49 protein-coding genes and 2 tRNA genes (1 of these 51 running past the window's edge) are annotated in these 57,671 nt (G+C 54.6%); 32 read left to right on the forward strand and 19 right to left on the reverse strand.

Annotation, left to right across the window (positions count from 1 at the left end; genetic code table 11):
* A partial coding sequence (locus DW037_RS02610; RefSeq protein WP_199578294.1) for a C39 family peptidase occupies positions 1-1,146 on the forward strand: 1,146 nt, incomplete at its 5' end.
* Positions 1,147-1,207: 61 nt separating this feature from the next.
* Here DW037_RS02610 and DW037_RS02615 read toward each other — a convergent pair.
* Positions 1,208-2,149: a DMT family transporter gene (locus DW037_RS02615; RefSeq protein WP_117629118.1), complete on the reverse strand. Its 942-nt coding sequence runs from the start codon at positions 2,147-2,149 to the stop codon at positions 1,208-1,210.
* A gap of 2 nt (positions 2,150-2,151) precedes the next feature.
* On the reverse strand, positions 2,152-3,924 hold the full coding sequence (locus DW037_RS02620) for a phosphotransferase (RefSeq protein ID WP_199408842.1): 1,773 nt from the start codon (positions 3,922-3,924) through the stop codon (positions 2,152-2,154).
* A gap of 165 nt (positions 3,925-4,089) precedes the next feature.
* Between DW037_RS02620 and DW037_RS02625 the strand changes: the two genes are divergently transcribed.
* The 3 genes from DW037_RS02625 to DW037_RS02635 are packed head-to-tail and all read left to right on the forward strand — an operon-like array spanning position 4,090 to position 8,372.
* On the forward strand, positions 4,090-6,261 hold the full coding sequence (locus DW037_RS02625) for an NlpC/P60 family protein (protein ID WP_158551597.1): 2,172 nt from the start codon (positions 4,090-4,092) through the stop codon (positions 6,259-6,261).
* Between the two features lie 42 nt (positions 6,262-6,303).
* The gene (locus tag DW037_RS02630) at positions 6,304-7,272 is read left to right on the forward strand and encodes an N-acetylmuramoyl-L-alanine amidase family protein (protein WP_118372798.1); all 969 of its coding nucleotides are present in this window, start codon (positions 6,304-6,306) and stop codon (positions 7,270-7,272) included.
* Complete coding sequence (locus DW037_RS02635) at positions 7,269-8,372, forward strand: L,D-transpeptidase (RefSeq protein WP_118372799.1); 1,104 nt, start codon at positions 7,269-7,271, stop codon at positions 8,370-8,372. The genes DW037_RS02630 and DW037_RS02635 overlap by 4 nt, the downstream gene beginning before the upstream one ends.
* A gap of 893 nt (positions 8,373-9,265) precedes the next feature.
* Here DW037_RS02635 and DW037_RS02640 read toward each other — a convergent pair.
* Both DW037_RS02640 and DW037_RS02645 read right to left on the reverse strand, forming a co-directional pair.
* Complete coding sequence (locus tag DW037_RS02640; protein ID WP_199408843.1) at positions 9,266-10,459, reverse strand: hypothetical protein; 1,194 nt, start codon at positions 10,457-10,459, stop codon at positions 9,266-9,268.
* Between the two features lie 66 nt (positions 10,460-10,525).
* Complete coding sequence (locus tag DW037_RS02645; RefSeq protein ID WP_117629123.1) at positions 10,526-11,539, reverse strand: glycosyltransferase family A protein; 1,014 nt, start codon at positions 11,537-11,539, stop codon at positions 10,526-10,528.
* Between the two features lie 278 nt (positions 11,540-11,817).
* Between DW037_RS02645 and DW037_RS02650 the strand changes: the two genes are divergently transcribed.
* The 6 genes from DW037_RS02650 to DW037_RS02675 all read left to right on the forward strand — a co-directional run bounded on the left by DW037_RS02650 (position 11,818) and on the right by DW037_RS02675 (position 18,448).
* Complete coding sequence (locus tag DW037_RS02650) at positions 11,818-12,675, forward strand: phosphorylcholine transferase LicD (RefSeq protein ID WP_118372800.1); 858 nt, start codon at positions 11,818-11,820, stop codon at positions 12,673-12,675.
* Between the two features lies 1 nt (position 12,676).
* Positions 12,677-13,828, forward strand: a complete 1,152-nt coding sequence (locus DW037_RS02655) for a glycosyltransferase family 4 protein (protein WP_158551600.1) — start codon at positions 12,677-12,679, stop codon at positions 13,826-13,828.
* A 9-nt stretch (positions 13,829-13,837) separates the two neighbouring features.
* A complete protein-coding gene (gene rfbB / locus DW037_RS02660; protein WP_118372801.1) occupies positions 13,838-14,872 on the forward strand; it encodes a dTDP-glucose 4,6-dehydratase in 1,035 nt (344 codons plus the stop codon).
* Between the two features lie 294 nt (positions 14,873-15,166).
* Complete coding sequence (locus DW037_RS02665) at positions 15,167-15,859, forward strand: glycosyltransferase family 2 protein (RefSeq protein ID WP_233505644.1); 693 nt, start codon at positions 15,167-15,169, stop codon at positions 15,857-15,859.
* A 4-nt stretch (positions 15,860-15,863) separates the two neighbouring features.
* Positions 15,864-16,196 carry a DUF2304 domain-containing protein gene (locus tag DW037_RS02670; RefSeq protein ID WP_117629129.1) on the forward strand — a complete coding sequence of 111 codons (333 nt, stop codon included), beginning with the start codon at positions 15,864-15,866 and terminating at the stop codon, positions 16,194-16,196.
* A 209-nt stretch (positions 16,197-16,405) separates the two neighbouring features.
* Positions 16,406-18,448 (forward strand): DUF6541 family protein, encoded by a 2,043-nt coding sequence (locus DW037_RS02675; RefSeq protein WP_117629130.1) that lies wholly within the window; start codon positions 16,406-16,408, stop codon positions 18,446-18,448.
* Between the two features lie 33 nt (positions 18,449-18,481).
* Here DW037_RS02675 and DW037_RS02680 read toward each other — a convergent pair whose 3' ends face one another.
* Positions 18,482-19,519, reverse strand: coding sequence for an acyltransferase family protein (locus DW037_RS02680; RefSeq protein WP_158551603.1), 1,038 nt, complete (start codon positions 19,517-19,519; stop codon positions 18,482-18,484).
* A gap of 225 nt (positions 19,520-19,744) precedes the next feature.
* Between DW037_RS02680 and DW037_RS02685 the strand changes: the two genes are divergently transcribed.
* Positions 19,745-20,860 carry a glycosyltransferase gene (locus DW037_RS02685; RefSeq protein ID WP_158551606.1) on the forward strand — a complete coding sequence of 372 codons (1,116 nt, stop codon included), beginning with the start codon at positions 19,745-19,747 and terminating at the stop codon, positions 20,858-20,860.
* Position 20,861: 1 nt separating this feature from the next.
* On the forward strand, positions 20,862-22,040 hold the full coding sequence (locus tag DW037_RS02690) for a glycosyltransferase (RefSeq protein ID WP_117629133.1): 1,179 nt from the start codon (positions 20,862-20,864) through the stop codon (positions 22,038-22,040).
* A gap of 132 nt (positions 22,041-22,172) precedes the next feature.
* Here DW037_RS02690 and DW037_RS02695 read toward each other — a convergent pair whose 3' ends face one another.
* Positions 22,173-23,258 carry an acyltransferase gene (locus DW037_RS02695; RefSeq protein WP_117629134.1) on the reverse strand — a complete coding sequence of 362 codons (1,086 nt, stop codon included), beginning with the start codon at positions 23,256-23,258 and terminating at the stop codon, positions 22,173-22,175.
* A gap of 6 nt (positions 23,259-23,264) precedes the next feature.
* Positions 23,265-24,203, reverse strand: a complete 939-nt coding sequence (locus DW037_RS02700) for a glycosyltransferase family 2 protein (protein ID WP_233505645.1) — start codon at positions 24,201-24,203, stop codon at positions 23,265-23,267.
* A gap of 161 nt (positions 24,204-24,364) precedes the next feature.
* Between DW037_RS02700 and DW037_RS02705 the strand changes: the two genes are divergently transcribed.
* The 4 genes from DW037_RS02705 (at position 24,365) to tagD (ending at position 26,647) form a co-directional block, all read left to right on the forward strand.
* A complete protein-coding gene (locus DW037_RS02705) occupies positions 24,365-25,210 on the forward strand; it encodes an ABC transporter permease (protein ID WP_233505646.1) in 846 nt (281 codons plus the stop codon).
* A gap of 11 nt (positions 25,211-25,221) precedes the next feature.
* Positions 25,222-25,989, forward strand: coding sequence for an ABC transporter ATP-binding protein (locus tag DW037_RS02710; protein WP_117629137.1), 768 nt, complete (start codon positions 25,222-25,224; stop codon positions 25,987-25,989).
* A gap of 55 nt (positions 25,990-26,044) precedes the next feature.
* Positions 26,045-26,118, forward strand: a tRNA-Arg gene (locus DW037_RS02715).
* Between the two features lie 52 nt (positions 26,119-26,170).
* Positions 26,171-26,647 (forward strand): glycerol-3-phosphate cytidylyltransferase, encoded by a 477-nt coding sequence (gene tagD / locus DW037_RS02720; protein WP_117629138.1) that lies wholly within the window; start codon positions 26,171-26,173, stop codon positions 26,645-26,647.
* A gap of 46 nt (positions 26,648-26,693) precedes the next feature.
* Here tagD and DW037_RS02725 read toward each other — a convergent pair whose 3' ends face one another.
* Complete coding sequence (locus DW037_RS02725; RefSeq protein ID WP_117629139.1) at positions 26,694-27,803, reverse strand: phosphorylcholine transferase LicD; 1,110 nt, start codon at positions 27,801-27,803, stop codon at positions 26,694-26,696.
* Between the two features lie 768 nt (positions 27,804-28,571).
* Between DW037_RS02725 and DW037_RS02730 the strand changes: the two genes are divergently transcribed.
* Positions 28,572-29,753, forward strand: coding sequence for an AAA family ATPase (locus DW037_RS02730; protein ID WP_117629140.1), 1,182 nt, complete (start codon positions 28,572-28,574; stop codon positions 29,751-29,753).
* 88 nt (positions 29,754-29,841) lie between these two features.
* On the opposite strand, the gene glf is transcribed toward DW037_RS02730, so the two are convergent.
* The 11 genes from glf to aroF form a co-directional block, all read right to left on the reverse strand.
* Positions 29,842-30,966 (reverse strand): UDP-galactopyranose mutase, encoded by a 1,125-nt coding sequence (gene glf, locus DW037_RS02735; protein ID WP_118372802.1) that lies wholly within the window; start codon positions 30,964-30,966, stop codon positions 29,842-29,844.
* Positions 30,967-31,118: 152 nt separating this feature from the next.
* Positions 31,119-32,120, reverse strand: a complete 1,002-nt coding sequence (locus DW037_RS02740; RefSeq protein WP_117629142.1) for a translation initiation factor 2 — start codon at positions 32,118-32,120, stop codon at positions 31,119-31,121.
* On the reverse strand, positions 32,120-32,569 hold the full coding sequence (locus DW037_RS02745) for a DUF4869 domain-containing protein (RefSeq protein WP_117629143.1): 450 nt from the start codon (positions 32,567-32,569) through the stop codon (positions 32,120-32,122). The genes DW037_RS02740 and DW037_RS02745 overlap by 1 nt, the downstream gene beginning before the upstream one ends.
* A gap of 131 nt (positions 32,570-32,700) precedes the next feature.
* Complete coding sequence (gene aroQ / locus DW037_RS02750) at positions 32,701-33,138, reverse strand: type II 3-dehydroquinate dehydratase (protein ID WP_117629144.1); 438 nt, start codon at positions 33,136-33,138, stop codon at positions 32,701-32,703.
* 101 nt (positions 33,139-33,239) lie between these two features.
* On the reverse strand, positions 33,240-34,490 hold the full coding sequence (locus DW037_RS02755; protein ID WP_117800158.1) for a shikimate kinase: 1,251 nt from the start codon (positions 34,488-34,490) through the stop codon (positions 33,240-33,242).
* Entirely contained in the window at positions 34,491-35,636 is a 1,146-nt protein-coding gene (pheA, locus tag DW037_RS02760; protein ID WP_117800157.1) for a prephenate dehydratase, read from the reverse strand.
* A 43-nt stretch (positions 35,637-35,679) separates the two neighbouring features.
* Positions 35,680-36,777, reverse strand: a complete 1,098-nt coding sequence (aroC, locus tag DW037_RS02765; protein WP_117800156.1) for a chorismate synthase — start codon at positions 36,775-36,777, stop codon at positions 35,680-35,682.
* 1 nt (position 36,778) lies between these two features.
* The gene (gene aroA / locus DW037_RS02770) at positions 36,779-38,098 is read right to left on the reverse strand and encodes a 3-phosphoshikimate 1-carboxyvinyltransferase (RefSeq protein WP_118372803.1); all 1,320 of its coding nucleotides are present in this window, start codon (positions 38,096-38,098) and stop codon (positions 36,779-36,781) included.
* Positions 38,092-39,198 carry a 3-dehydroquinate synthase gene (gene aroB / locus DW037_RS02775; protein WP_117800154.1) on the reverse strand — a complete coding sequence of 369 codons (1,107 nt, stop codon included), beginning with the start codon at positions 39,196-39,198 and terminating at the stop codon, positions 38,092-38,094. The genes aroA and aroB overlap by 7 nt, the downstream gene beginning before the upstream one ends.
* A 36-nt stretch (positions 39,199-39,234) precedes the next feature.
* Entirely contained in the window at positions 39,235-40,149 is a 915-nt protein-coding gene (locus DW037_RS02780; RefSeq protein ID WP_117800153.1) for a prephenate dehydrogenase/arogenate dehydrogenase family protein, read from the reverse strand.
* Between the two features lie 3 nt (positions 40,150-40,152).
* Positions 40,153-41,175: a 3-deoxy-7-phosphoheptulonate synthase gene (gene aroF, locus DW037_RS02785; RefSeq protein ID WP_117629151.1), complete on the reverse strand. Its 1,023-nt coding sequence runs from the start codon at positions 41,173-41,175 to the stop codon at positions 40,153-40,155.
* Between the two features lie 204 nt (positions 41,176-41,379).
* On the opposite strand from aroF, the gene DW037_RS02790 reads away from it, so the two are divergent.
* The 15 genes from DW037_RS02790 to rpmA form a co-directional block, all read left to right on the forward strand.
* A tRNA-Arg gene (locus DW037_RS02790) sits at positions 41,380-41,456 on the forward strand.
* Between the two features lie 76 nt (positions 41,457-41,532).
* Complete coding sequence (locus DW037_RS02795) at positions 41,533-44,250, forward strand: HAD-IC family P-type ATPase (RefSeq protein ID WP_118372804.1); 2,718 nt, start codon at positions 41,533-41,535, stop codon at positions 44,248-44,250.
* Between the two features lie 103 nt (positions 44,251-44,353).
* On the forward strand, positions 44,354-45,496 hold the full coding sequence (locus DW037_RS02800) for a zinc ribbon domain-containing protein (RefSeq protein ID WP_158564348.1): 1,143 nt from the start codon (positions 44,354-44,356) through the stop codon (positions 45,494-45,496).
* Positions 45,497-45,603: 107 nt separating this feature from the next.
* Positions 45,604-46,146: a peptidylprolyl isomerase gene (locus DW037_RS02805; RefSeq protein ID WP_055249980.1), complete on the forward strand. Its 543-nt coding sequence runs from the start codon at positions 45,604-45,606 to the stop codon at positions 46,144-46,146.
* Between the two features lie 11 nt (positions 46,147-46,157).
* Entirely contained in the window at positions 46,158-47,462 is a 1,305-nt protein-coding gene (locus DW037_RS02810) for a tetratricopeptide repeat protein (protein ID WP_233505648.1), read from the forward strand.
* 127 nt (positions 47,463-47,589) lie between these two features.
* Positions 47,590-48,621: a rod shape-determining protein gene (locus DW037_RS02815; RefSeq protein ID WP_006236061.1), complete on the forward strand. Its 1,032-nt coding sequence runs from the start codon at positions 47,590-47,592 to the stop codon at positions 48,619-48,621.
* 78 nt (positions 48,622-48,699) lie between these two features.
* Complete coding sequence (gene mreC, locus DW037_RS02820) at positions 48,700-49,641, forward strand: rod shape-determining protein MreC (RefSeq protein ID WP_082435448.1); 942 nt, start codon at positions 48,700-48,702, stop codon at positions 49,639-49,641.
* A gap of 11 nt (positions 49,642-49,652) precedes the next feature.
* Complete coding sequence (locus DW037_RS02825; RefSeq protein WP_055249984.1) at positions 49,653-50,219, forward strand: hypothetical protein; 567 nt, start codon at positions 49,653-49,655, stop codon at positions 50,217-50,219.
* A gap of 13 nt (positions 50,220-50,232) precedes the next feature.
* Positions 50,233-52,302, forward strand: coding sequence for a penicillin-binding protein 2 (gene mrdA, locus DW037_RS02830; RefSeq protein WP_117629154.1), 2,070 nt, complete (start codon positions 50,233-50,235; stop codon positions 52,300-52,302).
* 9 nt (positions 52,303-52,311) lie between these two features.
* Positions 52,312-53,538, forward strand: a complete 1,227-nt coding sequence (locus tag DW037_RS02835; protein ID WP_055249988.1) for an FtsW/RodA/SpoVE family cell cycle protein — start codon at positions 52,312-52,314, stop codon at positions 53,536-53,538.
* A gap of 18 nt (positions 53,539-53,556) precedes the next feature.
* A complete protein-coding gene (locus DW037_RS02840) occupies positions 53,557-54,486 on the forward strand; it encodes a YcjF family protein (protein WP_117629155.1) in 930 nt (309 codons plus the stop codon).
* Between the two features lie 10 nt (positions 54,487-54,496).
* Entirely contained in the window at positions 54,497-56,374 is a 1,878-nt protein-coding gene (locus tag DW037_RS02845; RefSeq protein WP_117629156.1) for a TIGR03960 family B12-binding radical SAM protein, read from the forward strand.
* Positions 56,371-57,183 carry a TIGR03936 family radical SAM-associated protein gene (locus DW037_RS02850; RefSeq protein WP_117629157.1) on the forward strand — a complete coding sequence of 271 codons (813 nt, stop codon included), beginning with the start codon at positions 56,371-56,373 and terminating at the stop codon, positions 57,181-57,183. Before DW037_RS02845 ends, DW037_RS02850 begins: the two co-directional genes overlap by 4 nt.
* 67 nt (positions 57,184-57,250) lie before the next feature.
* The gene (gene rplU, locus DW037_RS02855) at positions 57,251-57,625 is read left to right on the forward strand and encodes a 50S ribosomal protein L21 (RefSeq protein ID WP_035138585.1); all 375 of its coding nucleotides are present in this window, start codon (positions 57,251-57,253) and stop codon (positions 57,623-57,625) included.
* Between the two features lie 33 nt (positions 57,626-57,658).
* A protein-coding gene (gene rpmA / locus DW037_RS02860) for a 50S ribosomal protein L27 (RefSeq protein WP_006236075.1) crosses the window boundary here: on the forward strand, positions 57,659-57,671 show its start. It continues 245 nt past the right edge of the window; 13 of the gene's 258 nt are visible here — the first part of the coding sequence; its start codon is at positions 57,659-57,661; its stop codon lies off the right edge, out of view.

The raw sequence follows: 57,671 nt of genomic DNA on the forward strand, positions 1-57,671 counted from the left end.
CTCGCCTCCGGCTGGCTCAACCTGAACGGTACGTGGTACTGGCTCGATCCCTCGACGCACGCCATGGCAACGGGCGTTCAAACTATTGGATCGTGTGAATACATATTTAATAGTTCCGGCAAGATGATGGCTAATTGCTGGTCAAACGGTGATGGGTCTTGGATGTATCATTCGTTATCCAGCGGTGCAATTGACCTTAAAGGCATCATGACTGATTCGGGAATCCAGCTGATTGACGATGACGGGAATGTTAGAACGGGCTGGATTGAGAGTCAGGGTTCTCGATATTATTGTTCTGCTAATGGGGTAATTCTGACTGGATGGCAGCAAATAGCTGGCTCTTGGTATTACTTTAACTCGGATGGTCGAATGGCGACCGGCTGGCTTAACGATGGCAGCAACTGGTACTGGCTAGATTCCGCTTCTGGCACAATGAAAACGGGATGGCTTTCCCTTGGGGACACATGGTATTACCTTGATGCCGCGCGTGGGGGAGTAATGTTGAGCAACGGTTGGTATTGGATCGGCTCTACTGACTACAAGTTCAGTTCATCCGGCGCAATGGTTGGCGCTTGGGTCGATGTCCCGTGCTATTCGCAGTACCCGGAACTTCCTACTGGCTGTGAGTCGGTTGCCCTTACAAACTTGCTTAACTACTATGGTTTCGGTTTAGGTAAGACGATTATTGCGGATTATTACTTGCCCAAGGGAAGCAACGGCAACTTTGTTACCGCTTTTGATGGCAACCCAAGGCGTAGCAGCGGGGGTCTCATGGGATGCGTCGCCCCTGCGATTACTATTGCTGGTAACAACTTTCTGCGTGCTGCTGGAAGTGGCAAGCAAGCAAAAGACGTCTCTTTCTCGTCAATTTCTTCCATTAAGAACAAACTGACCTGTGGTCAACCTGTTGAGATGTGGAATACCGAGTGGGGAAGTTGGCCAGGAGGCCGTTATGCTGCGCGTTGGTATAACGGGCACTCCTATGGCCTGTGGGGCGGTAATCATGCCGTAGTCCTTAAAGGCTATGATGACGAGCAGGGAATTGTCTATCTTTCGGATTCGATTAACGGCAATGTTACGCGAAATGCCCAGGTGTTCTTTGGCACGTGGCAACAGATGGATAGCCAGGCCGTGGTAATTGAATAGCCATGATGCTAAAAGGGGAGAGCTCGACGAGCTCTCCCCTTTTGCTACATTGTTAATCTGGCTACGCCGTCTTATTACGTCCAAATAGTTCGTCCCAGTTACTGGCTGCCAAAACTGTTCCGCATACAATTACAACGCAGCAGATTACGGATGCCATGTCGGGAATTGTTCCAAGCAAGATCAGGCCAAAGACCACCGACCATGCCGAATAGGAGATATTCAGGGCCATCGCACGCGCTGCTCCGATTGCCGCAATGCCCTTGTAGTAGAACAGATAGGATGCAGTTCCTGCGAGTCCGGCGAGTGCAATAATCAATGTGGGCATGCTCGGGATAGCACCCAGCGTGAAATGCCATGCTCCGAAGAGGGGGAGTACGAGCGCTCCATAAACAAGCGCACTTGTGGTTTCACGGATTTGCAAAGCCGTTTCGTCATCAACGGCATCATCTTTCATTCCCCATGCGCACAGCACCGCTTCTGATCCCCATCCAATAACGGCAAGCACCGCGCCGAGTAAGCCGAGAGGGGCATTTGCAATCTCGCTCGATCCGGCCGATAGATAGCCCATCGTCATTACGCCGCAAAGGGCAACAAGAAGGGAAAGAATCTGACCTTTGCCCATTTTCTCCTTCAGCAGCACGAACGAAAGGAATGCTCCGACTGCGGGATAGAAGGCGGAGATAATTGCCGTGTAGGCTGCTCCGATATTATTAATCGCCAATACGTATCCGGTCATTCCGATAGGTCCACCGAGCAGCGCGCCGGCGATGACGACCTTGCCAGAACGAGTTTTAAGTGCAGCGAGCGTGTCTTTTAATCTGCCTCGAACTCCCATGTACCCAAAGAGCCAGATCGCACAGAAGGCATCATGGAGAAAAGATCCCGCAATGGAGGCGCATGCAAGCGCTTCCGCCGATCCAATATAGGGCGCGAGCGCCAAACCGATTCCAAGAATTACTGTATCAAGGCCCCAAAGAAGGCCGCTAAAAAAGCCGAATTGCATCGTTACTCACCTTTCCGATAGATCTCCAGTGCCTTTTTAAGGTATTTGGCACCGTAATTGAAGTAGATATAGAGCCACTCGCCCACGAAGTCACCTTCGGCTTCTTTCAGAAGAGACCAGAGGTACCAGCACCATCCTGCAAGGGCAATGTGCGCATAGTTATGCGCAACTTCGTTGTTTGTTGCCTTGCGCCCAAAATATGCATCAAGCGCGCGGTCGACTTCATCTTCGGAAAGCTCGCAGCAGACACTGCACGTTCCAAAATCGTTTGCGTAATCGCTCATGCCAGCATATTCCCAGTCAATGAGATAGTACTTGTCGTTCTCATCGATAAGGAAATTGAGGTAAAAGAAGTCATTGTGGCAAAGGCATTTTGGTGCATTATCGGCCTGTACAAAGCGCTCCAATTCATCGATTTCGGCGGACATTTCCCTGTAGCCTGGAATGTCGATGGGACCTTTTTCCAGAAGAAGTGATTCGTAGCGCTTCGCTTCGAGGTAGAAGTCAAATTCGGTTTCGACATTTGCGCCACTCTCGTGAAGCGAACGACACATCTGCATCATTCGATTCATTTGGGCAGCATCATGCGGATCAGGCTGCTTTGCGTTGGGTACAAACTTCGAAATTTTCCAACCACGCTTTGGGTCCTCATGAATGAACGTGTCGTCAAGGCCGAGTTCCTTGGCCTTTTTAAGTGCGGCTACTTCTCCATTTCTGTTAATAAGCAGTTCGGTCCCGACTCCCGGATGGCGGTAAACGTACTCTCCGTCATTGGTTCTAAAGTGGCACGATAGATTCGTAAGACCTTGTTTAAGGGGATAAACGTCGTGAATCTCTGATTTGGAGCAGCCGAGCACTTGCTCGATGTTATCGAAAATATCGGAGTCAACGTTTTCGATAAAATGCGGATCAAAGGCACGCAGTTCATCAAGAGAATCGAATTCGTTGATCTCGCCCTCAGGATACTTCTTGATAACCATATCGAGCTCCTTGATGTGCTCGATATATAGATCTTCCCAAAGCTTGTCCGTTGTTTCGGGCTTGTTATATTCCGTTTCGAGAATCTGCTTAAATGCAAGCGAGAAGGCTTTATCAAAGTAGACATGTCCGAGCATATACCAAGCATCGGAACCGCCAATCGTAACATTGGTGATTCTGTCCATTGCTCCGGTTTGAATGCACCATTCTTTGGTGGCGCCTTCAGCATATTGAGCAGAATAAAATGCTTTCCAAACGTATGCTTCAAACGGATTGTTTAGAAGGTAATCATCGCTTGAACAAATATAGGTGTTGCCAAGCCGCTCTTTTACGCACATAAGCGATGCGTGGTTATTTTTGGATGCATATTCGTTGTTGACGACAATCGAAACGCCGAACTTGCTTTCGAGATAGAAGAAATACTCTTTTTTATAGCCGACAACGACGGTGATATTGCTGATACCTGCGTCTTGCAGCTGCCTAATCTGACGTTCGATGAGAATCTCACCACGTACCTTTAAAAGGCCTTTGGGCTTTTCATACGAAATGGGAGCAAAGCGGCTCGAAAGCCCCGCAGCCAATATCACTGCGTTTTCAACCTTATAGGGGTGAAGTGCTTCGTAACCGCTGTCGGTTAGGCTGTCCGATTCGAGAAGGCCTTCATTCGTAAGCTCTTTATTTGCTGCGTTTACCGATCCAAGTGAGAGGCCAGTGCGCTCGGCAACTTCTCGCTGGCTGGCATATGGGTTCTTTAGGTATTCGTACAGAACAGTAAAGTTACGCTTGGTCAGTTCCACTGCAGGCCTCCAATTAAGATGTTCATTGCTTAGGGAAAGAATAGAATGATTGAACGTTATGTTCAATCTAATATATTTATCTACATAGACTGAACAGACAGTAACGAAAATCAATCCTGGAATGTGGATTAAAATAAATAAATGAGATATCTGGGAGGGTCGCTTATGTATCGATTCGAAAAGAAGGCCACGCTTGTTTGTGCTGCTGCGTCATTAATCACTGCTTGCTGCTTGCCCCTGAGTGCGAATGTCGCGTTTGCACAGGATTCCGTTGAGGCTCATAGTATTGAGTCAAAAGCGGATTTTTCTTCTGTGGTTTCCGATGATTTGCAACCTGATAATTCTTCCGTCATAAAAGATGGCTGGCAACGAGACGAGTCGTCTGGAGTTTGGTATTACGGAAAAAACGGTAAACACCAGACTGGCTGGCTGCAAAGCGGGGGCTATTGGTATTGGCTTGATCCAGCCAATGATGGTGCAATGCAGACAGGTTATTTCAATGTGACCGATGCTGGCGGATCGACTGCTTCGTTTTATGCGAATGACGGCAATGCCGCAACGCCTTTTGGCGCGCTATATCAGAACTGCTGGCTACGTAACTCAGATGGAAATTGGTTTTATGCCAATGCTGGAGGCGATTTAGCTGCTGGTTGGTTTTATCAAGACGGCACATGGTATTACCTGGATCCTGCCACCCATATAATGCAGGTTGGTTTTGTCGACCTCGGGAGCGGGAAATACTACTTAGATGCCACTGGTGCTATGAAAACCGGCTGGATTCTCGTTGACGGGAATTGGTACTGGGCTTATTCATCGGGTGCCCTTGCTTCGTCATGGCAAACGATAGGTGGGGCTCACTATTATTTTGACTCACAGACGTTCATCATGTTTAAGGGTCGTCAAAAGATTGATGGAAGAACCTATATTTTTGGTGACTATGGCCTCGCAAATGGATGGTACAAAGACGGAGCAGATTGGTATTACTGCTCTAACGGTATTGCGGCCACTGGCTGGAAACTCGTTAACGGCGCTTGGTATTATCTCGACCCAGCCTCCGATGGTAAGATGTCCGTTGGGTATTTAGACCTTGGCAATGCAGCTTATTATTTAAAGCCTAACGGGGCTATGGCTGTTGGTTGGGCTCAGGTCGAGGACGGCTGGTATTTCGCCTCCCAATCTGGTGCACTTATTTCTGGCTGGTATAAAGAGGGCACGAGCTGGTATTACCTGGACCCTGTTAGCCATCTCATGAAAACGGGCTTATTTGAGGTGGGCGGCAACGATTGTTTTGCAAACCAGAGCGGTAGGCTTGTGGTTTCAAGCTGGGTTACCGTTAATGACGGCGTCCAAAGATACGCTGATGATAATGGATATCTTTGCAAGGATGTGGTTCGCGAAAACGGCACTATCCTAAAAACCGCTGGAGCTGATGGTTGGCAGGTTGCGTCCGGCTGGGTTAATGTCGCAAATCTAAGGTTTTACGCTGAGCCCGGAACGGGTGCCATTCATCTTGGATGGCTGCAGATTGACGGCGATTGGTATTGGTTTGATGCCGATTCTGGCGTGATGAAGACCGGATGGGTTTTTACTGGTGGTGCATGGTATTACCTAAACGCTGACGGAAAAATGGCAACTGGTTGGAAATGCCTGAATGGAACATGGTATTACCTTGAGTCCAATGGAAGCATGCATGTTGGCTGGCTTAAAGATTCGGGTAAGTGGTATTGGTCAGACGGCAGCGGCGCTATGGCAACGGGGGCAAGGACCATCGATGGCGTTCGTCGAGTTTTCTGGAGCGATGGCCAGTGCGACAAAGTTGGCTGGCAAAATCCAGCCCAGTATCCTCAGGTCAGTTCTTGGACTGTTCAGCTGCCTAGCTATTGCACCGGATACTTTACCTATGTGACCCCTTCTCGCATTTCTGTCGAAGCAACACGGGAAGATTGCGTGAATGCCTTTATTCAGCGTGCCTATGAGTATATCGGTACGCAATATATTGAGCCTTGGTCTACCGCTCCCGGCGGAGCTGTTGATTGCTCTGGTTTTGTCTTGCAGTGCCTTTATGCTACTGGCATGGATATGGGTGTTTACAACCCTTATAACCATCGCTGGGATCCAAGCCAAACCTACAATTCCATGAATTGGTATCGAAGCAATATCTTTATGCCCGTGAGCACGAACTCGATTCAACGCGGCGATGTGATTTATTACCGCGGGCATATTGCGATTGCGCTTGGCGGCGGCTTGATGATTGATTCCTGGCCTCATCAAGGTGTCGGAATTCATCCTATTAGCGCAAGGGGAAATGTAATCGGCGCAGCTCGTCCGTTTATTTAATAGATTCCCTGCAAGACAGTCGGTACCGGTTGGGGGCCTGAAATGAATGCTCGGATTGATCATCGAATTTGCTGGCGAGTAATTGGCTTGATGCTATTTTCCGCCTTACTCTCAGTTACAGCCCCCGCATTTTCTTGCACTGCTTATGCCGTGGAAGAGGGGGCGGATAACGGTGTCGTAGAGCGCGACTCGACAGGAGGGCCGGGAGCATTTGTCGGTGGCGGTTGCTCTCAAGACTCCAGCGATTGTGCCGGCAATACAACGGAAGATTCGAGCCTACAGGTTGTCGAAAGCCATGACCCGTCGACTACAGAACAACTATCTGGATGGCAATGGAACGGTTTGTCCTGGTATTACTATCTAGATGGCTGTCGTTTGACCGGAATGCAGAATATTGACGAGTCGTTGTACTACTTGGACCCCGCTCGTGACGGCGCAATGAGCTGCGGCTGGATTTTTACTGGAAATAAGTGGTATTTCGCGGGTCCGTCAGGCGCTTTAGCAAGTGGCTGGCAGTTTATTGGAGACCAATGGTACTGGTTTGACTCCCTTAACAGCTGTTCTATGGCTACTGGTCGTCGTGTTATTGATGGGCACCCTTATCTTCTTGGAACCTATGGACTGATTAATGGATGGTGCCTTGATAACGGTTTATGGTATTGGGGTAGTAATGGTGAAGTCTTAACCGGCTGGCTTCAAACTGGCAATAACTGGTATTGGCTTGATCCCGCCAATGATGGTGTTATGTCTAGAGGAATCGTTTCTGTCGGTTCGTCTCGTTACTATTTATCGGATTCCGGCGCAATGGCTGTTGGTTGGGCGTTTGATGGGACGGACTGGTATTACGCTGACGGTTCCGGCGCACTTGCATCGGGCTGGCGTTTGGTGAATGGCGTTTGGTATTGGCTCAATGTCGCAAATGACAATAGAATGGCTACCGGCTTTTTGTCATCGGATCCAATCAATATCATTTTTCTTCAACGGGAGCGCTGTCACTCGGCTGGTTTATGAGCGATAGAGACTGGTATTACGCTGAGCCTTCTCATGCGTCGGGCATTGTAAAGACGGGATGGCTGAAGGACAATAGCCATTACTATTATCTCGATCCTGCCGCCGACGGCAAAATGCTGCTAGGTCATTTTTCTGTAAATGGGAAAAGCTATTATGCAAAAGCTTCAGGCGCTGTTGCTTGTCGTGAATGGGTAGATGTCCAGGACTCGGTCCAGGATGAGCCGTCTAAGGCTTTTGCTGGTTCTGATGGCTCATTGTGTGGAGCATTGCGTAGTGGAAAGCTATTTACAACAAACGGTGATGGCGAATTAGCCGAAGCTCACGGTTTTGTGACGCTTGGAGGGTGCAAGTTCTATGCTGATCCAACCGATGGCTCCCCCTGCTCTGGATGGAAGAACGTTAACGGAAAATGGTACTTCTTTGATGAGACCGCTGGCTATGCACGATCTGGCTGGCTGTACAAGGATGGCTCCTGGTTCTATTTGGACCCATCTACCTACGTTATGAAAACCGGCTGGGTTGCCGTTAACGGATCTTGGTATTACCTGAATTCGTCTGGTTACATGCAGACAGGATGGCTCAATCTGGGCGGCATCTGGTATTGGCTTGACGCTAGTGGCGCTATGGCTACTGGCTGGCGAGTTGTCGACGGGACTTGGAATTACTTTATGGCAAACGGCGCGTGGGTGTCAGACTATATGGATGCTAAGGCTCAAAGCTATTCAAGCAATACAAGTTGGCTGATACTTGTCGATACGTCACGTTGCGTTACGAGTATTTACACTGGATCCTGGAATAATTGGTCCTTAAACCGTCGCTATGTATGTTCGACGGGAAAAGCTAGCACGCCAACTGTGATAGGGGAGTATCAAGTCTACGGAAAGGGATACTCCTTTGGGCATGGATATACTTGCTATTATTACACGCAATTCTATGGTGATTATCTGTTCCATTCTTCGCCCTACTACGTTAATAGCAATCGCGTGATGGATCCCACGATGGGTGTTCCATCCTCTGCGGGATGTGTTCGTCTTGAGATTCAGAACGCAAAATGGATTTACTATAATATTCCTTATGGAACAAAGGTTGTTACGTATTGAGTAGTTGGTTGATGTAACTACTTTCGCTTAATTGGCTTAACCGTTCGAGATCAGGTGAAAATCTTATTATGAGAACGTGGCCCTAGCGTCCGTTTAATGAAGGGAATCCGCCCTAGAATCTGATAGATGAACGACAACGCTTTAATTCGACAGAAAGAGTGAAATGTCGGGAAATCGTTATTTCAGTTTTATGAGTGCGGTTTGCTTAGCATTAATTAATATCGTTCCCCTTTTAAGCCCCACGGTTGCCTTCTCATTAAGCGAAGATTGTGTTGTTGAGGGCGTTGATGTCTCTATAGCTCAATCGGGGCAATAGACATTTGTGTCATCGGATGGCAATCGCTTGGCTTTAAATTCAGCTGATTTCAAAGTGTTATCGATTCGTCAACATATGAATATACCGTTGATACGATTTCTCCAGAGGTCTCGGTTTTTGTCATTAACGGGTCTGCGCTGACAAGTGGAATCGATTATGAAGTTATTTATTTGAATAATATTGCGCCTGGTCGTGCTGCTATAAGTGTAAATGGGCTTTGCCGGCGATACTCGGCAACGACGCGGCGGCGCTGCTGGACGCCTATGGCGTGGAGGACGCGGCGCTCGACGATCTCGACCTGACCCCGGGGCTCATAGGGCGGGCGCGCACAGAGAGGGGCGATGTCCCTCTGGCTAGCCTGAAGGCGAAAACGGAATAGACGGACCGACCGTCCGGCTGAGTCTGCTAAGAGGTACCTGGCGGAGGGCGGAACATGGCCACCGGACCTGTCGAAACACATCTCCACTGTTCCTTCAGCTGGGAAAACGGCGCCCCCGCGGCCCGGATGGGGGCTCGGGGGCGTTCGGTAAATGCAGGAGTGAGCTATCAGCTCAATATGTTCGGCTGCAATCGGAAATCAACCGATAATCTCATTCTCTCTCTGTTGCATTTTATGATAATCGCTAACAAAAAACGCTAGCATAAATACTAATGCCAACCCATAGGATAGTGCACCGGTTAAACTCACTCCATTCATTCCTAATTGAGGCACAAGAATGAATGATAAGACGATAGACATTGCAGACGCGGCAATGTTGCCGAAAAAACTTCCTCTAAAATCTCTAATTGACAGAAGCAAATCGTTAAAAAACCAGGCAAAAGCGGTGAAATACGTACAAATTAACACCATACCAAGTAAATTTGTGTACGCAATGATCTTTGACCCGAACAAAATCGCCAGGATCGGGCGCGTAAAAACTAGCAAAAGCACCGATAAGCCAAAAGTAGCCGCGGATATATACACGACTACTTTCTTTAATAACCGAAGCCCTTTCCTTCTATCTTCATTGAATCGGGCTGCAAATTCCCCAAGCAATGGACTATATATATAGCCTGCTCCCATTTGAACAATGGTTGCCGGAGATGCTACCGAAGAATAGATTCCCAATGCCGCTGCTCCAAATGAAGCCGCCAAAGCCTGTTTTGGAATTGTCAGAACAGAGCTACTGCAAATCTGGGCAAGCACGATTGGGGTTAAGGACAACAGCACCTTAATGGATTTGTTTAGATTTAATTTGAGCTTAATTAGCTCAAGTAAGCTTGCCTTCTTTTTGTCATAAAGAAATAAAACCATGATGTTTGCAATCGCTATGACTCCGACAGCAGCTTCAAGCGAATTGGTAACTGAAAGAGCAATTATGAACAAGAGAAGACTGCTGACACCCTGAATAATGTAAGAAATGCCGATGAAATCCATGCGCAGATGCTTTTGGTCAATTGCATGGAATCCTTCAATTAGGTTAACCGCCATTGAATATATTAGATAAAGCACGATAACGGGCAGTGATTGCAAGCTACACGTTATAAGTGAATAAGCAATACCTAAAGCAAACGCTAAGGTGGTGCTTACCAAACGAAGTCCAAGGTACTCGCCAGTTTTTAATTCATTTTGGACGTCCGTTACCTGAATGGTTCGCAATCTAAACTCGGCAACTGGTTGAACAAGGCTTGAAATTGACATGGCTAATGCCAATCCGCCCGCAGCATCAAACCCATGCGAAAAACGGACGACAGCAATTGTTATTAAATAATTGCAGCAAAGTCGAATCACGGATCCAACGGAGTTCCACAACATATTCTGCTTAAGACTGAGTTTACTTGACAATGTTTCCTAGCCTTACCGCTTGAGCCTACGTTTTTCGGTATTTAGCGCTTTTGAGAGAAGCTCACCGAGGATATTTAATCCAAATAAAGAACAAATGATTCTTGCAAATTTAACTCGCGTCTGCGCATCATATTCTAGAATCCATAGATTTTTCCTCAGCTTCGCTATGTAATTAATTCTGTTCTGGTCGGTTTTGGGCATTGAGAAAACATTTGCGACTAACAGCACGAATAAATATGCAACAAAATTATTCGCAACTATAATATTTTGCGAGTTAATTGGTTGGGTCTCGATTGCAGATAGATGTTTATCGATAATGGACTCTATGGAATTCACTACATTCGCACAGTTTGCTTTACTGCTCGTGGATGATGCGGAGTTTCTTCTGTAGACGTAGTAGCTTGAATCAACCCATTTGATTGATTTGGCATAGTAAAGTAGTTTTAACGACCAATCACTGTCTTCATTATGCTTAAGGTTTTCATTGAATTTTAAATTATTGGAGACAACCAGCTGCTTTTTCACGATTTTGCCACTGGCTGATGAATAATAATTATTCTCTTTCAGTAGAGAGAGGACGGCAGTTTTAAAGTCCAGTTCATTAATCGATTTGGATATAGGAACAACCGGAAGATTCAACTTGCCAACGTATTCGATATACTCACCCATTGGCCAAGCAACGATATCAGGCTCATTATTGTTTTGTATTGTTGATTGCAATGCAGCAAAGGCATCGGAGCCTTCAATCCAATCGTCGTTGTCTATAAACATTATGTATGACCCCGATGAGAGCCTTATGCCGTCGTTGCGGGCGGCTGATGCCCCACCGTTCATAGGCCGTCTGTAATATTTGAATCGGTCATCATTTTCAGCATATTCCTTGCAAATTATTTCAGAGGAATCCGTGGAGCCGTCATCTATAAGAAGGGCTTCATAGTCTGTGAAAGATTGATATTTGACTGAATCAAGACAGCGGCGAAGATAATTGGCTGAATTATAAACTGGAATAATAATTGATAAATACATCTACGTCTTTCCACGGTCATTATGGTATACGTTGCTAACAATAGTACCTAACTTTAAATTAGAGTTCACCTGCAGCATGATGCATTTTAAGGGGATATTCTTGATGCATATCTTGCATTCATTCAGAGCACAGCGGTGTAGCGGATGATTGGACGCTCTATTATGAGACGCGTATGATTAATTTTGTTACTTGAGCTATTCTTCTCTTTCCATTCCATAATGCTGTGAAGCGGTATTAACTGCGACTTGCTACTGTAAGGTTTTATTTTGAGGTTGATATGACAGACGATAGTGCGCTGACCCAGCTTAAAGCTGTTGAACTTTCTATTCTGAATGCAGTTGGTTCTCTTTGCGATAAGTTTGGAATTAAATGGTGGCTTGACGGGGGCACTTGTCTTGGCGCCATGCGCCATAAGGGGTTTATTCCTTGGGATGATGATATTGATATCGGGATGATGCGTTCTGATTACGATCGTTTTTGCAGCATTGCTTCCACTGAATTGCCCGACGGCTATTCCTTCCATGATTCTCGTAATTCTTCTGGTTATGCGGCGATGTTCTGTAAAGTCTATAAGGATGGCACTCGCTTCGAGAACCAGGAGGGGAGAGATTCCGGATCCGCTATGGGTATCTTCGTCGATGTCTTTCCATACGACTATCTATACGAGGAGCCTGAGATTAGATCTCGTCAGCTCAAACTTGCTTTGAATGCTCAGCGCCGTTCTTACCTATACCATTCTGGGAATATCACTGTTCCTCATCGAGGCTTCCTTGGCTTTATCGAAAAAGCTGGTTGCAAGGCGCTGCATTTTATTGAGAGAGCGTCCAACAAGGACCCCCTTGAGTATCAGCGCCAGTTCAATCGCGCTATTCCTGATAGCAGTGTTGGCGCTGTTGGCAGGAAGTGTTTAACTCTTGCTTGGCCAAATATGAATCCTGTTTCGGTGGATGACATTTTTCCTCTTGCCCAAGCGGAGTTTGAGGGAGAACTCTATCCGGTTCCGAGGCTAACCGACAAGTATCTTACAACGATGTATGGGGATTGGCGTGCCATTCCCAAAGAGGAAGACCGCCATACCCATTTACCCCTTCTAATTGACTTTGGGAATGGGGAGATTTGGGAGCCCAAGAAATAGTATGAGATCTCGCTACGTTCTTTTTTCCGCACTTTATCCGCCTCATATGGGCGGCATTGAAAACTTCACCTACAACTTGGCGCACGCACTCGTTGATCGCGGCAATGAGGTATTGGTGGTTACGAACGATACAAATGGTTTAGGTGCCGGTATTACCGATGAAGACGGGGTAGATGTTCTTCGCCTGCCCTGTTTTCCTTTTTTTTCGGGACGCTTTCCCGTTCCTAAGTTAAATGCTTTATCACGTAAATTGTGGAAGCATATTGAGCGCCAGCACTTCGATGGCGTTCTTGTAAATGCTCGTTTCTATATTCACTCGCTTTACGGCATTAGGTTTGCAAAGAGCATGGGGATAACGCCTGTTGTCCTTGATCATGGTTCGGCTTATCTTTCATTCAGTAATCCAGTGATAGATCCCTTGGTCCGTACATATGAGCGCCTAATAACGGCCTTGGGCAAGCGGTTCCATCCAGACTATTATGGCGTTTCGAGCAAGAGTGTTGAGTGGCTTAGGTCTTTTGGTATTGCAGCAAAGGGAGTTATCCCCAACTCAATCGATGCTAAGTCATTCAGGGAGATGTCGTCGGGGCGAGATTTTCGTAATGAGCTTGGTGTAGGAGCTGGGTCCTATTTGGTCTGTTTTGTCGGACGGCTAATTCCTGAAAAAGGCATTAAAGCCATTCTTGAGGCTTCGAGAAGCCGCAGGCTTGTCGAAGCTGGCGTCGTCTTTGTTCTGGCGGGTGATGGTGCATTATCAAAAGAAGTTGATGATGCTCAAGGTGAATCGCTTAGATGGGTTGGACGGCTTTCATCTTCCGACATCTCCTCACTCCTTCAGCAGTCCGATCTGCTGTGTCTCCCTACACGGTCGGAGGGCTTTGCTACAACTTTGCTAGAGGCTTCTTCGTGCGGGTGTCCTTCTGTTGTTACGGATGTGGGCGGGGCGCGAGAGCTTTTTCCAAACGAGCATTTCGGAACAATTATTAGCTCTATGGATTCCGAGGATGTTGAGCAGGCCATTTATTCGCTTGTCAAAAACCCTGATAAGTTGGCTGAGCAGTCTCGTTTATGTCGACGCATGGTTGAAAATGAGAGTTCATGGGATAAGACGGCGTCTTTGGTTGAAAAAGTGCTTTCTGGAACTAATGGGTAAAACGATCGCATGTCACCATTGCTTCTCAAGAACATCATCGTCACGGGCGGCTGCGGCTTCATCGGCAGCAACTTCGTGCACTACGTGGTGGACAACCACCCGGGCGTACATGTCACCGTCCTGGACAAGCTGACCTACGCCGGCAACCCCGAGAACATCGCGGGGCTGCCCTCCGACCGCGTGGAGCTCGTCGTCGGCGACATCTGCGACGCGGAGCTGCTGGACCGCATCGTCCCGGGCCACGACGCCATCGTGCACTACGCCGCAGAGAGCCACAACGACAACTCCATCGCCGACCCGGAGCCCTTCCTGCGCACCAACGTCGAGGGAACCTTCCGCCTGCTGGAGGCCGTCCGCAAGCACGGCATCCGCTACCACCACGTCTCCACCGACGAGGTCTACGGCGACCTGGCGCTCGACGACCCGGCGAAGTTCACCGAGGAGACGCCGTATAAGCCGAGCTCCCCGTACAGCTCGACCAAGGCCAGCTCCGACATGCTCGTGCGCGCCTGGACCCGCACCTACGGGCTTCGCGCCACGATCTCCAACTGCTCCAACAACTACGGCCCCTACCAGCACGTGGAGAAGTTCATCCCCAGGCAGATCACGAACATCGTCGACGGCGTCCGCCCCAAGCTCTACGGCCGCGGCGAGAACGTCCGCGACTGGATCCACACCGAGGACCACTCCAGCGCCGTCTGGGACATCCTCACCAAGGGCCGCATGGGGGAGACCTACCTCATCGGAGCGGACGGCGAGAAGAACAACATCACCGTCCTGCGCATGATCCTGGAGGCCATGGGACGCGACCCCGAGGACTTCGACTGGGTCGCCGACCGCCCCGGCCACGACCGCCGCTACGCCATCGACAGCACGAAGCTCCAGCGCGAGCTCGGCTGGAGCCCGGCGCACACCGACTTCGCCGTGGGCCTGAAGCAGACCATCGACTGGTACGTCGCCAACGAGTCCTGGTGGCGCCCGGCCAAGGAGGCCACCGAGGCACGCTACCGAAGGCTATTCCATTCATTCTTTGCGTCAGGCTAAGACTAGGGGGCTTGTTGGAGCTTTTACTCCAGCGTACATCTGATTTTTACTGGCTGGATTCCGCGAGCGAGCTGTCGCACTTGTAATTCTTGTCGACAACGGCTTGGCTGTAATTTGAGTTTTATTAAAGTGCCTATGGTATCGGAAGACTGATATGGATGCTGTTAGGAGTGCAAACAGCCGTAAATTTGCTATCGTACTAAGAGTTATCATCTATCTTGTTTATCGAATGTATAAAGAATCACCTAGATGATGCCGTAAAGCATTATGTTGATATTTAAGGACGGTTCGTACGTGACGAATTTGCCAAAAGTTCTTGTTGCGATTCCTGCTTATAACGAAGAGGAATGCATAGAGGGCACTATTCTTGAACTAAAGAGAGTGGCCCCGGAGTTTGACTTCGTCGTCATTAACGACGGCTCTCGAGATTGCACTCTCGAGCTTTGTACGAATTTGGGATGCAATGTTATTAATATGCTAATTAACTGCGGCTTGACGGTTGGATTTCAAACGGCAGCTTGTTATGCGCTGGAGAATGATTACGACTACATGGTTCAATTCGATGCGGATGGACAACATCGGCCTGAGTATATTTCGGAGCTTGTTTCGAAGGCTCAATTTGACAACGCTGACATAGTAATTGGTTCTCGTTTTTTGTCGATGCGTAAAGATATGTCAATGCGCATGTTTGGTTCGAGAATGATTACTTTCATTATTAAAATGTTAACTGGTAAAAGGATTAGCGATCCTACGTCTGGATTTCGACTTTTCAATCGAGACGTTTTAAAAGAATATTCCTGCAACGATACGCTCAATCCTGAACCCGAGTCCATCGCCTTCTTTATCAAGCAAGGTTATAAGGTATCGGAAATACAGGTATCCATGCGCGAGCGGCAGGGTGGAGAGAGCTATTTAAATCCAATTAGGTCGATTCAATACATGGTTCGAGTATTTGTCACGCTTCTTATTGTTCAATGGTTTAGGTGATTGCATGTCAACTTCCTTGCGCGTGTTTCTTGTTGCCTGCGCTGTGATTGTTTTTATTTTCGTTGTACACAACCTCAAAAGATGCAGAATGCAGGTTTTGGATTCTGTTTTTTGGCTTTTATTTAGCACGAGCTTCGTGGTGCTTGGCGTTTTCCCGGAAATTGCCTCATTTTTTTCAAACTTGTTGGGATTTATGTCTGCATCAAATCTTGTCTTTCTATATGTTTTAGCAGTCCTAGTGGTTCGTGATTTCAGAATTTCGTTACGACTGTCAAAGCAGGAAGAGCGCCTTAATTCGCTAGTTCAGGCTGCGGCGCTTGATACAAAGAGGAAATGAAACTGTTTGGCTCACTCATTACTGTATTGAGTTTCTCAGTGTTATATTTTTTCTATGGTACTTTCAGTGTCTTGGCACCCATTCTTCTTCTATGCTTTTCGTTCTATATGGCTGTTTTGCTATGTCTAATATATGACTTCCCGGGAGTTGTCCATTTGAAATAAAATTAGATTTCAAATTGTTTATTCACTTCGTTCGTGAGGTATTTCATGAGTTGGTCGCTGTTGTTCATCGAAGCTTTTATTGCGGCCTTTGCATTGATTTTGCCGGGCATGTTGGCATCGCGAGCATTTGGAGTTCCCTTTAAACTGTCTCTTTCCTTTGGCCCTGTAATCAGTGTCTTCTTTTTGGTCTTTATGGGCATCATTCTCCGGTTTGTTGGAGTCGCCGGTGGCTATTTTGCCTTATTGATCTCGTTGTTCTTCTTTGCTGTGGTCAGTGGCATGGCGTGCTATTTCCGCTTTCACGGACGAAGCGCTTTTTTTGATAACGATATTGTCTCCCAGCTTCCGTATCTGTGCGCCCTTGCCCTATCTGTTCCCGTGTCGGTTTATTTTTTTGTTCGCGGCATTGGTCTGCCGGATAACTTTCTTCAGGTATATGACAATTCGTTTCATTTGAGTGTAATTCAGAGCATGAAGCACGCCTCTAGCTATTCAATCCTCTCGGTTGGATCGTATCTCGAGGCGGGATCAGAAGCGTTTAGTCCTAATGCAAGCACCGGTTTTTATCCCGCTGCTTGGCATATCATTGCCGCTCTCGTTGCACGTACGTTCAATATATCTGTTATGGCGGCCATTAACCTCACCAATTTTGTATTCGTCGCGTTTGTATTGCCCTTGGGTATTCAGTCCTTCATTGCGGTTATTACCAAGGATGATGTGCGAAAGGGCATTTGCGCCGCTGTCGTAACGCTTGCTTCGACCGCCTTCCCTTGGACATTGCTCTACTGGGGGCCTGTCTATCCAAATTTCGCTGCGTTTTGTGCCGTTCCTGCTGTTGCCGCTGTTTTCATCTGGTTTATGCAAAGCTTTGAAGAAGCTCGGTCTGTTTGCACGGTTCATTGTTCTGTCCTTGCGGCCTTGCTCTTTGGCATGGTGGCTCTAGTGGCTTTGCAACCGAATGCGGTTTTCACGCTTGGCATTCTTTTGGTTCCTTCGATTGTTGTCTGTGTGGGCGGTCTAATTGAGCGCCAGCTGCTTCGCAAGCAATCGATTTCGGCCAAGTTTGCCCATTATGCATCACGCTGCCTTGTGCTTTTTGCTGTTGCCATCATTTGGTTTTTGATGACGAAAGCAAGCTTTTTGCAAGGGGTCATCAACTTCCATTGGCCTTCCTTTACGTACATCTTTGATGCCGTGTGGAGGTCATTCTCCTTTTCCTTTAATGAGAATACGCCCTGTATTCTTCTTGCATGTCTGGTTGTCCTTGGTAGCCTCTGGGCCTTGGGCAATAGGTCCTTCCGTGGCTACTTCTTCGTCTATCTATTTTCCGCGGTTCTGTTTGTTGTCGATGCTACTCAAGACGGTTTTATCAGGCATTTCCTTACAGGCTTTTGGTATACAGACCAATATCGCGTCGCTGCGATGACCGCACTGTTTAGCATTCCGCTTTCGACGCTTGGTCTCGACTTTATCTTGAGAAAAGTTCAGAGCGCATTTTCCGTTTCTGTTGGGATGGACCGTTCTGCCAGGTATCTCCCCCAGGCGCTCTGCATCGTCCTGATTGCCTGCGGCTTGTTTTGGCCCGAAAGTGTCAACCCGTCCATTAACAACTATTCCCCGGTCGGATTTACTAAAAGCGTGCTTAATTACATGTATAGTATCTATGATGTCGATAATAATCTGACGTCCGATGAGTTGGCGTTTCTTGGCGAGGTCAAGCAAATGGCCGGTGATGAGCTGATTATCAACAATCCCTTTGACGGCAGTGTCTACGGATATGCCGCAAACGACCTTAATCTCATGTATCGAAAGTTCAGCTCCTTTGGCAAGGGCGAGACGGCGGTCAGCAAGCAAATCCGCCATGGACTCGACCGCATTTCTTATGATTCGCTGATTGCGCGTGACGTTAAAAAGGCTGGTGCCAAGTATCTTCTCGTTTTAGATTACGGCGAGAACGGACGCGAGGGTGTGGATATGCCTGGTTATCATAAGTCTGGCTGGACGGGCATTGATTCGATTGATGATTCCACCCCTGGTTTTTCGCTTGTCTTAAGTAAGAAAGATATGCGCCTCTACTCAATTGAATAGAGGCGCTGTCCTCATTTGCGGGGCATATAGTTTTTATCGCCCAGTTTGGCTCTTTTGTTTTGACTGGAAATACCATTTGGAAATCGGGCGTGGAAGCACGTATAAGATGCCCGTAAGTAAGGCAATGATAGCGAAGCGGACAATTAGATATCCGATCCACGGCGCTAGCGGAAGATTCTCGACGATACCGGAAACATATCGGTAGGGAAACACGTTTAACTCAATAAGATGCATGCAGAAGAACGGGAGCGTGTACTTTCCGATCCAAGCGATGGGCTTCGTGACGCGTGGAATATGCTTGCAAGCCATTTGGCATAGCTTGAGAATCACCAATGAACCAAAAATGCTCCCGATGACATCCTGCGTCCCGTTAACGTAGGTGTTTGTCACCATGTAAAGCTTTCCAAAGCATAGGGCTGAGTAGCCCCATATTCCCGCCATGAACAACCAGCAGATGGGTTCGATTGAGTTTTCATCGAGTAGGGCGTGCTTTCTAATGATCTGTCCAATGTACAAAAAGAGCGTTGCACTCAATGCCTGTAGGATGCTCCAAGGAAGCCAAACGATTTGGGCCAGAACGTTGCCGCAGAAGAAAAAACCCAGAACCAAAATTGCGGGATGTCGAAATTGATTAACGACGGTCAGGAGCATTTTGCCAAAGAAAAGCGCGAAGAGATACCAAAGGGCTCCGATAGCGGATACGAATGCTGGGGTTGCGGGCGTGATACCTCCACAGCCGTAGAGGCTTGCCATAAACCAGTGGTTGGCCATCTCTATTGGGTTAGTTTTCCCTGTTAAGACTGCCCCTAAGAACGAGCATCCAATTACGCCTATACAGGTAATCAGATAAGGCATCAGAAGCGATTTGGCATTCTTTTTAACGTAGTCGAGTGTGAGTTTAGCCTCGGGCTTGCTAAAGAATCCGCTGACAATAAAAAAGAGAGGCATATCAAATGAGTAGAAAATAGAGGCAAGCCTATCTGGTGTCCCCAGATATGTTGAGTGGCCAATGATGACGCCGGCAAGTGCTATTGCTTTTGCGACATCAAACTCGGGATATCTTTTTTTCACTGAATGCTCCTTATCGAGGGTCGTAATTATTTGAAAGACCTAATCCATTCACGCCGTTAATGCGGACGTTTCAATAGGTCTTTAACTTCCAGTATTGAGTGTAGCTTACGGTCTGCTTGTTTGCAGGTGGCGGTCTTTGAGGATTCAGTCTCGTTCAGAGCCATTTGTTATAATCGATTCATTTGAGTTGCATACCATATGTGTCATGCTTGTATTGGAGTCATTGTGTCACAAAACCAGCCGCTCGTTTCGGTACTCGTGCCTATTTGCAATGTCGAGAAATATCTCGATGAGTGCCTTAGCTCTCTGAAGAATCAGACTCTCAAAGATATTGAAATCATCTGCATCAACGATGGCTCTACGGATTCTTCCTTGGAGATCATCAATGGATTTGCGTCTGAAGACCCCCGATTCGTTGTTATTGATAAGCCAAATTCCGGCTACGGCGACTCCATGAATCGTGGTCTTGAAATCGCCAAGGGTAAGTATATTTCTATTCTTGAGTCCGACGATTTCTTGGATGCCGATGCGCTTGAGTTTATGGTTCAGCAGGCCGAGGACAACGAGCTCGATCTTTTTAAATGCAATTTCTGGCTCTATTGGTCGTCTCGCGATAGTTCAAGGCTTAATCGTCATGACGTCTATTTTCCCGCGATGAGTCAAGAGCTGATCGGCATGGGCGTACATAAGCCCATCGATGCGCCCGACGCATTCTGGGCCAAGCCTTCCATTTGGTCTGCGCTGTATCGTAAGGACTTTCTGTCTTCCAATAACATCTCGTTTCTTCCTACTCCAGGAGCGTCCTTCCAGGACACGAGCTTCACCTTTAAGGTCCTTGCCTGTGCACGGCGCGCAATGTATTCGGGAAAGGCGTTCCTGCACTATCGTCAGGATAATGAACATTCTTCGGTGAACAATCCGGGCAAGGTGTTTTGTGTTTGCGATGAGCATCATGAGATGTCGCGCTTCCTAAATGAGGACCGCCCTGATCTTAAGCCGGCGCTTGATCCTATTCGTGCCAAAGTGAAGTTCTATAACTACGATTGGAACCTTAACAGGCTGGCGCCTGAACTTCGTCGCGATTTTATTAGCGTCTTTTCTACTGAAATGGCTGACGAGTTGCAGGCGAATAACATTATTTGTGCCGAAGCTCCGTTTGACCGCTACGGCTTTAATCCTGGTGAGTTTGCTCGTGTAAAGGATTTTGCCGAGAACGCCGATCTTCTTAAGGTCCAGTATTCGCTTACGGGCTCCGGTAAGCTCAATACGATTCGCGAGTATCTTGCTGCTGGCGGCTTCTCTATGGTGGCTCGTATGATGAAGAGAAAGCTCCGCCGTTAATATGTCTGATTTATATTGCCCGTTGCTGTCGATCGTTGTCCCTGTTTATAACGTCGGCGGCTACTTACTGGATACCCTCGACTCGATTGCGGCTCAGTCATACAACAATATCGAGATTATCTGTGTTGATGATGGATCCACAGATGGGTCGGGCGAGCTGCTCGACTTGTATGCCGCTCGCGATTCTCGATTTGCTATCTATCACGAAGTTAACCGGGGAGTTTCCGCTGCTAGAAACTTTGGTATCGATAAGGCTCGTGGTGAGATTATCCTTTTTGTCGATGCCGATGACTTGCTTAAGCCTAATGCCTGTGATGTCGTTCGCCAGGCCTTCGACAATGACAGCCAAGTGGATATCTTAAAGTTCTCCGCCGATCCCTTTCCGATCGAGCTTTCCAATCCGTGGCTTACGTCGACGTTGTCATTAGATGATGAAGAGTATTTCGGCTACAGCGATAAGCTCGTCTTTTATGCTAAGACTAGGCCGTTTCCCTGGAATGGAGCTTATCGTCTTTCTTTCTTGCGCGATCATGGGCTCTATTTTCCTGTTGGTCTGACCCTTGGCGAGGACCAGGTGTTTTCGTTTGCCACGTTAGGAAGGTCTTCTCGCACAAAGCTGCTTTCTGACTCGTTGTATGACTATCGTCTGTCCCGCAAGGATTCGGCAATGTGTTTGATGGCACAAGATGAGAAGCTGCGCCTTCAGAAGCATCTGCAGGTTGTTGATTGCATCATGGCGGATTGGGATAAGCAGGGGAGATTCGAAGGCGAGTCGGGCCGCTCTATGCTGCTATTCGTTGCTGATTTCCTCGTGTTCGATCTGCTTAATATCAAGAATCAGGCAGATCGAGAGGAATTGCTGCAAGGGTTGCAGCGCGTACTTTCGAAGTATTTGACGATTGATGATATTGGACAGTTGCTGGCAAGCGATAGAATCCTAAAGTTCTATCAACAGCTACTTGCCCAAGACGGTCCTGTTTCGTTTGGTGCATCCAGCGTATATTCATTTGTCGCTCAACTAAAGGGATATAAGGCGGCGGTGTTTATGCTGATCGATCGAGCTAAATCTTTTCTTCTTACCGCCTGCGGCGTTTCGTCCACGGAGGACATGAAGGATGGTTTATTTGAGGATGCGCCTTCTATCTCCGAGGCGATTGAGGCGCTTAAATCTCGCTCATAATTCGTTTTACGGTAATGGTGCTGTTCGCGAATTGCGGCTATTGAAGCTCTAAAGGAGGGTGGTCGGGATGCTACTCCCAACCACCCTTTTATCATGTAAGTTGCTATGAAACTCTGTTCACTGTTAAACGGCCTAGCATGCGGTATTCTGACGATACTGTTTAAGCTTTACCTGGATGGGCCCAATGATGAAGGGGTCCACGACCGATGCCACCGCTAGCGCCAGTCCGTAGGCCAGCGCTGTCGCCAATATCCATGTGGCTATCCTAAGTGGCCATGAAAGCGTCGAATATCCGCCATCTAGTACGCCGTTATAGATAACAGATGTGGCAAGCTCAATCGTTGCGTATTGCAAGAGATAAATCGAATAGGATCTTTTTGCAGTCCACTCAATGATGTTCGAGAACGTTTGCGAGTGTAGCTTGATGCCATCAAACGCAACAAATATTGCAACGGTCACGATTACCCAGTTAAAACTCGGATCGGACCTTTCGAAACCAAAATATGCGCTCACAATATCGAAGATGAAAAAAAGAATACCTATTGACTTAATAAACCTAGTTTCCCGCCTGTCTAATAATGGTGTTACACGCTTAACGAAATACCCCAAGCAAAAGAACGTGAAATACGTTCCCCCAAGCAGCGATCGCGGTATGATGCGCTGAAACATGCTTACGGCTGCTGCAAGGGTTATATGCTGAGAGTTTATGAGCAAAGAGTTTGCTGCGCATGATAGTCCGCCCCATGCGTAGATTCCTAAGGTTACGAACAGGGCAATTTTGCAGGTACGGTCATCAAGTGCTTCGAACATTTTTGCCAATACTGGCGCAATAATAATATATGGAATGAGCGCTGGAACAAACCACCAGCCACCTTGGACAAGGCTACTGGTGTATCGGATGTAGTTGGTATCCTGAAGTGAGCCAGTCACTACTTTATAGGTGTACAGAAGCCCAGCATACACAAAGATGGGTAGCAGCAACGACAGGGCTTTTCCAAAGAGATAGTCCTTGTAGCTTTTCTTTAGAGGTTTCAGTGCGAAATAGCCCGACAGGCAGAAGAATATCGGGTCGCAAATAATGGCGCCTGTGCCTACTATCACGCCAGCGTTAATGCCGCGAAAACTGCCCAGTTGCGGTGCGATGTGAACAACAACAACTAAAAACATTGAGAGGGCTCTTAGAAGATCCCAGTTTGTAAGGCGCTTATTAGTGTTCATTGAGGCCTACTCACCTATTGAATTGCGCGTTTTGTATACCTGAAGCTCCCATTGTTTCTTTTCGACCTTGGCGACCGAGTCGAGGATGAAGCCCGTTGCCAGGCTGAGGCCGCACAGGAACATGAAACACGCGGCGAGCATGGCAGTTGGGAAGCGGGGAACCAGCCCGGTGTGGAAATACTCTACGATGATGGGGATGCCGAGCGCGAGGCCGATGGCGGCGAAGATCAGGGCGATGAGGCTGAAGAATTTGAGCGGTCGGTAGTCCTTGAAGAGCGTGCCGATCATGGCGATGACCTTAATGCCGTCGCCGACCGTGTCGAGCTTGGACACTGAACCAGCGGGGCGGTCCCGGTACTCCACCGGGACGTCCTTAATTCGCCAACGGTGATCGACGGCGTGGATGGAGAGCTCGGTCTCGATCTGGAAGCCCTCGCTCAGGACGGGGAACGTCTTGACGAACGGCTGACCCATGGCGCGGTACCCCGTCATGACGTCTTCGAAGCTGTAACCGTAGATCCACTTGATCATGGCGCGGACCAGGTTGTTCCCGAAACCGTGGAAGGCGCGCTTGTTCTCCTCGGTGTAAGTGCCGTTGGAGAGGCGGTCGCCCACGGTCATATCCGCCTCTCCCGCAAGGATAGGGTCGCAGAGCGCTCGGGCTGCTTCGGCGGGATACGTGTCGTCGCCGTCGACCATGAGGTAGCAGCCTGCGTCGATGTCGCGGAACATCTGACGGCACACGTTGCCCTTTCCCTGGCGCGGTTCGAGCCGCACCGTGGCGCCGTGCTCCAAGGCAATCTGGGACGTCCCATCGGTTGAGTTGTTGTCGTAGACGTAAACCGTGGCTCCGGGGAGTTCGCGGTGGAAATCGTCTATGACTTTACCTATGGTGACGGCCTCGTTATAGCAGGGAATGATAACCGCTGTGTTTGTATAGTCCAAGATGAATGCCCCCATAACTTATTACGGGTTGTTAGTATACCTGCCGTCAGATGCCTGTATTTGATATGGCGTACTTTTCCAGATTTACATCGCTGGGTTAGTTGCCGTCTTTGAAGGCTATACTTTCCACTGTTATGAATTACGAGACAAGGAGATGGTCCGTGACTGACAGCGTAGATAGTCAGAAAGCGGTGGCTAAGCCGGCCTCTCACGCTAAAAATGATTTCGAAAAAGACAAATACATCCTGAGGCAGCTTGTCACTAAGGATTTTAAGATTAAGTATCGTCGCAGCGTTTTGGGTGTTGCGTGGTCGGTACTCAATCCACTTCTTATGATGGTCGTCATGTCCATTGTGTTCTCGACCATTTTTGGTCAGAGCCGCAATGGTTCCATAACGCCCGAGATGTATCCGCTGTACCTGATTGTCGGCAACATTACGTTCTCGGTTATGTCCGAGTCGACGAACCAGGCACTCATGTCCATCATCGCGGCGTCGTCCTTGCTTAAAAAGGTTAAGGTGCACCGCTGGGTGTTCCCGGTTCAGAAGGTGCTGTTCTCGCTCGTTAACTTTGCCTTCTCTCTGGTTGCCGTCGCGCTGGTTATGCTGTGGTTCCATGTTCTTCCTACCTGGCATTTAATCTTGCTGCCGGTTTGCCTGTTTTTGCTTATGTGCTTTTGCATGGGCTTGGGCATGATGCTCTCGGCGCTTGCCGTATTTTTCCGTGATGTTATGCACCTGTGGACCGTCGTTATCACCGCGTGGATGTACCTGACGCCTATTTTCTGGACCACCGATTACATTAGCCAGATGGCCCATTGGATTCAGGTGTTGGTTGTTGTGAATCCCATGTACAACTACCTGCAGTTCATGCGCGATATATTCTTGTTTAACACGACGCCTTCCATGTTAACGCTAGGATTTTGCGTGTTCTGGGCCGTTTTTGCTTTAGTTGTTGGTTACGCCGTGTTCCATAAGACCGAGCACAAGTTTATTCTCTATATTTAAGGAGCGCTGTTATGTCTGCGACTACGGTTGATTACAGCAAGCAGCCTCTTGCTGTTGAGGTTAAAGACGTCACTATGATCTTCAATATGGCGTCTGAGTCTTTGACGAACCTCAAGGAATACTTTATTAAGCTTGCAAAGCACGAGCTCTTCTTTGAAGAGTTCCGCGCGCTTAAGCACATCTCCTTTAATGTTCATCGTGGCGAGGTTGTCGGTCTGGTTGGTACCAACGGTTCCGGCAAGTCTACGATGCTTAAGATCATTGCCGGCGTTCTGGAGCCCAGTGAGGGCGAGGTTAAGGTTCACGGCAACATCGCCCCGCTCATCGAGCTGGGCGCCGGCTTTGATCCCGAGCTTACAGCACGCGAGAATATCTACCTTAACGGCGCTCTGCTTGGTTATACCAAGGAGTTTATTGACGCGAGCTTTGACGATATTATCGAGTTCGCCGAGCTTAAAGACTTTGTCGACATGCCGCTCAAGAACTTCTCTTCGGGCATGGTTGCTCGTATTGCCTTTGCTATCGCTACTATTACCGAGCCCGATATCCTTATTGTTGATGAGACGCTTTCTGTTGGCGACGTGTTCTTCCAGCAGAAATGCGAGCGTCGTATTCAGCATTTTATTGAGAGCGGTGATGTAAGTGTGTTGTTTGTTTCTCACTCCATGGAGCAGGTTGAACGCATTTGCCAGCGTGCGGTTTGGATCGAGAAAGGCGACCTGCGCATGGATGGTCCCGTCGATGAGGTGTGCAAGGCATACCACGACCAGTTTAAGTAGGTTATAATTTGTTTTGCTGTGTAGACACGCTATTGGCGTGCTTGCATGGCTTTATGCTCCATTAGCTCAGTCGGATAGAGCAGGGGACTTCTAATCCCAAGGTCGACGGTTCGAATCCGCCATGGAGCACCTGTATTTATCGAGCCGTCAAACCGACGGCTCTTCTTTTATGGAGTTTGTGATGGGCACATTTTCGTCTGTTCGTATTGAGGCAAATTCCGATCTTCTTGAGACCGGTTTATCTGGTGCAGACGATCGCCATTCCTTAAAACGAGTACTTACGTACGGAACGTTTGATCTTCTTCATTATGGCCACATTCGCCTTCTTCAACAGGCATCTAAGCTCGGCGACTATCTTATCGTTGGGCTCTCAACTGATGAATTCAATGCTCTAAAAGGGAAAAAGAGTTTCTATTCCTATGATGTGCGACGTGAGATGCTTGAAGCGCTGCGTTATGTTGACTTGGTAATTCCAGAAGACAATTGGGATCAAAAGCCTCGGGACATAAAGATGTATCACGCTGATGTTGTGTGCATGGGAGGCGATTGGGCTGGCGACCCTCGCTTTGAATCATTGAAAGATATTTGCGATGTTGTCTACTTGAATCGAACTCCTGGAATTTCGACTACTGAGGTAAAGGGCAAGCTTGCTCACTAAAATTGCCCCGTGTATTGCATGGTAAACACGGGGCGATTTTTTATCATTAATCAAGCAGACGTTTCATGGTAAGATTTGAGGACCCATTTTCCAGCTCGCTATGATTGACGTGTTGGAAGTGGCTGTTAATGTCATTTGGAAGCTCGTAGATATCCCCATAGCGGCTCCAGAGGAATAAATCGGGGTTATTCGGCTCCTCGAGCTGTGTGCCCTCAAACGCTATGGCTTTAGTGGGAAAGAGGTCCGCAATGGGGTAGACCCATTGTTTCTGCTTTCCATCATCAAGGTTGTCGATAGCCCACATGATGCCCTTGGCGTGCTCCTTATCGGATATGATTCCGGCCGCTTTGGACTTTTCGAGGCATCGGTCGTAATGCTTCTGAATCAGGCTATTGTTCTCGCCCGAGTAATAAGGCTCGTCATGCCAGAATGCCAGCATTCTGTCTGACTCCATTTCTTCGACCATTTGAACACGGAGTTTTCGCTGTTCTTCGGCGAATTTGTTGTCAGTTGACGGAGCCCAGTCATAAATGAACAAATCCAGAAAACAGGGTATGTTTTCGTCGTTGTAAAGAAATCTAACTTGTCGACAGTGGACAAACCGGTCGTAAGCAATTGAAATTTTATAGCGGTTGTCATTTTCAACGATGTTGCATAGCTTTTTTAGATCATCGCGCATGATTCCAAGGTCGGTATCATCGTCCCAGGGAATAAATCCTTGATGTCTAATGGCTCCGATAAGTGTTCCGAAGTTAATCCAATACTTAATGTCGTTCTCTTTGCAGAGGGTATCGAATTCCCCCAATAGTTTTGAGCACCCAAGCTGTAAAAGCCTTAGGCCGCCAGTTGCTTTGGGCAACTCTCTAAAGAATCGCTCCTTTGCCTCCTGGATGTCCTCACCTGGCTGCCTGAATTCTTCCCAGGCAAACATTTTCATATGTTCGTCATGAGCATCGAGATTGAGAGAAAGAGATTCAATCATCGGAATTGCAATAGTGTCGAATTTGTAATTGATGTTCATATTGATGCCGTTGTCAGCGACTTCAATGCGTTGATATATTCTATCCAGCTTTTCTTGCAGTTTGAATATGTCCTCGTGCATAGTATGAAGTGATCTGGAGGATGCTGGTAAGAATTGCTTGATTTTGTTGAGCACTCGACGCTCCTTTCTCCGCGGTAGCTATTTTACTAAATCCAGGCAATCGCGCATTTGTATTCTATTTTATGGCGGTGAAAGTTAAATTAATTGAGAATGGATGGGGACCGCTAAGGTGATATTAGCAGACGCGATGCCGAAGACCCCTGCCATCCCGAGGTCGACCGACGGGATGGCAGGCATTCGATCGCCGCCCAGGCCACTCACCGAGCAGGCCATCAGCCCCATCATGGACGTTGGGGCCGTCCTGTCCTGCGGTGACGGGGCTGGACGGCGGGAACGGCTACGGGGGGCGGTCTCGAGACATGCATGGGCACGCTCGGCTTGAGGATCGTTCACGGATGCACCTCTGGCGTCGACGGTGGCGTGTGTGCTTGCGTGACCGCCGAACGTTGATTGTGGCGACGGCGGCGCGGGAGTCCATGCCGCGAGGACAAGGGTGTTCGTCGCCACCGATAACATGTTCCTCAGGAAGGTGCCGTTGCGATGGTTGAGAATGCGATCATATTTTGGCTGATGGCCGGTTCACGCGGATGGCTGTCGACCGACTTCATGAACTGGCGTACACATCAGCTTTCGTGATAAAACCTCGTTCAGGGTGTAATTGAGTGATGCTGTAGAAATTGGCAAATCGATAATTGGCGTCTTCCTGCTTTTTTTGGTTGATTGTCGCCGGACTGTGCTTTCTACTGCCCGTATCGCTCTATCGCTGTCTTGGTATGATATATAGCAAATTGTCGGTCGGCCGTTATTCTTTGGGAGCTTGCAATGATCGATTATCGCAATCCGTATACGCCCGGTGCGGGCGCGATGCCCAAGTATCTTGCCGGGCGCGACGATATTCTCGAAGCGGCTTCTCTTCAACTCAAGGCGCTTGCTGCGAACTACCAGAGCCGTTCGCTTGTTTTGTACGGCCTTAGGGGCGTTGGTAAAACAGTATTGCTTAACTCGATCGAATCAGTAGCCGAGGGCGAGGGTATTCTTGTCCGCCATATTGAGGTCGAAGAGAAGAAGGGTTTGATTGCTCCTTTGGCTTCGGCTTGTTGCTCGCTATCGGCTTCGCTTAATCGAATTGAACTCGTTAAGAGTAAATTGGAACAGATTAAGAACCTGTTTGCATCCTTAACGCTATCTGTTGATGCGGGCGATGGCTCGTTGTCTCTGGGCTTTAATGAAGAGGTTCTTGGGGCGTCTCTCGCCTCGTCTCATAATCTATCTGGCGATTTTACCGATATACTTGTCGTTCTAGGAAAATATGCTCAAGCTGCAGGATCTTCGATTTTTATTGGAATTGACGAGCTGCAGTATGCCAGTAAAGAAGAACTTGAAGCCTTGGCGTGCGCGCTTCATCGCGCGACCCAGCTTGGCCTTCCCGTTATGTTTGGCTGTGCCGGTTTGCCCAAGCTTCTAAAGATGCTGGGCGAAGCCAAGACCTATTCCGAGAGGCAGTTTAGCTTTGTGAAGGTCGATTCGCTTCCTCGTGACAAGGCGGTTGAGGCTATTGTCAGGCCCGCACAAAAGCTTGATGTGCGCTATTCCGACGAGGCTGTCGATGTCATCATTGACTATACAGAGGGCTACCCGTATTTCATCCAGGAGCTTTGTTCGACCATTTGGACTTCATCCGATAGTAAGTTCATTTCACTAGAAACCGTGCTCGGCTGCACCTCTATAGCGGATATGCGTCTTGACGAAGGTTTCTTTAGCGTTAGATACGATCGATGCACTCCAAGGCAAAAGGAGTTTTTGATTGCCATGGTTCGCTGCGGCGAGCTTCCCTGTACGCTCGCGAATGTGGCTCATTATATGGGGAGAGACGTTTCGTCTATTGGACCCCTACGAGCTCAATTAATTAGCAAGGGCATGATTTACTCCGCCGCAAGAGGAGAGGTTGATTTTACTGTACCTCAGTTTGATCGATATTTGAGGCGTACAGAACGAATTGACTAGTCGATTAAGAAGGGGGCCCGGCGCAGTAGCGAATGAACTGCGCCGGGCCCCCTGTTTGCTCGGGGTGGTTGGCTGAGCGTCCTCGCTCCTACGCCTCAGTCGGCTCCACGCCCAGCTCGTTGCGGACGAGCTCGAAGGCTGCTGCGATGGCCTTGTCCATGTCGTAGTACTTGTAGCCGCCCAGGCGACCGGCAAAGATCATGTCGCCCTCCTGCGCCGCCAGCTCCTCGTATTGCTTGTAGAGGGCCTCGTTCTTGGCGTCGTTGATGGGGTAGTAGGGCTCGTCGCCGGGCTTCCAGTCGGCCGGGTACTCGCGCGTGATGACGGTCTTGTCCTGCGTGCCGAACTCAAAGTGCTTATGCTCGATGATTCGCGTGTAGGGGATCTCGCGCTCGGTGTAGTTGACCACGGCAACGCCCTGGTGGTCCTGCTCGTCGAGCGTCTCGGTCTCAAAGCGCAGGCTGCGATACTCCAGCGTGCCCAGCTTAAAGTCATAGAACGCGTCGATGGGGCCGCAGTAGATCGTCTTGGCGGCAATGTCGGGCTCGGCGGCGATCAACTCCTTGTACTCCACGCCGCAACGCACCTCGATGTCCTCGAGCATGTTGGCGACCATCTTGGTGTATCCGCCCATGGGGATGCCCTGATAGCGGTCGTTGAAGTAGTTGTTGTCGTAGGTGAAGCGGCAGGGGAGGCGCTTGATGATGCTTACGGGCAGGTCCTTGCAGTCGCGGCCCCACTGCTTCTCGGTGTAACCCTTCACGAGCGTCTCGAAGATGTCGCGGCCCACGAGGGACAGGGCCTGCTCCTCCAGGTTTGCCGGCTCGCCGATGTTCTCGGCGGCCACCTGCTCGGCAATCTTGGCCTTGGCGTCGGCCGGCGTGACGACGCCCGGCCACATCTTGGCGAAGGTGTTCATGTTGAAGGGCATGTTGTACATGTTGCCGTGGAAGTTTGCGACCGGCGAGTTGACGTAGTTGTTGAACTCGGCGAAGCGGTTGACGTAGTCCCAGACGTCCTTCATGGAGGTGTGGAAGATGTGCGCGCCGTAGCGGTGGACCTGGATGCCCTCGACGTCCTCGGTATAGATGTTGCCGGCGATGTGGTCGCGGCGATCGATGACCAGGACCGACTTGCCGGCGCGCTTGGCGGCATTGGCGAATACGGCGCCCGAAAGGCCGGCGCCGACGACGAGGTAATCGTACTGGGACATGGATGTGCTCCTTTGTATGTCAATCGGACAGTTCCTTTAGTTTAGGGACAAACATACCTAATGTGTCGCCCCAAGGGTTAGTGTAGCAGTCGTTCCCTCGGCAGCTCCAAAGCGTGGGCGTTGCCTGGTTTCCAAATGATGTTAAGGACTCGCTATTCCGCCCTCAGGCACTCGGGCAAGATGCTTGCAACTGCATCCATCGCCTGTGGCCTCAGATACTGCTCATTGAGCTTCGTCTTTTTGTAAGCATAACGAGTGTCTGCCGAGTACTTGATCAATACGTCGGTGAAGAACCGCTCCCAGCTCAGGTAGTCGCGGCTTTCGATGTAGTTCGAGGGGTCCTCGAGAATCTTTGGGATATCGTTGCTGGGAATGAGGCCAGATTGCAGAAGCGTCCACTCGAATGATTCCGGGAGGAACAAGCGAACGTTCTTGTAAACGCGCTGCCCAAGCACCTTTTCGATGTAAGGGCCAAACGCTGCGCCGTCTCTTATGGCAAGGATGTTTTGCTCGGGACATTCGTGAATCGTTCGTTTTAGGTTTGCTACGCCGGTGGCGGAATAGCAGGGGATCCCGAGTCGGTTGCAAAGAGCGTTGTAGAATTGATAGCCAGATTTGCTGTCCTCGACAACTACGGCGTCGGGTATCTCGAATCCAACATTTAGATCCTGATACAACATGCTTGCCGTGTGGTCATATAGCGGCTTGGTCACCGAGTAGAAGCGTCTGTCGCTCTTGCGGCCATTAATTGTCTTGCTTGTGGTGTTGACTAGCTTTAGGATCTCGTCGACGCTGTAGGGGAGTTCGTTGGCGTCGCGACGAGATATCAGAACAAAATAGTTGGACGATCCGTTTACGGCTTTGGCGAAGTCCTTTGAGTAGATAAACTCGTTGCCCTCATCTAGAAAGACGATCGAATCTTCGATGATCGACAGCTCGCGCTCCCAGCGTCTGCCGGAAAGCGTTTCGCAGGGCACGTCACAACTGAGCGTGACGCCGCTCTCCGGTCCACGATCGTTGTAGTCGCGAATCATCGAGATGAGTGTCGTTTTGCCCGTGCCGCTGTTACCGCGAATGAAGGAAATGTTGCGTTTAAAGGTGAGTGTGTATTTGACCTTTGCACGCTCTACGACAACGGTATGCGTTCCCTTCATTACTCATCAACATCCAAAAAGTCATTCGTGGCGCCGATAAACTCCTGCATGTTTCTGACGATGCGGTCATCGTTATTAATGCGAATCTCAAAATGCTTCCAGGGGAATTTCATGATGTGGTAAAGGGTTACCAGCACATCCTGCTCTTTGCCAATTTTGAGCAGCCAGCGGGCGCAGTTATCTCCGCAAGTGGATGCATTAAACACCATGTTTGGCAGATTGCGCACCAGCAGCAGCGTCTTAACGCCGCCGGAAAGCTCGAGGGGCGTAATCGAACCGAGCTGTTTGCTGATGATGTTGTGGGGGCCGATGAGCTCTGATCCGTCCACGCTTTTAATCATCTGTGCGGCCATAGGGTCTTCGAACCATGAGTCCAAGTATGAGTTCCTAAAATAGGTTTCGGTATCGTAGATGGAACCGGGATAATCTCCCAGATGGATGCTTAACATGCGCGTCTCCAGACGTTGTGTGACTGCAACGATTGTATGCCAGTAATAAAGTGCCGCCAGTAGCGAGGTTGCTGCTGGCGGCACTGGCTATATTAGCGTGCGAATCGGCGTTGATGGATTTGCTCGCGAGGCTACTTTTCGAGACGCTTCCCCAGCAGCTCTAACGCATGCGCGTAGCCCTGCAGACCCTCGCCGGTGATGGTGGCGAAGCAGGCCAGGCGGGCGTAGCTTATCTGGCGGAAGTCCTCGCGGGTCTCGACGGCGCTGATGTGGACCTCGACGGCAGGGATGGCGACGGCCTTGAGGGCATCGAGGATCGCGACGCTCGTGTGCGTGTAGGCCGCCGGGTTGATGACGATGCCGTCGACCTTGCCGTAGGCCTCCTGGATCTTGTCGACGATGCTGCCCTCGTGGTTGGACTGGAAGACCTCGACCTCGTCGAAGCCCTGCGCGGCTCCTGCCTCCTTGCAGATCTGGACCAAGCGGTCGTAGTTGTCGCTACCGTAGATGCCCGGCTCGCGAATGCCGAGCATGTTGAGGTTGGGGCCGTTGATGACGAGTGCTTTCATGGTTGCTTCCTTTGTGGTTGGTTGGCGTGGCCGGTCTTGTGGTCTTCGACGTTTGCCCAGATAAAACCTGCCAAAATAAACCTGTCCCTTTTTGGCATTGATTAGAGAGCGGATGGGAGGGTGTCGAGGAGGGCTTGGGCGGTGTTGGCGGCGCAGTCGCGTGAGTCGATGATGTAGTCGGCCCAAGCGCGGTAGCGCGGCATGCGCTGCTCGGCCAGCTTGTCGATGCCATCGCGGGCGGTGATGGGGCGACCCTTGTGGGCGAGTTCGTCGAGCTTACGGTTGAGCATCACGATCTGGCTGTTCTGGTGCAGTAGCGGGTAGTTCTCGTCGCGCGTGACCACGCCGCCGCCCGTGGAAAGCACCAGGCCGCTGCGCTTGGAGATGTCGGACAGAGCCGCCGTCTCCTGCTTGCGGAAGGCCACCTCGCCGCGCTCGACGATAAAGTCGGCACAGGGCATGCCCAGACGCTCCTCGAGCGCGTGATCCAAGTCGATGTGCTCGCGACCCGTGAGCAGGGCGATCTGCTCGCCCACGCGGGTCTTGCCCGAACCCGGCATGCCGATCAGGGCAATGTTTTGCTCGCGGCGGGACAGACGCTCCGTTATGTCCAAGATGCGCTTGCGCGGGGTGACCTGGCCGGTATAGCGCTCAACGGCCTGCGCCGCCTGTGCCACAAGCATGAGCAGACCACCGATGCAGGGGATGCCGCGGCGCTCGGCCTCGAGCATGAGTCCCGTGCGAGCGGGGTTGTAGACAATGTCGATAACGCCCTCGAGCGCATTGAGCCCCTCGAGTGTGCAGGGGGCGTCGGGACAGTGGGGGAACATGCCGGCGGGCGTGCAGTTGACGAGCAACGCGGCGTCGGACTGTTGTGCGATGTTGCCGTAGTTGACCTCGCTCGCGCGTCCCACGGGCACCACGAGCGCGCCCAGGTCGCCCAGCACCATGCTGGCCGTGGTGCCGGCGCCTCCGGTGGCTCCGAGCACGAGGACCTTCTTGCCGGCAATCTCCACACCCAGCTCCTCGACCAGGCACTGGAAACCGAAGTAGTCGGTGTTGTCGCCGCGCAGACGGCCGTCGGGCAGGCGCGTGATGGTGTTGACGTTTCCCATACGCTCGGCGAGTGGACTCAGCTCGTCCAGGTATTCCATGACGGCGCGCTTGTAGGGGATGGTCACGTTGGTGCCCTCCCATTCGTCACCCGTCATAAAAGCCTGGAGGTCCTCGGGCTCGCGCTCAAAACGCACATACTCGAGCCCCGCGAGCTCCTTGTAGATGGTCGGGGTGTAGCTGTGGCCCAGCACGCGGCCCAGCACGCCGTAGGGGCGGGTTGTGGCGACGTCAGTCATCTAGAGCACCTCCGTGTAGCTGCCAAAGTAGGTGAAGCTCTCGCACACCTCGTCAATCGAGTCGAGCAGGTCGTCGAGGGCTTTGCTGCCAAAGGGACAGTCCAGATCGAAGTAGAACATAAACTCAAAGTCGCGCCCGGGGATGGGGCGGCTCTCGAGCTTGATAAGGTTGATGTTGAGTGCGTAGAAGCGCTCGAGTACGCGATAGAGGGCGCCCGGTTCGTTGGCCGTGGTGATCATGAGCGAGGTACGGTTGGCGCCGGGGTAGACGCGCGGCTCGCGACTGATGACGACGAAGCGCGTGTAGTTGTTGTCCGAGTCCTGGATATTGGGCTCCAGCACCTCCAGACCATAGAGCGCCGCGCAGCTGCGCGAGGCGATAGCGGCGACATCGGTGCGTTCGGAGCTGGCGACCATCTCGGCCGACATGGCCGTGTTGGGGTACTTGGTGGCGTGCAGGTCGTGTGCCTCGATAAAGCCGGCGCATTGGGCAATGGCCTGGCCGTGGCTGTAGACCTCGTGCACGTCCGCAAGCTTGGTGCCGGGCTTGACGAGCAAGTTGTGGTCGATTTTGAGGCGAAGCGAGCGCACGATGTGGAAGTCGAACTGGGCGAGCAGGTCGTAGACGGCGTTGACCGAGCCGGCGGTGGAGTTCTCGATGGGCAGCACGCCAAACTCGCAGAAGCCGTCGCGCACGGCGCGCATAACGCCCTCGAAGGTCTCGAAGAACGCAATGTCGGGCACGTCGAAGAGCCTGCACGCGGCAATTTGGCTATAGGCGCCCTCGACGCCCTGGCAGGCGACGCTAGCCGTCTGGGGGAAAGGCGTGTCAAAGGCTGCAGCCGTGGCGTGGGCCTTTTGTGAGACGGTGATGCCCTTGAGCTCGTTGATGTAGCGCTGCTGCTCGGCCTTGCTCATGCTCATGAGGAGGCGGAACAGGGTGATGGCTTGGGCCTCGTAGCGCTCGGGCACGCGGCTGGCGAGATTGTTGAGCTTGGAGCGCTCACGGGCGGGGTCGAAGACGGCCTTGCCCATCTCGATTTTAGACTTGGCGACCTCGGTGGCAATGTCCATGCGCTCGACAAAACTGTTGAGGAGCGTGGTGTCGATGCCATCGATGGCCTGGCGGATGTCAGCAAGGTCCATGGAGACCCCTTTCACGTGTCGGGGGATATTGAGGGGTGGGTAGTTAGCGCTGGGCGGCGTCTTCGAGGAGAGCGTCCCAAATCGCGAGGGCGGCGGCTGCTTCGGCTACGGGGACGGCTCGGGGGACGATGCAGGGATCGTGGCGGCCGTGGACCGAGAGCTCGGCATTTTCCATAGCGTCCATGTCCACCGTCTGCTGCTCACGGCCAATGGAGGGCGTCGGCTTTACGGCCATGCGCCACATGACGGGCGCGCCGGTCGAAATACCGCCCAGGATGCCGCCGGCGTTGTTGGACTCGACCTCGATCTCGCCGGTCTCGGCATCGATGCGATACGGATCATTGTTCTCGCTGCCGCGCATGGCGGCCACGGCAAAGCCCATGCCAAACTCCACGCCCTTTACGGCGGGAATGCCAAACGCGATCTGCGCGATGCGGTTCTCGATGCCGTCGAACATGGGGTCGCCGATGCCCGCGGGAAGCCCGTAAATGCCGCACTCCACGATGCCGCCGATGCTGTCGAGTTCGTCGCGCGCGGCTAGGATTTCCTCGCGCATGCGGCCGGCTGCGGCGGCGTCAATGCAAGGAAGATCGTTCGTCAGGATCGCCTTGCGGTCGGCCTCGCGATAGACCATATCGTCCATCGGCAGGTCGGAGATACCGCCGATCTGCGCGACGTGCGCCATCACTTTAATGCCGCGGGCCTCGAGTGCCTGCAGCGCAATGCCGCCGGCGATGCACAGGGGTGCCGTTAGGCGGCCGGAGAAGTGCCCGCCACCGGCGACATCGTGCATGTTGTGATACTTCACGCGCGCAGGGAAGTCCGCATGTCCGGGGCGGGGCTTGCGGCGCAGCTCGGAGTAATCCTTGGAGCGCGTGTTGGTGTTCTCGATAATCGCGGCGATGGGCGCGCCGGTGGTATGTCCATCGACCACACCGGCGATGATGTGGGCGTCGTCGGCCTCGCGGCGTTTGGTCGCGGTCTCGTCGCGACCGGGGGCACGACGGTCGAGGAAGGCCTGCAGCTGCTCCTGGTCAACAGCGATGCCCGCCGGAATGCCATCGAGGGAGCAGCCGATGGCGGGGGAGTGCGACTGGCCGAAGATGCTTACGTGCAAGACGTTGCCAAAGGTCGAGGACATGCTATTCCTCCTCGAGTGTGACCTTGCCGCCCAGCAGGCGGTAGTGGTCGAAGAAATCGGGATAGGACTTGTTGACGGCCTCGGCGCCGTGGATCACGACCTCGCCGGTGGCGCGGCTCGCGGCGATAGCGGCCATCATAGCGATGCGATGGTCGTTGTGCGAATCGACCTCGCCGCCGGTGAAGGCATCGACACCCTTGATGATGAGGTCATCGCCGGCAATGCGCACCTGCGCGCCCAACGCGGTGAGCTCGCGGGTGGTCGTAACCAGGCGGTCGGATTCCTTGATGCGCAGACGGGCGCAATCGCGGATAAAGGTGCGGCCCTGCGCCAGCGAGGCTACGGCCGAGATGACGGGCACCAGGTCGGGAATGTCGTGGGCGCTCATCTCAAAGCCGGCGAGCTTGTCGGACTGCACGGTGGCGGCGTTGGTGGAGCGCACGATGCGGGCGCCAAAGCGCGAAAGCGCGGCAAGCACGTTGCGGTCGCCCTGTGCGGAGCTCAGCGACACGCCCTCGACGGTGATGGGGTCGTTGCCGATGGCACCGGCGCACAGCCAAAAGGCGGCGTTGGACCAGTCACCCTCGACGGCTACGCTGCCGGGCGTGCGGTACGAGCCACTGCTCGCGCGGAAGTTTGTGACCTCGGGCTGGCCGTCCTTGGCCGGAATACGCTCGACGCTAACCTCGACGCCAAAGGCCTTCATGGCCTGGATTGTCAGGTTGATGTAGGGGCGGCTCTCGATGAGGCCGGTTACCTGCACGCAGGAGGGCTGGGCCAGCAGCGGGGCTGCCAGCAGCAGGCCGGAGATATACTGCGAGCTCACGTTGCCCGGAAGCACAAAGGTGCCCGGGCGCATGCGGCCGCTCGTCTTGAGCGGAAAACCGCCCAGACCCTGTAGGTCGCAGCCGGCGGCGATGATCTCGTCCGAGAGCGGGGAGAGCGGGCGAGTGCCAAGGCGGCCCTGGCCCACGAAGGTGGCATCCGCACCCAACGCGCAGGCGACAGGCAGCATAAAGCGCAGCGTGGAGCCGCTTTCGCCGCAGTCAAGCGTGCCGCCGGCAAGGGCCTTGAGCAGGCCAAACTCAACACTCTTCATGGTGGGGTGGACCTGGAAGCCGTCCTCGACGGTCTCGATGCGAGCACCCAGGGCCGTAAGGCAACGCACCGTGGCCTCGATGTCGGCGCAGGTAGTGTTGCAGGTAACGTGCGTCTCGCCGTTGGCAAGCGCGGCGCAGATGATCAGGCGATGCGCCATCGACTTGGACGCGATGGCGGGAACGGTGCCCTTGAGCGGGGACGGGGTGATGCGGGCTAGCATGCGGATGCGTCTCCCTTCTGGCCGAGGCCTTCGGCAATGAGTTCGTGGAAAGTGGAAAGCGGCGTGCGGTCGATGCTGCAGCGGCCAATGCCGTGCGGAATCACCAGGTCGATGGTGTCGCCCGCGCGCTTCTTGTCGTGGAGCGCCTCGGCAAAGACGGCATCGACATCGAGGTCGCAGCGGGTCTTGAGGCCATGGCGGGTGCAGAGCTCCTCAATACGATCGGGCAGTGCGGCATCGCAGACGCCGTGCAGGGCCGCGGCGCGCGTGATGATGCCCATGCCGATCGACACGCAGTTGCCGTGTCCGAGCTCAAAGTGCTCGCAGGCCTCAACGGCGTGTCCGGCGCTGTGTCCAAAGTTGAGGAGCTTGCGCTGGTTGGTCTCGCGCTCGTCGGCTACGACCACGGCGCGCTTGATGTCGATATTGCGGGCGATGATGAGTGCTACGCGGGCCACATCGCGGTTGAGCAGCTCCAGCGTGAGCGGGGTCTTCTCCAGTTCGACGAAAAGCTCCGGATCGGCAATCACGGCGTGCTTGACGACCTCGCCGCAGCCGTCGGCGAACTGCTCGGGCGTGAGGGTGGCCAGGCACCCCACGTCGGCGATGACCACGCTCGGCTGCCAAAAGGCGCCGGCCAAGTTCTTGCCGGCAGCCAGGTCGATGGCCGTCTTGCCGCCCACCGACGAATCCACCATGGCTAGCAGACTCGTGGGAATCTGCACAAACTTGCAGCCGCGCATGTAGGTGGCGGCCACAAAGCCCGCCACGTCGCCTACGACGCCGCCGCCGAGTGCCACGATCACGTCGGAGCGCGAAAGCTCGTGCTCGGCTACAAACTCCAAAATGGCAACATAGGTCTCGGCGCGCTTATGGGCCTCGCCGGCCTCGAAGGTGCAGATGCTCACCTCGTAGCCTGACGCCTCCAAGCTCTGCTTAACGGGCATCTGGTAGAGCGGGCCCACGTTGGTGTCCGTCACGATGACGGCCTTGGCGCCGCCGGCAGTGGCGCGCACGAGCGGTCCCGACTGCTCCAGCAAAAACGTGCCAACATGCACCTGGTAGGGGCGTGCGGTGTCGATATCGATGGTAATCGCCATAAGCTTCGGTCCTTTCGACCTGGCGTGATAGGTGGTCTAGTGGGAGGCCTCGTCGTCGAGTGCACGCTTAATGCGGTCGCCCTCGGCAAGGAGATTCTCTAGATAGCGCTGGTCGCGGTCCTTGAGCGCACGGCTGTAGGCGCCAAGCGACTCGATCAGATGGTCGATTTCGAAGGCGAGCGCGTCGGCGTCGTCGATCATGAGCTCGGACCACATCTGGGGGTTGAGGTGTGCCACGCGGGTGAGATCGCGGTAGCTGCCGGCCGAAAAACCGTGGTGGACCTGAGCGGTCGGGCTCTTAACATAGGCGTTGGAGACGACATGCGCGAGCTGGCTCGTAAAGGCGATGACGCGGTCGTGCTCGGCGGCGCTGGTCACGCTGAACTTGCCAAAGCCCAAGGGGCGTACCATCTCGCGCACCTGGCCCAAGAGCTCGAGCTTAAGGGCATCGTCTACCGCGGGTGGAACGAGCACGAGCGGTGCGTCCTGGAACAGGTCGGCGCGGGAATGCGCGTAGCCCGAGAACTGCGTGCCCGCCATGGGGTGCGCGCCCACAAAGTAAAAACCGTGCTCGCGGGCAAGCTCAAAGGCGCGCTCGCACACGATACCCTTGACGCCCACCGTGTCAATTACCACGGGGCCCATGATGGCCTCGGTATCGGTGGCGTCGGCGAGTGCCTGGGCGTGTGCCTCGAGCCACTCGATGCAGGCTTCGGGGTAGCAAGCCAGGACGATGATGTCGCATTCGCCGAGCGTCTCGTCGTTGAGCTCGCCGGCAACGGTGCCCATGCTGGCGGCCGTCATGACATCGTCATCGGGATCCCGGGCCAGCACGCGGACGCCCGCCTGCGCATAGCCGCGGGCAAAGCTGCCGCCGATGAGGCCAAGGCCGACGATGCCGGCGCACTTGGGGCCGCCCTGGTTAACGCGCGCGTTTCTCACTGTACCCATGGGCTACTCCATGGTCTCTTGGCAGACGACCTCGCGGATGGCTCGGATGCGGCGCATGGTGTCGTCGAACTGATCGGGGGTGAGGGCCTGGGCGCCGTCGGACCAGGCGCGGCTCGGCTCGTCGTGGACCTCGATCTCCAGGCCGTTGGCGCCGCAGGCGGTCGCGGCGAGCGCCATGGGCTCAACGTAGCGGGTGTAGCCGGTGGCGTGGCTGGGGTCGGCGACGACGGGCAGGTGCGACAGGTGGTGCAGCACCGGCACGGCATTGAGGTCGAAGGTGTTGCGGGTGCGGGTCTCGAAGGTGCGGATGCCGCGCTCGCACAGGATGACGTTGTCGTTGCCCTCGCTCATGATGTACTCGGCGGCCATGAGCAGCTCATCGATCGTGCCGGACATGCCGCGCTTAAGCAAGATCGGAGTCTTGGTCTTGCCGACCTCTTTGAGCAGAGGGAAGTTCTGGGCGTTGCGGGCGCCGATCTGCATGACGTCGATCTTCTTGTCCAGGAAGACCTGCACGTCGCGCGGGTCCATGATCTCGGTGACGATCGGCATGTCGAGCTCGGCAGACGCCTCGCACAGCAGGTCCAGACCGGCGGGGCCCATGCCCTGGTAGGCGTACGGGGAAGTGCGGGGCTTGTAGGCGCCGCCGCGCAGCATCGTGGCGCCGGCGGCCTTCACGCGGCGTGCGATGCGGATGAGGTTCTCGCCCTCGACGGAGCACGGGCCGGCGATGACCTGGAACTGATCGCCGCCGATCTTGACGCCGTGGCCGCAGTCGATGACGGAGTCCTCGGGGTGGAACTTGCGGTTGGCGCGCTTGAACGGCTCGGAGACGCGCTGCACGCGCTCGACGACATCCATGGACTCGAGCAGGAACGGGTCGATCTTGGTCGTATCGCCCACCAGGCCGATGATCGTCTCATTCTCGCCGCGCGAGACATCGGTCTTCAGGCCCTTTTTCTCAATCCAGCTGACGATATGGCTGACGGCCTCGTCGCTGGCGCTCTGCTTTAAAATTGCAATCATGGTGTGCCTCTCACCTCGATGGATAACCCTTGCAAAAACGGCCCGCATCGCGAGCCGTGTACATATGGTGCATGAGAGTTTATACTATCTGACTCGCTTTTGCCTTCTAAAGTGGGCCGTTGAGCCGCGTCTTCCTCGGAATTGCAAAGCTTTTTCTTTTATTTTGATAGCCCGTGGTGCACTTGGGTATAATGCCAAGCGTTGGCCCTATTAGCTCAGGGGATTAGAGCGTCTGCCTCCGGAGCAGAAGGCCGTTGGTTCGAATCCAACATGGGGCACCATCGAACGTGAGACCGTCCGAACCTCGTATGGTCCGGGCGGTTTTTCTTATACCGACGCGACGTGATGGGACGTGGTATGGCAGCAACGGATATCGAGCGCGGACTCTCGACCGCCGAGGTCGAGGAGCGCATCGCCGCCGGTAAGATCAACCGCAACATGGAGCTCAAGACCAAGTCGGTCAAGGAGCTCATCATCGAGAACCTCTGCACGCTGTTCAATTTGATCAACGTGATCTTGGCGTTCCTGGTCATTTTGACCGGTTCGTTTAAGAATCTGACGTTCCTGTTCGTGGTGTTCCTCAATACCGCTATTGGCGTCATTCAGTCCATGCGTTCCAAAAAGATGGTCGATAAGCTCACGCTGCTGACCTCCAAGAAGGCCATCGCGGTGCGCGACGGCTCCGAGGTGGAGCTCGACCTGGACCAGATCGTGCTCGACGACATCATCCGCCTGGGGCGCGGCGACCAGATCCCCGCTGACGCCGTGGTGGTTTCGGGCGAGGCGCTCGTGAACGAGAGCCTGCTGACGGGCGAGAGCGATCTTATTAAGAAACAGCCCGGTTCCGAGCTCATGAGCGGCAGCTTTATCGACTCGGGTCTGCTGCGCGCCCGCGTGATCCATGTCGGCGCCGACAACTACGTGGCCAAAATTAATAACGAGGCCAAGTACGTCAAAAAGGTCAATTCCGAGATCATGAACGCGCTTAACGCCATCGTGCGCTTTGCGAGCATCATCATGATCCCGCTCGGTTTGGCGTTGTTTGCCTCGAGCGTGAGCGAGCTGTGGGATGCCGCGGGAACCCCAGGCAATAGCGCGCTTTCGTGGTGCTTCTCCGAGCTGTTGGCTGGTCATGTGCCTTCGTTGGCGCTGCTGTCCACGGTGGGCGCCCTGCTGGGCATGATCCCGCAAGGCCTGGTGCTGCTGACCTCGTCGGTGCTCGCCATCGCCACGGTGCGCCTGGCCCGCCGCAAGGTACTCGCGCAGCAGCTCTACTGCATTGAGACGCTCGCGCGCGTCGACGTGCTGTGCCTGGACAAGACGGGCACCATCACGTCGGGCCGCATGGAGGTCGAGGGTACCTATCCGCTGCCGGTCGAGGGTATGGGTGCGGGGGAGGGCGACGCCGCCGTTCCCGTCGATACCACGGTGCTCGATTTTGCTCTGGCTAACGTCGCACGTGCGACCTCGGCCGATGCCAACGAGACCTGCCAGGCGCTGCTCAACTACTACGCCGACCGCCCGGTCGAGGTGTCTGAGCCGCTGTCGGTCATTCCGTTCTCGTCGTCCAAAAAGTGGAGCGGTGCCTCGTTTGCGCAGGGCTCCTATGTGATGGGCGCGGCGCAATTTGTGCTTTCAGAGCGCGCCTTTTCGCAGGTCGAGAACCGCGTGGCCGAACTTGCCGACACCTGCCGCGTGCTTGTGGTGGCCTGCGTGGACGGCTTTACGCCCGATGGCGATATGGTGGGCGAGGCCGAGCCCGTGGGCTTTGTGACCATTCGCGACGAGATCCGCACCTCGGCCGCCGAGACCATCGGGTACTTTAACGAGCAGGGCGTGACCCTCAACGTGATCAGTGGCGACGACCCGCGTACGGTGTCGTCGATTGCGCGCGTGGTGGGCGTGCCGGGGGCGGACGCTTATGTGGACGCCACGACGCTCGATACGCCGGCCAAGCTCGATGCCGCAGTGGACCGCTACCATGTCTTTGGTCGTGTGACCCCGCAGCAGAAGCGCGAGCTCGTGCAGGCACTCAAGCGCCGCGAGCACACCGTGGCCATGACGGGCGACGGCGTTAACGATGTGCTAGCGCTCAAGGAGGCTGACTGCTCCGTCGCCATGGCGGCTGGCTCCGACGCCGCGCGTAACGTGGCCGAGATCGTACTCGTCGACAACGACTTTGCCTCGATGCCCGCCGTGGTGGCCGAGGGCCGTCGCTCCATCAACAACCTGCAGCGCTCCGCGGCGCTGTTCCTGACCAAAACGCTGTTCTCGATGGGCTTGGCGGCGCTGTGCATCGCGCTGCCGCCGTACCCCTTCGAGCCCATCCAGATGACGCTCATTAACTTCTTCTGTATTGGCGCGCCGGGCTTTGTGTTGGGCCTGGAGCCCAACAATGCTCGCGTGAAGGGATCGTTCCTGACGAACGTGCCCAAGCGGGCACTGCCGGCGTCGATTGCGGTCATTTTGGCTGCGGCGCTCGATATCTTTGTGGCGCGGGTGTTTGGCTTTAGCCAGCTCACGCTGTCTACGATGTGCCTGCTTACGTCGTGCGCGGCGAGTGTCAGCCTGATCTGGCGTATCTCGCAGCCCCTCACGCCCTTACGTGTGGCGCTCTTTGTGTTTGTAGTTGCCGGCATCCTGACGGGCGTTATCGGATTCCCGAAGCTGCTGTCTATTGCCAACCTGTCGATGGGCCAGATGGTTATCTTGGCTGTCATCGTGGTCATCACCTGCTCGGTGTTCTTTAAGCTCGCCACGATGATGGATTCGCTCAAGCCGCGTCGTCGTCATGCCGCAACTGGTTTTGGCCGCGGTGTGCGCGTCCGCTTGGGTCGCGGTGGCGGCAAGGTGAGCTCGACGGGTTCGACGGCCGAGCGTTTTGCCAAGCGCGTCGCCGCCGACATGGCGCAGCGCCGCGAAGCTCGCACCGTTCGTGAGGCCGAGGCCCGCGCACTCGAGGGCGTGGCCCAGGCCCAGCCCAAGAAAAAGAAGAGTACCGGAGTCAAGCGCTCCCGCGTAACCAAGTCCGCCCAAGGCATCAAAGTCTCGATGTCGAGCAAAAAGAAGAAGTAACTACGCGCCCTGGCGATGTTGAATTGGTGCCTTGCTCCTGTGGGGCCGTGGCGATGTTATGCTCTAACCTCGATTATTTGAATTGCTTCGAAAAGAGGATGCCGTGATCTGCCCGCATTGCCTTAAGACTATCGAGGACGGCGCCTCGTTCTGCCCCTACTGCAACGCCTATGTGGGTCCGGGCGATGGTCCCGAGCACACCGAGTTCGTGTTCTGTGAGGGCTGCGGTGCCCGTCTTTCTCCGCATGATCGTACGTGCCCCAAATGCGGACGCCCCGCTCCGGGTATCCTCTCCGAGGATGCGGCAGCATCCGACCTGGCAGCGGGCCGCACGGCGGGCTTTCCGCGCCTAACGCAAGAGCAGATCGATACCGAGGTGCCGCATGCGCCGGCCTCTGCCGCTGCGGTGCTTTCGGACGCCGCCGACCCCAATGAGACCTGCGTGCTGCCGGCTTTCGATAAGGATTTCGGTATCCCCAAGGTCGATATTCCCATGCCCGTTTCCCTGCATGACGATGCTCAAAAACCCAAGCGCAAGGTGCACCCCGACGAGGACGCCTATCACAAGCACAAGCGTCATATTCCCAAGCCGCTTATCGTAATCGCGGTCCTTGCCGTCGTTTGCGGCGGTGCCTATTGGTTCGTGACGACCGATCCCATGGGTGTTATGCCCGGCTTCTACGACCAGTTTGGCCAAGCTGCACAGACCACCTTCCCCACGCGCCAAAAGGGCGAGGCCACTGAGGACGATACCAAGCAGGACGATTCTGCGGAGGTGGTCCAGGAAGAAACCGTGCTCACCGATGATCAGCTCTATACCAGGCTCGACGGTCTGTATCAGACCATCGTGTCCTACGCTGACGAGGACCAGATCGGCGAGGTCATCGATTCCTTTAACAACGGCTATCTCCGAACGCCGCTGTCCACCCGTCAGGAGCTGTCGCAGAGTGCCTACGCCCTGCGCGACCAGATCAAAAAGACGCAAGATGAGCTCAACAACCTTAAGTACCAGGACGATACGGTCTATGCGGATGACATCGCCCACTTAAAGCAGCTTGCCGAGTGGATGTATGAGCGCGTTGACGTGATCTGCCAGAGCTGGGATATCTCGCTGGCCATTCCCGATGGCGAGTCGATGAGTTCCCACCAAAGCGAGATCCTGGCGCCCATCGCGCAGGGTGGCAACAGCGCGCTGAACCAGTACGATGCCAATGTGGGTTCCTGGAAGCCGCAGCAGCGTTCCTAAAATTAGTTCGCCATAGTCGGCATAACCTACGTGCGCAATTGATGTAAGCCCGTGCTTATTGCTACAATTCGTACAAATATGCTTTAAACGCACGAGGAAGGAACCACATGTTTGGTTTTAAGAAAGAGCTCTACACGCCCGAGTATCAGCTTGTCGGCGACGAGTGCGCCGTAATCGAGACGTCGAAGGGTACCATCAAGGTCAAGTTTGACGGCGAGGGCGCTCCCATTCATGTCGCGAATTTCTGCGAGCTTTCCACGATGGGCTTCTATGATGGCCTTAAGTTCCATCGCTATGTGCCCGGTTTTGTTATCCAGGGCGGGGACCCCAATACCCGCGACATGTCCGGCGCCGACGTCGCTGCCGGTCTTGAGGGCCCCGACGGCATGCCCGGTACCGGTGGCCCCGGCTACTGCATCAAGGGCGAGTTTGCCACCAATCCGCGCAACAGCCATGTCGATGGCGCCCTTGCCATGGCACGCTCCATGGACCCCGATTCCGCGGGTTCGCAGTTCTACTTCTGCCTGGGTGCCCAGCATAACCTCGATTCCGGTTACACCGTCTTTGGTACCACGGTCGAGGGTCTCGATGTGATTTCGCAGCTGCGTGCCGGCGACGAGATCGTTCATGTCGAGATCGTTCACGAGTAAAGGGGACTTCCTTGAATAGCCAGCTGATCCAACAGGGCCGCGCCGCTTACCGCGCGGGTGATTTTTCCGCTGCAGCCCAGATGCTTGGGGCGGCAAAAACTCCCGATGAGATTATGGGCGAGGCAGATCACCTTCGTGGCAACGCCTTGATGCACCTGGGCATGTATGCCGAGGCCGCCGAGGCCTATGCCGCCGCCCTCAACGACGGCACCTACGGCAAGCGCGGCGCGCTGCTCACCAACCGCGGCAAGGCGCTCGCCGCCGTGGGCGACTACGCGACGGCCGCCCAGGCGTTCTCTGCTGCTACGCAGGATGCTTCCTATGCCACGCCGTTCAAGGCCTATCTGGGCCTGGGCAATGCGCTGTTCCAGTCGGGCGACTATGCCAACGCGGGAACCGCCTTCCGTCAGGCTGCCATCGACGGCGCCAATCCGGCTCCTGCCGCCGCACTCGGCGAGCTCGGTCGTTGCTTCATTAAGCTCGGCCGTCCGGCGGATGCCGTGGAGACCTACCGCACGGCTATCGACTTTGCCGGCCCCCGCGACGACACGCGTGCGCTCAACGCCGGCATGGGTCAGGCGCTTTCTGCCGCCGGCCGTCCCTCCGACGCACTCGACGCCTTTAACGCCGCTACTGCCGATGGCATCTACCAGCTCACCTCCGAGCAGGCCGATGAGCTTGCCCGCGTGCAGGATTCGCTTGCTGCGCTGTCTGCCCAGACGGCTATGGCCACGGCTCCGGCGCCCGCGATGGACGCTCCTGCCGTCGATCCGCTCGATCCTACGGGTGCGACCGGTCAGTTTATGCCCGATCCCTCGGACACCGGCTTCTTTACGCTGTCCGAGTCCGAGATGGTCCAGCAGGACCGTCAGGATCGTAAGCAGGCCAAGGTCCGTCGTCGCCATCGCCACACGGGCCTCAAAGTCTTCATCGTGCTGCTTCTGCTCATTTTGATCGCCGCGGGCGGTCTGGGCTTTGCCTACACGCGCGGCTTTGGCTTCCCGTCTCAGGAGTCTGTCGTTACCGATCTGTTCCAGGCTGCCGGCGACGGTGACGCCGCAAAGGCCGAGTCTTGCCTGGCCTCGAGCCTGTCCGAGGACGCTAAGTCGATGATTATCTCCTCGATTCCGCAGGGTGCCACCGTGTCCGTCGAGGGCATGGATCAGTCCATGACCGAGACGACCGCCAAGGTGAAGGCATCGCTGTCCAAGGGCGGCGAGCAGGAGTACACCGTCAAATTCGTGCGCTCCGACAACCATATCGGCTGGGCCGTTTCTTCGCTCGATATGGATTTCTCGGCTGCTGACAACCAGTAGTGACCTTATGGGATTTAGCTTTGCCCGGCGCTTCACCGCAAGTGAGGTGTCGGGCTTGCGCTAGTATGATGAGCTAGTAGTTTTCCAGCAATCATCCAACACATCAGGAGTTGCGTTGTTTTCTTTGATGGATATGTTCTTCGGTAGCTATGCGGGCGATCTTGCCATCGACCTCGGCACCGCAAATACGCTTGTCTCCGTGCGCGGGAAGGGCATCGTCATTCGCGAGCCCTCTGTAGTCGCCATCGACAAGAACGACGAGCGCATCCTGGCGGTCGGTATCGAGGCAAAGCGCATGCTCGGCCGTACGCCCGGCAACATCGTGGCCGTTCGTCCCCTGAAGGACGGCGTCATCGCCGACTTCGATGTTACCGAGGCCATGCTTCGCTACTTTATCGACAAGGCGTCCGAGAAGCGCTATCCGTGGACTCCGCGTCCGCGTGTTGTCGTCTGCGTTCCCTCCGGCGTCACGTCGGTCGAGAAGCGCGCTGTCTTTGAGGCCACGATCCAGGCCGGTGCCCGCCAGGCCTATCTGATCGAAGAGCCCATGGCTGCCGCTATCGGCGCCGACCTGCCCGTCGAGGAGCCCACCGGCTCCATGGTCATCGACATCGGTGGCGGTACCACCGAGGTTGCCGTTATCGCTATGGGCGGTATCGTCGTCTCGCAGTCCATCCGTATTGCCGGCGATGAGTTCGACCAGGCTATCCTCACGCACGTTCGCGATGCCTACAACCTTGCCATCGGCGAGCGTACGGCAGAGGACATCAAGATTAAGGTCGGCTCCGCCGTGCCGCTCAAGGACGAGCTCGACGTCGAGGTCAACGGCCGCGACGTGATCACCGGTCTGCCCAAGACCGTGCGCATCGAGAGCGAGGAGATTCGTCGCGCACTCAACAAGCCGCTCGACGAGATGGCCAAGGCCGTCAAGGACGCGCTCGACGCTACGCCTCCCGATCTTGCCTCGGACCTTATGTACTATGGCATTTTGCTGACTGGAGGCGGCGCGCTGCTGCGCGGTCTCGACGTGCGCCTGCGCGATGAGACCGGCGTTTCGGTCAACGTCAGCCCCACGGCGCTCGATAACGTTGTTAACGGCTGTGCCCGCGTGCTCGAGGCCAATGCGTTTGATGGCGGCTTCGTCCAGACCAATGCTTAATTTCCAAAAGGTGGATTCCATTTGGCACGATCTTCGGGTTTCTCTACAAATCTGAATACCAAGCGACAATCAACGGGTATGCGCCCGTTGATTGTTTTCAGCCTGATTTCGGTGTTGCTGCTCACGTTTTATATCCGTGAGGGCGAGGCCGGGCCGATTCATGCCGTGCGCTCGGGCGTGACGACGATTACCTCGCCGGTGCGCTTTGTGGGCTCGGCTGTGGCGGCTCCCTTCAATGCGATCGGCAATGTGTTCTCTAACCTTACGGCGTCGCAGGACACGCTTGACGAGCTTAAGAAGCAAAACGAGGAACTGACCTCTAAGGTTGCCGAGCTCTCCGAGGCTCAAAAGACCGCCGAGCGTCTGGAGGGGCTGGTCGGCCTCCAGTCGACCTACAACCTCAAATCAACCGCAGCTCGTATCGTCGGCGCTTCGGGCGATGCCTGGACCTCGACCGTCACCATCGACAAGGGTTCTGCCGACGGGCTTACCATCAACATGCCTGTGACGAGTTCTGCCGGTGTCATAGGCCAGATTATCGAGGTCTCGGCCAAGACGTCCACCGTGCGTCTGATTGGCGATGAGAGCTCGGGCGTGTCCGCCATGGTGCAGGACACGCGCGCCCAGGGCATGCTGCAGGGTCAGGCTGACGGTACGCTGCGTCTTGAGTATGTGAGCGTCGATTCCGACGTTAAGGTTGGCGACATCATCGTGACCTCGGGTATTGGCGGTGTGTTCCCCAAGGGTCTACCGCTCGGCACCGTCTCGTCGGTTGAGAAATCGGCTAACGACGTGTACTACACCATTGTGGTGCGCGCCCAGACGACGGCCGAGAATAACGAGGAAGTGCTGGTCATTACCTCGCTGACCGACGAACAGTCGGCCTCGGATGAGGACGTGAACACGGCCAACAGCACGCCGCAGGGAACGTCGCGCGATGCTGCGACCAAGACGAAGGACGAGAGCCCGGATGACGGTTCCGACACGTCCGAGACGACCGATTCCGGCTCGAGCGAATAGGGGGCATGTCCATGGATCTACACGAGCAGGGGATGAGCTCCCGCACGTTTGTAATCGCCGCCATCGTGTGCGTGCTGCTGCAGGCAGGCCTGGCACCGCAGATCTCCATTGCGGGCGGTCGCGTCAACTTTATGATTATCCTGGTGTGCCTAAGCGTGTTCTCGGGCGACCCGACCCGTGCCGTCGTATGCGGTTTTTGCAGCGGCTTGTTCTATGACCTTTCCGCTGCCGTGCCGGTGGGCGTTATGTCGCTCCTGCTGACCGTGGGTTCTTTTGCCCTGGTGCATAGCGCCGCCGGTCAGACGGGCGGTACCCCGAGTGCGCGCGGCATCACTGTGGGTGCCTTCGCGCTCGTTATTAATGTGATCTACAGCATCATCTTGCTGTTTATGGGTTTGGAGACGAGCTTTGTCGTGGCGATCTTCGGCCATGCGCTGCCGTCTTCGATCCTGACGGGTCTGGTTGCCATTCCGTTTTTGATGTCCGGCGTCGTGCCGCAGTCCGGTTATGGATTCTCGGCACGTGGCGGACGCCAGACGGGCATGCGCTTTAAGCCCAAGACCCGTAAGCTCAAATAGGGGAGGCCTGTAGATGTCTTCCCAGATGACGGTTATTATCGCCGGTATCGTGCTGGTTGTGGCCATCGTGGTCGCGCTGGTCATCATGCGTCGCGGCGATTCCCGTTTTACCTACGATACGCAGCATGGAACGGCCCCGCGCGCCACCGAGGGCGAGGGCAATACCGCGGCGACCGCCTTTAAGGGCCGCTTCTCCATCCTCACCACGGGTGTGGGCGCGATGTTCGCGGCGCTTGCCGTCAAGCTGTGGGGTATGCAGATGGTCTCGTCGGACTATTACGAAAAGCAGGCTAATAGCAATCAGACGCGCACCGTTACCACACCCGCTGTGCGCGGGCGAATCCTTGATCGCAATGGCGTGGCACTTGTGCAAAACCGTCCCTCACTTGCCGTTGTCGCCTATCGCGACCTGGCCGATGACACTGTGCTGGTTCGCCATCTTGCCAACGTGCTCGGTATGCCCTACGTCGCGGTGCTGCGCAATATCCAGGACAATTCCGAGGGCGCCCAGAGCCTGCATACCATCGCGACGGACGTGCGCCGCTCCACGGTTGCCTATATTCAGGAGCACGCCGGCGAGTTCCCTGGCGTGAAGATTGCCGAGCGCACCGAGCGCCAGTATCCATATGGCGAGACGGCATGCCATATCTTGGGCTATACCGGCACCATTACCTCCGAGCAGCTCGAGGCCCAGAATAAGAAAACCTCTGGCGATGATGATGCTTCTGCTGGCCGGATTACGTACCAGTCGGGCGATATCGTGGGCCAGGCGGGTGTTGAGAGCTACTACGAAAACCTGCTGCAGGGTATTCGTGGCGAGCAGACCGTCAAGGTCGATGCCTCGGGCAACGTGACTGGTCAGGCCGGCGCCGTGCCCGCCAAGGCCGGCTCCGACATTAAGCTCACGCTTGACCTCAAGATTCAGCAAGCCTGCGAGACGGCGTTGGCGAGCGCTATCGAACTCGCCAAGACCACGGGCTACAGCAACGCCGGCAACGGCGCCGTGGTGTGCCTCGATCCCAACAACGGCGAGATTCTGGGCATGGCGAGCGAGCCCAAGTTCGATCCGTCCGTCTTTATCGGCGGCATCTCAAATGACGTGTGGACCGAGCTCAATGATGACAAGGGTTCGCACCCGCTGCTCAACCGCGCCATTAGCGGACAGTACATGTCGGCCTCGACCATCAAGCCGCTCTCGGCACTGGCCGGTCTTGAGTTTGGAACCTACACTTCAACGCAGACAACCAACTGCACGGGCTATTGGACGGGCCTGGGCAAGGCTTGGGGCAAGCGCTGCTGGCTGACGTCTGGCCACGGCACCATGACGCTGCAGTCGGGTATCGCCAACTCGTGCGACCCCGTCTTCTACGACATGGGCAAGGCCTTCTTTTATGACGAGCAACATTCCGAGGGCCTGCAGGAGGTCTTTCGTCGCTGGGGCCTAGGCAAGACCTGCGGTATCGATCTGCCGAGTGAGGGCGCGGGCCGTATTCCCGATGCCGAGTGGAAAGAGTCGTACTTTACCGACGCCTCTGCCGAGGACCGCAAGTGGAATGCCGGCGATATGACCAACATTGCCATCGGCCAGGGCGACATTTTGGTGACGCCCCTGCAGATGGCGTGCGCCTATATGGGTCTTGCCAACGGCGGCAAACAGTACGTGCCTCACGTGTTTTTGTCTGCCGTGTCGCGCGATGGCGACGGCGATGCCTATAAGTACAACGGCAAGGGCAAGAAGAAGCGCCTGGAGGCCAAGATCAACAGCGATTCGGATTTGACTCTTGTTCGCAACGGCATGCACGACGTGATTTACACGGCATCGACGTCCCTGGCGGCTCACTTTGGCACCCTGACGCCGCAGGTGTACGGCAAGTCGGGCACGGGCGAGAAAAGCGGCGAGGACGAATACGCGTGGTTCTGCGCCTATGCACCGGCCGATGATCCCAAGTATGTCATCGCTACTGTCCTGGAGCAGGGCGGCGGTGGTTCGGATACCGCGATGCATGTCGTGCGCGACGTGCTCGGCGTGATTTATGACGAGCCCGATACCTCTTCGGCCTCGGGCGATTCTTCGGTTCGATAGGAGGTTGCGATGGATTTTTCTCCGGCGGATCTGTTCCGTTCAACCAAGACCGGCTCTCGCAGCAGCCTGGACCGCGTCAACAAGCAACTTTCGGCCTCGCGCGGTACGTTTCGCCAAAAGGTGCATATCGGTGTGCTGCTGGCTACCGTCGCGCTCGTTGCCTATGGCGCCATCATTATTTGGTCGGCGTCACAGTTTAAGGCCGACGCCTCATTCTCGCGCCACCTGCTGGGCATTGGCATTGGCGCGGTGCTTGCGGTGCTCGTCTGGCGTACCGATCTGCGCGGTATTTCCAATTTTTCGACGGCGTTGCTCGTCATCGACCTGATCGTGATCTTCTCGCCCAAGATTCCGGGTCTGTCCTATACGGGCGGTCTGGGCATGACAGGCTGGATCAAGATTCCCGGTATCGGCTTGACATTCCAGCCGGTCGAGCTTGCCAAGCTCATCACCATCTTCTTTATCGCCACGCTTGGCTCGCAGTATAACGGCCGCATCGATACCGTTCGCGACTACGTCAAGCTCTGCGGCATGCTGTCCATCCCGTTTTTGGCCGTCGTTGCCATGGGCGACCTGGGCTCGGGCCTGGTCGTGCTGGTCTCGGGCGCCATCGTCATCTGCATGAGCGGTGCGCGCCGCGAATGGGTGCTGTCGACCCTGGCCCTGCTTGTGGGCCTGGTGGCCCTCGTCCTGGCGCTCGATTCGGTCTTTGATTCGTTGCTCGGCCACGATGTGCTCATCAAGCAGTATCAGATGAACCGCCTGACGGTCTTTATCGACCCCGATAATGCCGATTCGGACGATGCCTACAACCTGCAGCAGTCGCTTATCGCCGTTGGCTCGGGCGGCTTCTTTGGTAAGGGTTTGGGCCATGCGACGCAGTCGGCCGGCGGCTTTCTTCCTGAGTTCCACACCGACTTTGTCTTCGCCTTCCTATCCGAGACCTTTGGCTTTTGCGGTTCCTTTTTGCTCCTGTGCCTCTACGTGCTGCTGATCTTTTCGACGATTCGCGTCGCCTTTAAGTGTGAGTCGCTGTTCTTGCGCCTATCGTGTGTGGGCATCGTTGGCATGTGGGCGTTCCAGACCTTCGAAAACATCGGCATGTGCATTGGCATGATGCCGATTACCGGTATTCCGCTACCGTTTATTAGCTTCGGTTCGTCTTCGATGATGATTCAGCTGCTGACGGTGGGTATCGTACAATCCATATGGCGGCATCGTTCGGGCGCCGCGTAACCGCTGGAGGGGTTTGCTATGAAAATTCCCGTAGATAAGCTGACCCGCGCTTTTAAGATGGGCGCGTCCGTTAAGAAGGATTCCGATACGCCGGTGCGCGTCTCGGTCTATTTGGATTCGTCCGCCTCGCGCTTTCTGGCCGAGACGGTGCGTGACGCCTTTGTGCCGCGGACGACCTCGGGCATTGTGCGCGTCGAGCGTCTGGGGGAGGAGCGAATTGCTCCAAAGACCGATACCGATGTGGTGCTGGTGCTCTCGTGCGGCTCCGACCGCTTGGAGAGTGCCGTGCAGGAGCTCGTGATCGCCGGCGCCCCCGTGTGCGTGCTTGCCGAGTCTGCTGTGGAGGTGCCGTTTATCGAGGAATCCACGCCCATGCTCGGCGTGGTGGCGGCAACCGATAAGACGTATCTGCTCGAGACGCTTGCCCGCTGGATTCTCGATCGCACCGACAAGGAAACGGCTTTTGCGGCGAATTTTGCCTTTATGCGCATCGCGGCAGCTAATCGTATCATCACCTCGTGCGCGCTCACCAATATGGCGACCGGTGCGCTGGTGTTTTTGCCGGGCGCCGATTATCCCGTTATGGCGCTGGCGCAGGTGGGCATGCTCTTTGAGCTCGCTGCCGTCTTTGGACGCGGCATTAAGCCTGAGCGCGGCTACGAGGTCGCGGGCGTGCTTGCCGGCGGTCTTGTGATCCGCGCGGTCACCCGCGCGCTCGTCAAGCAGACGCCGCATATTGGGTTTGCCGTCAAGGCGCTCACTGCTGCCGCGGGCACCTATGGCATGGGCCGTGCGCTCGTTTCGCTCTACGAGCGCGATGTCGACTACAGCCGTGCCAACGAGGTGGTCACTGCCACGTTCTCCCGCGTTCGCGATCTGGTGACCACGGTCGCGGGCGCTACCCGTCCTATGGCGTCCTATCAGGACGCATCAGATCTCGCTGCTTAGGGGTTTTCCGTTGCGCGTTGCATACCAAGACTGTTTTCATTTAATTGAGCCGTTGCTCGCCAAGGTCGAGAAGCCGAGTCGCTATATCGATCACGAGTGGGGCACGCTTTCCAAGGCCGATGCCGACTACCGTTGCTGCCTGATCTACCCGGATGTGTACGAGGTTGGTCTGCCCAACCAGGGCATCGCCATCCTCTACAACATCCTTAACCAGGCCGAGGGCATCTCCTGTGAGCGCGGCTATGTGCCGTGGCCCGATATGGGTGACGCCATGCGCGAGGCGGGTATTCCGCTGTTGTCGCTCGAGGGTGCAGCGCCGGTCGCTTCGTTTGATATCGTCGGTCTGCATGTGCCGCATGAGATGGCGGTGACGAACTTCCTCGAGGCTCTCGACCTCGCTGGCATTCCGCTGTTGGCGGCCGACCGCACCGAGGACGACCCCATTATCATCGCCGGTGGTCCTTCGGTGTACAACCCCGAGCCGTACGCGGCCTTCTTCGATGCCATCCTCATCGGCGAGGGCGAGGAATCGCTGCTCGAGACCTGCCAGCTGCATCGCCGCCTGCGCGACGAAGGAGTCCCGCGCGAGCAGATTGTTGAGCAGCTTGCATCCATTGCCGGCAACTACGTGCCGTCGCTCTATGAGGTTCGTCACGACGAGCCCTGCTCGCCGCATGGCTACACCGTGCCGCGTGAGGGCAAGGATGCGCCGACCGTGGTCTACAAGCGCGTCGTCGAGGATTTCGGCGCCACGAATCCGCTGTCGCAGTCGTGCGTGCCCTATGCGCAGCTGGTTCACGACCGCCTGTCTATCGAGATCCTGCGCGGCTGCGCCCGCGGCTGTCGTTTTTGTCAGGCCGGCATGACGTATCGCCCGGTGCGCGAGCGCTCGGCCGACCAGATCGTCTCGTCGGTGATTCAGGGTCTGGAAAAGACCGGCTATGACGAGGTGTCGCTGACCTCGCTCTCCACGACCGACCACTCCTGCATTCGCGACGTGCTCGGCAGGCTCAACCGCCGCCTGGAGGATACGGGTATTCGCGTGTCTATTCCGTCGCAGCGCCTGGATTCGTTTGGCGTGGATATGGCCGAGTCGGTCGCCGGCGAAAAGAAGGGCGGCCTGACGTTCGCGCCCGAGGCCGGCAGCCAGCGCATGCGCGACATCATTAACAAGAACGTGACCGAGGAGGACCTGGACCGTGCGGCCAAGGCAGCCTTCGAGGCCGGCTGGAACCGCATGAAGCTCTACTTTATGATGGGCCTTCCCGGCGAGCGCGACGAGGACATCGTGGCCATCGCCAATCTGGCCGATCACGTGCTGGAGCTCGGTCGTTCCGTGGTGCCCAAGGCTCGTCGCGGCTCGATCTCGGTGTCGATCTCGGTTTCGGTCTTTATTCCCAAGGCTGCCACGCCGTTCCAGTGGTGCCCGCAGCTCGATTACGACGACGTCAAGCGTCGCCAGAAGCTGCTTGTCACGAGCGTTCGCAACCGTGCCGTCCGCGTGCATTACCACGATGCCGAGACCTCGCTCATCGAGGCCGCACTGTCCCGCGCCGGTCGTGACATGACGCCTGTCATCATCGATGCTTGGCGCGCGGGCTCTCGCTTTGACGCCTGGGTAGAGCATTTCTCGCTCGATAACTGGAAGGAGGCTGCTGCCAAAAACGGCATCGACCTCAATGAGCTTGTGCACCTGCCCTACGAGTTGGACTGGCGCCTGCCGTGGGAGCACGTGAGCCCCGGCTGCACGCGCGGCTTCCTCGAGCGCGAGTACCGTCGCTCGCTCGAGGGCGTCACGACTCCCGACTGCACCCGCACGTCGTGCACCGGCTGCGGAATCTGCCCCACGCTCCACGCCAAGAATGTATTGATGGGTGACCGCGCATGAGTGAGCGCCTGACCGACAACCCCACGCTCTTTAGGCTTCGTGTTCGCTATGGCAAGCGCGATCGCCTTAAGTACCTGGGCCATCTCGAAGTAATCCATACCATAGAGCGCATCGTGCGCCGTGCGGGACTTCCCTATGCCGTCACGCAGGGCTTTTCTCCGCACATGCGCGTGGGCTTCTCTTCGGCGCTACCGGTGGGTACGTCGTCGACCTGCGAGTGGTATGACCTGTTTATGACCGAGTTCGTGGCGCTCGACGAGGCGTTTGGGCGCTTGGCTGCGGCGTCTCCGACCGATCTGGCACCCATCGAGGCAGCGTACATCGACGTGCGCACGCCGGCGTTGACGGCGCAGCTCACGCGCCTGTCGTATCGCATCGACCTACACTTGGATCCCGAGGCGCCCGTAAGCGCCGACGAGGTGCGTCGTGCGATCGACACGCTGCGCGCGGACCATGGCATCGACTACGCGCGTGGCAAAAAGAGTAAGCGCTTGGATTTGGATCACACGCTCGTGGGCTATGAGCTTACGGCGGGGGAGTGCCTGGACCATTTGGTGCTCATGCTCGACACCCATGCCGACAACGAGGGCTCCATGCGTCCGGAAATTTTGCTTTCCGCTGCTGATGTTTTGTTGCAGGGCTTGACCCCGGGCGTGGATGCACCTATTGTTTCCACCGGTATGCAAGACCTCGTGACCATCTGCTCCTACGATGTCGAGCGTCAGAATCAAGCATGCGAGGACGACGAGGGCCGACTCGTCAGCCCCATACCTGTGCGAACTTGTGGATTTGCTCCACATACTCGTTGACGGGGGTATTTTCGCCTGCTACTATATTCGGCTGTTGCACTAACTGATGCATGAAGGGCAAGTAAACATGTACGCAATCGTTAACACGGGCGGCAAGCAGTACAAGGTCGCCACCGACGATGTCATCACCGTCGAGAAGATCGAGGGCAATGAGGGCGACAAGGTCACCCTGCCGGTTATCTTCCTCAACGATGGTAAGAAGATCGTCACCGATCCCGACAAGCTGGCCAAGGCCAAGGTTACCGCTCAGATCGTTGAGCAGTTCAAGGGCGAGAAGCAGCTGGTCTTCAAGTTCCACAAGCGTAAGCGCTATCGTCGTCTGAAGGGTCACCGTCAGCAGCTCACCAAGCTGAAGATCGTGAAGGTCCAGGCTACGTCCCGCGCCAAGAAGGCTGTCAAGGCAGAGGCCGAGGCTGTTGCCGAGGCTCCCGTCGCCGAGTAGATTACACTCGTAACGAAAGAGTAGGTATACACAATGGCACACAAAA

This window comes from Collinsella sp. AF39-11AT (assembly GCF_003474585.1).
GTDB lineage: Bacteria > Actinomycetota > Coriobacteriia > Coriobacteriales > Coriobacteriaceae > Collinsella.

Excerpts from the sequence above, each read along its gene's own strand:
- DW037_RS02615 (WP_117629118.1), bottom strand. The coding sequence starts at position 2,149 with ATGCAATTCGGCTTTTTTAGCGGCCTTCTTTGGGGCCTTGATACAGTA.
- DW037_RS02625 (WP_158551597.1), top strand. The coding sequence starts at position 4,090 with ATGTATCGATTCGAAAAGAAGGCCACGCTTGTTTGTGCTGCTGCGTCA.
- DW037_RS02630 (WP_118372798.1), top strand. The coding sequence starts at position 6,304 with ATGAATGCTCGGATTGATCATCGAATTTGCTGGCGAGTAATTGGCTTG.
- DW037_RS02635 (WP_118372799.1), top strand. The coding sequence starts at position 7,269 with ATGAGCGATAGAGACTGGTATTACGCTGAGCCTTCTCATGCGTCGGGC.
- DW037_RS02645 (WP_117629123.1), bottom strand. The coding sequence starts at position 11,539 with ATGTATTTATCAATTATTATTCCAGTTTATAATTCAGCCAATTATCTT.
- DW037_RS02650 (WP_118372800.1), top strand. The coding sequence starts at position 11,818 with ATGACAGACGATAGTGCGCTGACCCAGCTTAAAGCTGTTGAACTTTCT.
- DW037_RS02655 (WP_158551600.1), top strand. The coding sequence starts at position 12,677 with ATGAGATCTCGCTACGTTCTTTTTTCCGCACTTTATCCGCCTCATATG.
- rfbB (WP_118372801.1), top strand. The coding sequence starts at position 13,838 with ATGTCACCATTGCTTCTCAAGAACATCATCGTCACGGGCGGCTGCGGC.
- DW037_RS02670 (WP_117629129.1), top strand. The coding sequence starts at position 15,864 with ATGTCAACTTCCTTGCGCGTGTTTCTTGTTGCCTGCGCTGTGATTGTT.
- DW037_RS02675 (WP_117629130.1), top strand. The coding sequence starts at position 16,406 with ATGAGTTGGTCGCTGTTGTTCATCGAAGCTTTTATTGCGGCCTTTGCA.
- DW037_RS02690 (WP_117629133.1), top strand. The coding sequence starts at position 20,862 with ATGTCTGATTTATATTGCCCGTTGCTGTCGATCGTTGTCCCTGTTTAT.
- DW037_RS02695 (WP_117629134.1), bottom strand. The coding sequence starts at position 23,258 with ATGAACACTAATAAGCGCCTTACAAACTGGGATCTTCTAAGAGCCCTC.
- DW037_RS02710 (WP_117629137.1), top strand. The coding sequence starts at position 25,222 with ATGTCTGCGACTACGGTTGATTACAGCAAGCAGCCTCTTGCTGTTGAG.
- tagD (WP_117629138.1), top strand. The coding sequence starts at position 26,171 with ATGGGCACATTTTCGTCTGTTCGTATTGAGGCAAATTCCGATCTTCTT.
- DW037_RS02730 (WP_117629140.1), top strand. The coding sequence starts at position 28,572 with ATGATCGATTATCGCAATCCGTATACGCCCGGTGCGGGCGCGATGCCC.
- glf (WP_118372802.1), bottom strand. The coding sequence starts at position 30,966 with ATGTCCCAGTACGATTACCTCGTCGTCGGCGCCGGCCTTTCGGGCGCC.
- DW037_RS02740 (WP_117629142.1), bottom strand. The coding sequence starts at position 32,120 with ATGAAGGGAACGCATACCGTTGTCGTAGAGCGTGCAAAGGTCAAATAC.
- DW037_RS02745 (WP_117629143.1), bottom strand. The coding sequence starts at position 32,569 with ATGTTAAGCATCCATCTGGGAGATTATCCCGGTTCCATCTACGATACC.
- aroQ (WP_117629144.1), bottom strand. The coding sequence starts at position 33,138 with ATGAAAGCACTCGTCATCAACGGCCCCAACCTCAACATGCTCGGCATT.
- DW037_RS02755 (WP_117800158.1), bottom strand. The coding sequence starts at position 34,490 with ATGACTGACGTCGCCACAACCCGCCCCTACGGCGTGCTGGGCCGCGTG.
- pheA (WP_117800157.1), bottom strand. The coding sequence starts at position 35,636 with ATGGACCTTGCTGACATCCGCCAGGCCATCGATGGCATCGACACCACG.
- aroC (WP_117800156.1), bottom strand. The coding sequence starts at position 36,777 with ATGTCCTCGACCTTTGGCAACGTCTTGCACGTAAGCATCTTCGGCCAG.
- aroA (WP_118372803.1), bottom strand. The coding sequence starts at position 38,098 with ATGCTAGCCCGCATCACCCCGTCCCCGCTCAAGGGCACCGTTCCCGCC.
- aroB (WP_117800154.1), bottom strand. The coding sequence starts at position 39,198 with ATGGCGATTACCATCGATATCGACACCGCACGCCCCTACCAGGTGCAT.
- DW037_RS02780 (WP_117800153.1), bottom strand. The coding sequence starts at position 40,149 with ATGGGTACAGTGAGAAACGCGCGCGTTAACCAGGGCGGCCCCAAGTGC.
- aroF (WP_117629151.1), bottom strand. The coding sequence starts at position 41,175 with ATGATTGCAATTTTAAAGCAGAGCGCCAGCGACGAGGCCGTCAGCCAT.
- DW037_RS02795 (WP_118372804.1), top strand. The coding sequence starts at position 41,533 with ATGGCAGCAACGGATATCGAGCGCGGACTCTCGACCGCCGAGGTCGAG.
- DW037_RS02805 (WP_055249980.1), top strand. The coding sequence starts at position 45,604 with ATGTTTGGTTTTAAGAAAGAGCTCTACACGCCCGAGTATCAGCTTGTC.
- DW037_RS02815 (WP_006236061.1), top strand. The coding sequence starts at position 47,590 with ATGGATATGTTCTTCGGTAGCTATGCGGGCGATCTTGCCATCGACCTC.
- mreC (WP_082435448.1), top strand. The coding sequence starts at position 48,700 with ATGCGCCCGTTGATTGTTTTCAGCCTGATTTCGGTGTTGCTGCTCACG.
- DW037_RS02825 (WP_055249984.1), top strand. The coding sequence starts at position 49,653 with ATGGATCTACACGAGCAGGGGATGAGCTCCCGCACGTTTGTAATCGCC.
- mrdA (WP_117629154.1), top strand. The coding sequence starts at position 50,233 with ATGTCTTCCCAGATGACGGTTATTATCGCCGGTATCGTGCTGGTTGTG.
- DW037_RS02835 (WP_055249988.1), top strand. The coding sequence starts at position 52,312 with ATGGATTTTTCTCCGGCGGATCTGTTCCGTTCAACCAAGACCGGCTCT.
- DW037_RS02840 (WP_117629155.1), top strand. The coding sequence starts at position 53,557 with ATGAAAATTCCCGTAGATAAGCTGACCCGCGCTTTTAAGATGGGCGCG.
- DW037_RS02850 (WP_117629157.1), top strand. The coding sequence starts at position 56,371 with ATGAGTGAGCGCCTGACCGACAACCCCACGCTCTTTAGGCTTCGTGTT.
- rplU (WP_035138585.1), top strand. The coding sequence starts at position 57,251 with ATGTACGCAATCGTTAACACGGGCGGCAAGCAGTACAAGGTCGCCACC.